The 55,939-nt window shown below is 72.5% G+C and carries 52 protein-coding genes and 1 riboswitch (1 of these 53 cut by a window edge); of the genes, 28 read left to right on the top strand and 24 right to left on the bottom strand.

Features of this window, described 5'->3' with window-relative positions; all coding sequences use genetic code 11:
• The 5 genes from ACTHM3_RS00870 to ACTHM3_RS00850 form a co-directional block, all read left to right on the top strand.
• Positions 1 to 993, top strand: the 3' portion of a protein-coding gene (locus tag ACTHM3_RS00870; RefSeq protein ID WP_440404193.1) for a tyrosine-type recombinase/integrase. The gene continues 105 nt to the left of window position 1, outside the view; only the last 993 of its 1,098 coding nucleotides appear in the window; its start codon lies off the left edge, out of view; the stop codon is at positions 991 to 993.
• Between the two features lie 340 nt (positions 994 to 1,333).
• Positions 1,334 to 2,191 (top strand): hypothetical protein, encoded by an 858-nt coding sequence (locus ACTHM3_RS00865; RefSeq protein ID WP_440404192.1) that lies wholly within the window; start codon positions 1,334 to 1,336, stop codon positions 2,189 to 2,191.
• A gap of 112 nt (positions 2,192 to 2,303) precedes the next feature.
• Complete coding sequence (locus ACTHM3_RS00860) at positions 2,304 to 3,287, top strand: Gfo/Idh/MocA family protein (RefSeq protein ID WP_440404191.1); 984 nt, start codon at positions 2,304 to 2,306, stop codon at positions 3,285 to 3,287.
• Positions 3,288 to 3,330: 43 nt separating this feature from the next.
• The gene (dacB, locus tag ACTHM3_RS00855) at positions 3,331 to 4,776 is read left to right on the top strand and encodes a D-alanyl-D-alanine carboxypeptidase/D-alanyl-D-alanine endopeptidase (RefSeq protein WP_440404190.1); all 1,446 of its coding nucleotides are present in this window, start codon (positions 3,331 to 3,333) and stop codon (positions 4,774 to 4,776) included.
• 28 nt (positions 4,777 to 4,804) lie between these two features.
• Complete coding sequence (locus ACTHM3_RS00850; RefSeq protein WP_440404189.1) at positions 4,805 to 5,410, top strand: isochorismatase family protein; 606 nt, start codon at positions 4,805 to 4,807, stop codon at positions 5,408 to 5,410.
• Between the two features lie 337 nt (positions 5,411 to 5,747).
• Here the strand turns inward: ACTHM3_RS00850 and ACTHM3_RS00845 are convergent, their stop codons facing one another.
• The 6 genes from ACTHM3_RS00845 to ribD all read right to left on the bottom strand — a co-directional run bounded on the left by ACTHM3_RS00845 (position 5,748) and on the right by ribD (position 11,525).
• The gene (locus tag ACTHM3_RS00845; protein ID WP_440404188.1) at positions 5,748 to 7,550 is read right to left on the bottom strand and encodes an ABC transporter ATP-binding protein; all 1,803 of its coding nucleotides are present in this window, start codon (positions 7,548 to 7,550) and stop codon (positions 5,748 to 5,750) included.
• Positions 7,551 to 7,625: 75 nt separating this feature from the next.
• Positions 7,626 to 8,051 (bottom strand): RbsD/FucU family protein, encoded by a 426-nt coding sequence (locus tag ACTHM3_RS00840; protein ID WP_440404187.1) that lies wholly within the window; start codon positions 8,049 to 8,051, stop codon positions 7,626 to 7,628.
• Between the two features lie 9 nt (positions 8,052 to 8,060).
• Entirely contained in the window at positions 8,061 to 8,552 is a 492-nt protein-coding gene (gene ribH / locus ACTHM3_RS00835; protein WP_440404186.1) for a 6,7-dimethyl-8-ribityllumazine synthase, read from the bottom strand.
• The gene (gene ribA, locus ACTHM3_RS00830) at positions 8,549 to 9,862 is read right to left on the bottom strand and encodes a GTP cyclohydrolase II (RefSeq protein WP_440404185.1); all 1,314 of its coding nucleotides are present in this window, start codon (positions 9,860 to 9,862) and stop codon (positions 8,549 to 8,551) included. The genes ribH and ribA overlap by 4 nt, the downstream gene beginning before the upstream one ends.
• Positions 9,859 to 10,476, bottom strand: coding sequence for a riboflavin synthase (locus ACTHM3_RS00825; protein WP_440404184.1), 618 nt, complete (start codon positions 10,474 to 10,476; stop codon positions 9,859 to 9,861). The genes ribA and ACTHM3_RS00825 overlap by 4 nt, the downstream gene beginning before the upstream one ends.
• Positions 10,476 to 11,525: a bifunctional diaminohydroxyphosphoribosylaminopyrimidine deaminase/5-amino-6-(5-phosphoribosylamino)uracil reductase RibD gene (gene ribD / locus ACTHM3_RS00820; protein ID WP_440404183.1), complete on the bottom strand. Its 1,050-nt coding sequence runs from the start codon at positions 11,523 to 11,525 to the stop codon at positions 10,476 to 10,478. The genes ACTHM3_RS00825 and ribD overlap by 1 nt, the downstream gene beginning before the upstream one ends.
• A 62-nt stretch (positions 11,526 to 11,587) precedes the next feature.
• Positions 11,588 to 11,716: riboswitch (FMN riboswitch) on the bottom strand.
• A 55-nt stretch (positions 11,717 to 11,771) separates the two neighbouring features.
• Between ribD and ACTHM3_RS00815 the strand changes: the two genes are divergently transcribed.
• From ACTHM3_RS00815 to ACTHM3_RS00805, 3 genes are all read left to right on the top strand, one after another.
• On the top strand, positions 11,772 to 12,773 hold the full coding sequence (locus ACTHM3_RS00815; RefSeq protein WP_440404182.1) for an asparaginase: 1,002 nt from the start codon (positions 11,772 to 11,774) through the stop codon (positions 12,771 to 12,773).
• Between the two features lie 9 nt (positions 12,774 to 12,782).
• On the top strand, positions 12,783 to 13,661 hold the full coding sequence (locus ACTHM3_RS00810; protein WP_440404181.1) for an EamA family transporter: 879 nt from the start codon (positions 12,783 to 12,785) through the stop codon (positions 13,659 to 13,661).
• A 591-nt stretch (positions 13,662 to 14,252) separates the two neighbouring features.
• Entirely contained in the window at positions 14,253 to 14,789 is a 537-nt protein-coding gene (locus tag ACTHM3_RS00805) for an endonuclease domain-containing protein (RefSeq protein WP_440404180.1), read from the top strand.
• A 96-nt stretch (positions 14,790 to 14,885) separates the two neighbouring features.
• On the opposite strand, the gene ACTHM3_RS00800 is transcribed toward ACTHM3_RS00805, so the two are convergent.
• From ACTHM3_RS00800 to ACTHM3_RS00780, 5 genes are read right to left on the bottom strand one after another with little or no spacing between them, the layout of a single operon-like run.
• Positions 14,886 to 15,437, bottom strand: a complete 552-nt coding sequence (locus ACTHM3_RS00800; protein ID WP_440404179.1) for a GNAT family N-acetyltransferase — start codon at positions 15,435 to 15,437, stop codon at positions 14,886 to 14,888.
• Positions 15,434 to 16,438 (bottom strand): tryptophan--tRNA ligase, encoded by a 1,005-nt coding sequence (gene trpS, locus ACTHM3_RS00795; protein ID WP_440404178.1) that lies wholly within the window; start codon positions 16,436 to 16,438, stop codon positions 15,434 to 15,436. Before trpS ends, ACTHM3_RS00800 begins: the two co-directional genes overlap by 4 nt.
• A 17-nt stretch (positions 16,439 to 16,455) precedes the next feature.
• Complete coding sequence (locus ACTHM3_RS00790; RefSeq protein ID WP_440404177.1) at positions 16,456 to 17,292, bottom strand: exodeoxyribonuclease III; 837 nt, start codon at positions 17,290 to 17,292, stop codon at positions 16,456 to 16,458.
• Between the two features lie 9 nt (positions 17,293 to 17,301).
• Positions 17,302 to 18,015, bottom strand: coding sequence for an HAD family hydrolase (locus tag ACTHM3_RS00785; protein WP_440404176.1), 714 nt, complete (start codon positions 18,013 to 18,015; stop codon positions 17,302 to 17,304).
• The gene (locus ACTHM3_RS00780; protein ID WP_440404175.1) at positions 18,012 to 19,220 is read right to left on the bottom strand and encodes a YihY/virulence factor BrkB family protein; all 1,209 of its coding nucleotides are present in this window, start codon (positions 19,218 to 19,220) and stop codon (positions 18,012 to 18,014) included. Before ACTHM3_RS00780 ends, ACTHM3_RS00785 begins: the two co-directional genes overlap by 4 nt.
• Positions 19,221 to 19,277: 57 nt before the next feature.
• Between ACTHM3_RS00780 and ACTHM3_RS00775 the strand changes: the two genes are divergently transcribed.
• Positions 19,278 to 20,774 carry a putative PEP-binding protein gene (locus tag ACTHM3_RS00775; RefSeq protein ID WP_440404174.1) on the top strand — a complete coding sequence of 499 codons (1,497 nt, stop codon included), beginning with the start codon at positions 19,278 to 19,280 and terminating at the stop codon, positions 20,772 to 20,774.
• 200 nt (positions 20,775 to 20,974) lie between these two features.
• On the top strand, positions 20,975 to 22,630 hold the full coding sequence (locus ACTHM3_RS00770; protein WP_440404173.1) for a sigma-70 family RNA polymerase sigma factor: 1,656 nt from the start codon (positions 20,975 to 20,977) through the stop codon (positions 22,628 to 22,630).
• Positions 22,631 to 22,924: 294 nt separating this feature from the next.
• Here ACTHM3_RS00770 and ACTHM3_RS00765 read toward each other — a convergent pair whose 3' ends face one another.
• From ACTHM3_RS00765 to ACTHM3_RS00745, 5 genes are all read right to left on the bottom strand, one after another.
• Positions 22,925 to 23,764 (bottom strand): succinate dehydrogenase iron-sulfur subunit, encoded by an 840-nt coding sequence (locus tag ACTHM3_RS00765; protein WP_440404172.1) that lies wholly within the window; start codon positions 23,762 to 23,764, stop codon positions 22,925 to 22,927.
• A 1-nt stretch (position 23,765) separates the two neighbouring features.
• The gene (gene sdhA, locus ACTHM3_RS00760; RefSeq protein WP_440404171.1) at positions 23,766 to 25,562 is read right to left on the bottom strand and encodes a succinate dehydrogenase flavoprotein subunit; all 1,797 of its coding nucleotides are present in this window, start codon (positions 25,560 to 25,562) and stop codon (positions 23,766 to 23,768) included.
• Between the two features lie 5 nt (positions 25,563 to 25,567).
• A complete protein-coding gene (locus ACTHM3_RS00755; protein WP_440404170.1) occupies positions 25,568 to 26,005 on the bottom strand; it encodes a succinate dehydrogenase in 438 nt (145 codons plus the stop codon).
• On the bottom strand, positions 26,002 to 26,406 hold the full coding sequence (gene sdhC, locus ACTHM3_RS00750) for a succinate dehydrogenase, cytochrome b556 subunit (protein ID WP_440404228.1): 405 nt from the start codon (positions 26,404 to 26,406) through the stop codon (positions 26,002 to 26,004). The genes ACTHM3_RS00755 and sdhC overlap by 4 nt, the downstream gene beginning before the upstream one ends.
• Before the next feature lie 180 nt (positions 26,407 to 26,586).
• The gene (locus tag ACTHM3_RS00745; RefSeq protein ID WP_440404227.1) at positions 26,587 to 27,717 is read right to left on the bottom strand and encodes a glycosyltransferase family 4 protein; all 1,131 of its coding nucleotides are present in this window, start codon (positions 27,715 to 27,717) and stop codon (positions 26,587 to 26,589) included.
• Between the two features lie 107 nt (positions 27,718 to 27,824).
• Between ACTHM3_RS00745 and ACTHM3_RS00740 the strand changes: the two genes are divergently transcribed.
• The 7 genes from ACTHM3_RS00740 (at position 27,825) to ACTHM3_RS00710 (ending at position 36,152) form a co-directional block, all read left to right on the top strand.
• Positions 27,825 to 28,940 carry a mannose-1-phosphate guanylyltransferase gene (locus ACTHM3_RS00740; protein ID WP_440404169.1) on the top strand — a complete coding sequence of 372 codons (1,116 nt, stop codon included), beginning with the start codon at positions 27,825 to 27,827 and terminating at the stop codon, positions 28,938 to 28,940.
• 141 nt (positions 28,941 to 29,081) lie between these two features.
• Positions 29,082 to 30,218 carry a BMP family lipoprotein gene (locus ACTHM3_RS00735; RefSeq protein WP_440404168.1) on the top strand — a complete coding sequence of 379 codons (1,137 nt, stop codon included), beginning with the start codon at positions 29,082 to 29,084 and terminating at the stop codon, positions 30,216 to 30,218.
• Positions 30,219 to 30,302: 84 nt separating this feature from the next.
• Positions 30,303 to 31,817, top strand: a complete 1,515-nt coding sequence (locus tag ACTHM3_RS00730) for an ABC transporter ATP-binding protein (protein ID WP_440404167.1) — start codon at positions 30,303 to 30,305, stop codon at positions 31,815 to 31,817.
• A complete protein-coding gene (locus tag ACTHM3_RS00725; RefSeq protein WP_440404166.1) occupies positions 31,814 to 33,154 on the top strand; it encodes an ABC transporter permease in 1,341 nt (446 codons plus the stop codon). The genes ACTHM3_RS00730 and ACTHM3_RS00725 overlap by 4 nt, the downstream gene beginning before the upstream one ends.
• Positions 33,151 to 34,440 (top strand): ABC transporter permease, encoded by a 1,290-nt coding sequence (locus ACTHM3_RS00720; protein WP_440404165.1) that lies wholly within the window; start codon positions 33,151 to 33,153, stop codon positions 34,438 to 34,440. The genes ACTHM3_RS00725 and ACTHM3_RS00720 overlap by 4 nt, the downstream gene beginning before the upstream one ends.
• Positions 34,437 to 34,862 carry a cytidine deaminase gene (locus ACTHM3_RS00715; RefSeq protein WP_440404164.1) on the top strand — a complete coding sequence of 142 codons (426 nt, stop codon included), beginning with the start codon at positions 34,437 to 34,439 and terminating at the stop codon, positions 34,860 to 34,862. The genes ACTHM3_RS00720 and ACTHM3_RS00715 overlap by 4 nt, the downstream gene beginning before the upstream one ends.
• A complete protein-coding gene (locus ACTHM3_RS00710) occupies positions 34,863 to 36,152 on the top strand; it encodes a thymidine phosphorylase (RefSeq protein WP_440404163.1) in 1,290 nt (429 codons plus the stop codon).
• A 24-nt stretch (positions 36,153 to 36,176) separates the two neighbouring features.
• Here ACTHM3_RS00710 and uriH read toward each other — a convergent pair whose 3' ends face one another.
• On the bottom strand, positions 36,177 to 37,136 hold the full coding sequence (uriH, locus tag ACTHM3_RS00705; protein ID WP_440404162.1) for a uridine-preferring nucleoside hydrolase UriH: 960 nt from the start codon (positions 37,134 to 37,136) through the stop codon (positions 36,177 to 36,179).
• A 62-nt stretch (positions 37,137 to 37,198) separates the two neighbouring features.
• Between uriH and ACTHM3_RS00700 the strand changes: the two genes are divergently transcribed.
• Genes ACTHM3_RS00700 through ACTHM3_RS00685 form a run of 4 tightly spaced genes read left to right on the top strand, consistent with a single transcriptional unit; the run spans position 37,199 to position 40,662 of the window.
• On the top strand, positions 37,199 to 38,398 hold the full coding sequence (locus ACTHM3_RS00700) for an adenosylhomocysteinase (RefSeq protein ID WP_440404161.1): 1,200 nt from the start codon (positions 37,199 to 37,201) through the stop codon (positions 38,396 to 38,398).
• Complete coding sequence (locus tag ACTHM3_RS00695; RefSeq protein ID WP_440404160.1) at positions 38,398 to 39,126, top strand: IclR family transcriptional regulator; 729 nt, start codon at positions 38,398 to 38,400, stop codon at positions 39,124 to 39,126. The genes ACTHM3_RS00700 and ACTHM3_RS00695 overlap by 1 nt, the downstream gene beginning before the upstream one ends.
• Positions 39,127 to 39,130: 4 nt before the next feature.
• Positions 39,131 to 40,210, top strand: a complete 1,080-nt coding sequence (locus ACTHM3_RS00690) for an adenosine deaminase (protein WP_440404159.1) — start codon at positions 39,131 to 39,133, stop codon at positions 40,208 to 40,210.
• The gene (locus ACTHM3_RS00685) at positions 40,210 to 40,662 is read left to right on the top strand and encodes a PTS sugar transporter subunit IIA (protein ID WP_440404158.1); all 453 of its coding nucleotides are present in this window, start codon (positions 40,210 to 40,212) and stop codon (positions 40,660 to 40,662) included. Before ACTHM3_RS00690 ends, ACTHM3_RS00685 begins: the two co-directional genes overlap by 1 nt.
• 10 nt (positions 40,663 to 40,672) lie before the next feature.
• Here the strand turns inward: ACTHM3_RS00685 and ACTHM3_RS00680 are convergent, their stop codons facing one another.
• Positions 40,673 to 42,358, bottom strand: a complete 1,686-nt coding sequence (locus ACTHM3_RS00680) for a phospho-sugar mutase (protein ID WP_440404157.1) — start codon at positions 42,356 to 42,358, stop codon at positions 40,673 to 40,675.
• The gene (locus tag ACTHM3_RS00675) at positions 42,355 to 43,185 is read right to left on the bottom strand and encodes a purine-nucleoside phosphorylase (protein ID WP_440404156.1); all 831 of its coding nucleotides are present in this window, start codon (positions 43,183 to 43,185) and stop codon (positions 42,355 to 42,357) included. The genes ACTHM3_RS00680 and ACTHM3_RS00675 overlap by 4 nt, the downstream gene beginning before the upstream one ends.
• Positions 43,186 to 43,335: 150 nt before the next feature.
• On the opposite strand from ACTHM3_RS00675, the gene ACTHM3_RS00670 reads away from it, so the two are divergent.
• The 3 genes from ACTHM3_RS00670 to ACTHM3_RS00660 all read left to right on the top strand — a co-directional run bounded on the left by ACTHM3_RS00670 (position 43,336) and on the right by ACTHM3_RS00660 (position 46,287).
• Positions 43,336 to 44,772 (top strand): NAD(P)H-quinone dehydrogenase, encoded by a 1,437-nt coding sequence (locus ACTHM3_RS00670; protein ID WP_440404155.1) that lies wholly within the window; start codon positions 43,336 to 43,338, stop codon positions 44,770 to 44,772.
• Between the two features lie 260 nt (positions 44,773 to 45,032).
• Positions 45,033 to 45,890, top strand: coding sequence for a type IV toxin-antitoxin system AbiEi family antitoxin domain-containing protein (locus ACTHM3_RS00665; RefSeq protein ID WP_440404154.1), 858 nt, complete (start codon positions 45,033 to 45,035; stop codon positions 45,888 to 45,890).
• A gap of 181 nt (positions 45,891 to 46,071) precedes the next feature.
• The gene (locus tag ACTHM3_RS00660; RefSeq protein WP_440404153.1) at positions 46,072 to 46,287 is read left to right on the top strand and encodes a hypothetical protein; all 216 of its coding nucleotides are present in this window, start codon (positions 46,072 to 46,074) and stop codon (positions 46,285 to 46,287) included.
• Positions 46,288 to 46,332: 45 nt separating this feature from the next.
• Here ACTHM3_RS00660 and ACTHM3_RS00655 read toward each other — a convergent pair whose 3' ends face one another.
• Positions 46,333 to 48,114, bottom strand: coding sequence for an acetyl/propionyl/methylcrotonyl-CoA carboxylase subunit alpha (locus tag ACTHM3_RS00655; RefSeq protein WP_440404152.1), 1,782 nt, complete (start codon positions 48,112 to 48,114; stop codon positions 46,333 to 46,335).
• 86 nt (positions 48,115 to 48,200) lie between these two features.
• Positions 48,201 to 48,815 carry a Maf family protein gene (locus tag ACTHM3_RS00650; RefSeq protein WP_440404151.1) on the bottom strand — a complete coding sequence of 205 codons (615 nt, stop codon included), beginning with the start codon at positions 48,813 to 48,815 and terminating at the stop codon, positions 48,201 to 48,203.
• Positions 48,816 to 48,833: 18 nt separating this feature from the next.
• Between ACTHM3_RS00650 and ACTHM3_RS00645 the strand changes: the two genes are divergently transcribed.
• The 4 genes from ACTHM3_RS00645 (at position 48,834) to ACTHM3_RS00630 (ending at position 53,142) form a co-directional block, all read left to right on the top strand.
• Positions 48,834 to 50,054, top strand: coding sequence for a class I SAM-dependent RNA methyltransferase (locus ACTHM3_RS00645; RefSeq protein ID WP_440404150.1), 1,221 nt, complete (start codon positions 48,834 to 48,836; stop codon positions 50,052 to 50,054).
• 109 nt (positions 50,055 to 50,163) lie between these two features.
• Positions 50,164 to 50,856 carry a response regulator transcription factor gene (locus ACTHM3_RS00640; protein ID WP_440404149.1) on the top strand — a complete coding sequence of 231 codons (693 nt, stop codon included), beginning with the start codon at positions 50,164 to 50,166 and terminating at the stop codon, positions 50,854 to 50,856.
• On the top strand, positions 50,846 to 52,063 hold the full coding sequence (locus tag ACTHM3_RS00635) for a sensor histidine kinase (protein WP_440404148.1): 1,218 nt from the start codon (positions 50,846 to 50,848) through the stop codon (positions 52,061 to 52,063). The genes ACTHM3_RS00640 and ACTHM3_RS00635 overlap by 11 nt, the downstream gene beginning before the upstream one ends.
• Positions 52,060 to 53,142, top strand: coding sequence for a hypothetical protein (locus ACTHM3_RS00630; protein ID WP_440404147.1), 1,083 nt, complete (start codon positions 52,060 to 52,062; stop codon positions 53,140 to 53,142). Before ACTHM3_RS00635 ends, ACTHM3_RS00630 begins: the two co-directional genes overlap by 4 nt.
• Here the strand turns inward: ACTHM3_RS00630 and ACTHM3_RS00625 are convergent.
• The 3 genes from ACTHM3_RS00625 to ACTHM3_RS00615 form a co-directional block, all read right to left on the bottom strand.
• The gene (locus ACTHM3_RS00625) at positions 53,106 to 53,903 is read right to left on the bottom strand and encodes an FkbM family methyltransferase (protein ID WP_440404146.1); all 798 of its coding nucleotides are present in this window, start codon (positions 53,901 to 53,903) and stop codon (positions 53,106 to 53,108) included. The genes ACTHM3_RS00630 and ACTHM3_RS00625 overlap by 37 nt on opposite strands.
• A gap of 420 nt (positions 53,904 to 54,323) precedes the next feature.
• Positions 54,324 to 54,563: an acyl-CoA carboxylase epsilon subunit gene (locus ACTHM3_RS00620; protein ID WP_440404145.1), complete on the bottom strand. Its 240-nt coding sequence runs from the start codon at positions 54,561 to 54,563 to the stop codon at positions 54,324 to 54,326.
• Positions 54,560 to 55,939: acyl-CoA carboxylase subunit beta (locus ACTHM3_RS00615; RefSeq protein WP_440404144.1), on the bottom strand; the 1,380-nt coding region annotated here is incomplete at its 5' end. The genes ACTHM3_RS00620 and ACTHM3_RS00615, both read right to left, overlap by 4 nt.

Raw genomic sequence — 55,939 nt, 5'->3', positions numbered from 1 at the left:
GCCGCCCTCGCGGCCGCGACGCGCGCCGAGGAGGATGCCCGGCTGCCCGGGTGGCGCGACCCCCGCTCCGCGGCGCGCACATGGGGCGAGTGGGAGACGGAGTGGATGGCGATGCACGAGGTTGCCGCCGCCACGACGAAGAACGAGCTGTCGTTCCTCAAGAACCACATCCGCCCGCGGTGGGAGAAGGAGCGCCTGGCCGACATCACGAAGGGCGACGTGCTCGCGTGGGCGAAGCAGCTCGGGACGCCGAAGGAGCAGGGCGGCGCCGGGCTCAAGGCCTCGAGCGTCGCGCGCGTCGTCGCGACGTTCCGCACGTCGCTGCAGGCCGCCATCGACAAGGAGGTGCTGCAGTACAACCCCGCGACGCGGCTCAAGCTCCCGAAGCCGGCGCAGGCGGACCCGAAGTTCCTGACGCGCGAGGAGGCGGATCGGCTGCTCGAGGCGCTCGACGCGCGCCACCGCTTCATCGTCGACTTCCTGCTCGGTACCGGCCTCCGGTTCGGCGAGGCCGCGGGGCTCCGGCCCTCGCGCGTGAGTCTCGACGGCGCGCGCATCACGGTGCGCGAGGCCTGGTCGTCGACGACCGGCCTGCTCAGTCCGGTGCCGAAGGGCAAGACGGAGCGCACGGTCCCGGTGCCGCCACACCTCCGCGAGGAGCTGCTGTGGCTCGTGAAGATGGCGGAGGCGGACATGGTCTTCTTCCCCCGGCTGCACTCCTCCAACTTCCGACAGCGCGTGTGGAACCCTGCCGTGAAGGCGGCCGGGATCCCGGAGGCGACGCCGCACTCGACGCGCCACACCTACGGCTCGTGGCTGCTGCAAGGAGGCGTGCCGATCGCGGAGATTGCCCGCCTCATGGGGCACACCGACGAGGAAATCACCCGCATGTACGCGCGCTTGGCGGACTTCGCTGAGGACGACATCTTCGCGGCGCTCGGCGGCGGAGGGGGCCGGATGGGGCAGAACGTGGGGCAAGTAGATGCTCGTTAGCGCGCCAACCGACTCCAACCGGCGAGTTCGCAAGTCGGGAGAATCCCTGGTCAGACGCGATTACAGTCCAAGCGACTCCAACCGACGCCATGCCGCGATTTGCCCGCTAAATCTCTCGTAATGAGAAGGTCGTGGGTTCGATTCCCACAGGCGGCTCCGCACGAAGCCCCGGCCCCTGGCCGGGGCTTTTCGCGTCCCGGGGTCCCTTCCCCAATCCGGGGGTGAACGCTCTCGTCGGCCTTGTCACCCTCGGATGACGGGGCGTACGGTCGGCACCAGGCGCGGGAACAACTCTCCGGGGGGAGAGCCGGCGCTCAGCTGAGCTTGGTCTGGGGGGACCATGAAGAAGACCGTCATCCTCGGCACCGTTTTCACCCTGGTGCTGATCCTGGTCATGCCGTTCGTCGGCGGATCGGGCCCGTCGCTCATCGCGCCGGCCAACGCAGCGGCGTCGGATGTCGCCGCGCTTCCGGTCGCCGCCACCGGGCCCGTCGCGGGATCCGACGCGGCCCCGGCGGACGCCGTCGCGGTTCGCGCCGCGAGCATGGTGCAGACGTCGGGTGCGCCGGCGATCCCCGACACCGAGCACCTCGCCCAGAAGCCCGTTCCGAAGCCGGTCGTGGTGACGCCGCAGGTCGCCGCGACGCGCGAGGGCGGCACCGCCGTCCGCCGCGCCGCCCGCGCCGCCGCAGGGACCGCCTGCCCGTCCTCGCCCGGCGGGGGCGGCGGCGCGCCGGGCATCGCCGACCCGCTCGGTCAGGGGATGATCACCGGCACGACGACGGGCGATATCCAGTCGTTCTCGGCGACCTACAACGCGATCCGCGTCCAGAACTGCCTCGACCCGATCCCGGCCGGCAACTTCCGCTACGACTCGTGCATGGAGGACCGCCTGTTCTGGATCGCCGAGGACCCGAGCCTCGACCCGAACAGCGCCTGGGGCCACAGCGGCACCCCGCGCAGCGACGGGGTCCCGGCGCGCGGCTGCGACGGCAACCTCGCGGGCGGCTCCGGCAACTCCGGGGCGACAGTCGCGCAGAAGTGGTGGGACTCGATCCCGCACCGCCTCTCGCTCTACCGCCCCAGCTACACCGGCGGCACCGGGGGCGTGTGCATCTACTTCGCCATGGTCCACGGCGGCATCCCGAACGAGCCGTCGAGCTTCACGCGGGCCGCGGCGCGCTGGGGCGGCTGCTAGCCGTCCCCTCTCCGACTCCGGGGAGGATGCGGGGTTCTCAGCCCCCGTGTCCTCCCCGGTCCTCTTCCCGGGCCCGGTCCTCTTCCGCGGCCCGGTCCTCTAGCCTCGACGGATGACCGAGCATCTGCGATGGGGCATCCTCGCGACCGGCGGCATCGCGTCCGCGTTCACCCGCGACCTCCGGGTGGTGGGCGCGCCCGTCACCGCGGTGGGCTCCCGCGACCTCGACAGGTCCCGCGCGTTCGCCGACGAGCACGGCATCGCCCGCGCGCACGGCAGCTACGAGGAGCTCGTGGCCGATCCCGAGGTCGACGTCGTCTACGTGGCCACGCCGCATCCGGCGCACGCCGGCAACGCGCTCCTCGCGCTCGACGCCGGGAAGCACGTGCTCGTCGAGAAGCCGTTCACGATCTCGGAGGCCGAGGCGCGCGCCGTCATGGACCGCGCGGCGGAGAAGGGCCTGATCGCCCTCGAGGCGATGTGGACCCGGTGGCTGCCGCACATGATCCGGATGCGGGAGATCATCGCGGCGGGCACCCTCGGCGAGCTCCGCGCGGTCACCGCCGACCACGACCAGAAGGCGAATCCCGACCCCGCCGGCCGGATGCTGAACCCGGAGCTCGGCGGCGGCGCCCTGCTCGACCTCGGCATCTACCCGGTGTCGTTCGCGTGGGACGTGCTCGGCGCGCCCGACCGCGTCGTCGCCCTCTCCGACACGACCCCGACGGGAGTCGACGGCCAGACCGCGATCATCCTGTCGTTCCCGGGCGGGCGGAAGGCGCTGCTCCACACGGAGCTCGACGCCCGCGGCTCGAACCGGGCCGTGGTGCTCGGCACGGAGGGCCGCATCGAGATCGATCCGGTCTGGTACACCCCGACGTCGTTCACCGTCTACGACAGCGCGGGCGACGTCGTCGAGCGCTATGCGTCCGAGGTCGAGGGGCGGGGGATGCAGTTCCAGGCCCTCGAACTGGAGCGGCTCGTCGCCGAGGGCCGGGACGCCGACGACCTGCTGCCGCCGGACGAGACCGTCGCCATCATGGGCACCCTCGACGAGGTCCGCCGACAGATCGGGCTGCGCTACCCGGGGGAGTGACGCCGCCCGGAGGCCACGCAGGCGCACCCCGTAGGGTGTCCGGGTGACGGAGGCGAGAGGGCGTCTCGGCGGCATCGCCGCCGTGCTGCGCCGGCATCCCACCGCCTGGGTCGGCGGAACCGCCGCGCTCGTCTTCGTGCTGCTCGGCACGGGCGCCGTGGTCGGCGGGATGGCCTACGGCGCCACCCGCGGCGACGCACCCGATCCGGCACCGCGGGCCGTGCACACGCAGGATCCGCGCCCGAGCCCGTCGGGCTCCGTCGCGGCCAGCCGACTCCGCACCTGCTCCGTCGCCGGCCCCGCGTCGAACCCGCGGCTCATGACCCTCGAGGCGCAGGTCGCCCGCGCCGACACCGGCGAAGTGCTCTTCGACCGGAACGCCGCGGCACCCGCGCCGACGGCGAGCCTCCTCAAGGTCATGGTCGCGGCCGCGGCGATCGACGTGCTCGGGCCCGACTTCCAGATCGCGACCCAGGTCGTCGACGCCGGCGACGGCACGATCGTGCTGGTCGGCCACGGCGACGCGACGCTCAGCGCGACCGCCCCCGGCCAGGAGAGCGTCTACGCGGGGGCCCCGAAGCTCGCCGACCTGGCGGCGCAGACCCTCGGCGCGTACTCCTCCGCGCATCCCGACCAGCCGATCACCCGCGTCGTGCTCGACGCCAGCTACTGGACCGACACGGCCTGGGATCCCGACGTGCAGATGAGCGAGCGCACGCAGGGCTACCAGTCGTACACGACCGCGCTGCAGGTCGACGGCGACCGCCAGGACCCGACCAAGCAGACCAGCCCGCGCGGAACCGACCCGGTCGCCGATGCCGGGGCGGCCTTCCTCGCCGCCCTCCGCGCCGCGGACACCCACCACCTCGTGTCGCCGGGCGTGACCGCGGGGCCCGGAACGGCTCCCGCGAACGCGCCCCAGCTCGGCCAGGTGACGTCGCAGCCGGTGCGCACGCTGCTGCCGCAGATGCTCCTGCCGAGCGACAACACGCTGGGGGAGATGCTGGCCCGGATCATCTCGAAGAAGTCGGGGCTCGACGGTTCGGCATCCTCGCTGCAGCAGGCGATCCCGCGCGCGCTCGCCCCGTTCGGGGTGACGACGACAGGCGTCGTGGTGCGCGACGGATCCGGCGAGAGCCCCCGGAACGCGGTGCCCGCGGAGACCCTCACCCAGCTCATGCGCGCCGTGCAGTCGGGCGGCCAGAATCTCGGCGTCGTGCGCGACGCGCTGCCGGTCGCCGGTCAGTCGGGGAGCCTCACCAACCGATTCAGCGGATCCAACGCCGTCGCCCGCGGCCACGTCACCGCCAAGACGGGCTGGATCGACACCGAGTACAGCATGTCCGGGTTCATGGACGCCGCCGACGGCACCCGGCTCGTCTTCACCTTCTACGCGATGGGCACCGGCATCACCTCCGGCGCCCAGAGCGCGCTCGACACCCTCGCGACCGCCGTGTACTCCTGCGGCGACAACCTCTCCAACAACTGACACGTCGGGGATGCGGGAGGATGGTGGCGTGACCAGGGCGCTGCTCATCATCGACGTGCAGAACGACTTCACCGAGGGCGGGGCGCTCGGCGTCGAGGGCGGCGATGCCGTCGCGGAGGGGATCACGGCCTACCTGCGCGCGCATCCCGACCGCTACGACGTGGTCATCGCGTCGCGCGACTGGCACGACGGCGACAACCACAACGGCGGCCACTTCGCGACCGACGCGGAACCCGACTACGTCGAGACCTGGCCCGTGCACTGCGTGTCCGGCACCCCGGGCGCCGAGTACGACCCGGGGCTCGACGAGCGGCTCGTCGACGTCCACATCCGCAAGGGTCAGGGCCGACCCGCGTACTCGATCTTCGAGGGGACCGCGGAGGACGACGCGGCGTTCGACCGCGTGCTCGACCGCCTCGGGGTGACCGACGTCGACGTGGCGGGCATCGCCACCGACTACTGCGTCCGCGCCTCGGCGCTCGACGCGCTGCACGCGGGGCACCGTGTCCGTGTGCTCACCGACCTCGTGGCCGGCGTCGCGCCCGCGAGCAGCGCCGCCGCTCTCGACGAGCTGCGGGAGGCCGGCGCCGTGCTGGCCCGATCCGCCGACACCCCCGGGAAGGACGCCGCCTGATGGCCGCACGCATCATCCTCATCGCCGCCGTCGTGGTGGCCGTCGCCCTGTTCGTGGGCTTCGTCATCACGGTCGTGCTCGAACGCTAAGCGCTTCGCCCCGCGCCGAGATGCCCCGTCGGGCCGCATCCGCCGCGAGAGGGCGGCCGAAAGCGGCGTCTCGTCAGCGCTTGCTCGTCTGCGCCTGCTCGTCAGCGAGAGGGACAGGTGACGGAGATCGTCCTGCGCGCGTGACGCCATGACCCGGATCCCGGCCTCGCCGGCGCGCGAGGACGCTTGATCTCCGTCATTCGTCACGGTTCACCGGACGGCGGAGAGCCGTGGCTGCCTCTCCGCAGCTAGACCAGCAGCTGGTGCTTCGCGAGGTCGCGGTAGAGCGGCGTCGAGGCCACGAGCTCCGAGTGCGTGCCGACGCCCGCGACACGGCCGTGGTCGAGCACGACGATGCGGTCGGAGTCGACGACCGTCGAGAGCCGGTGCGCGATCACGAGCAGGGTGCGGTCCTGCGCGACGGCGTCGATGGCCTCTCGCAGCAGCTGCTCGTTGAGCCCGTCGAGCGACGCGGTCGCCTCGTCGAGCAGCAGGATCGGCGGGGCCTGCAGGAGCGCGCGCGCGATCGCGAGGCGCTGGCGCTCGCCACCCGAGAGCATGACGCCGTCCTCGCCGACGGGCGCGTCGAGGCCGAGCGGGTCGCGCGCGAGCACCTCGTCGAGGTTGACGTCGTGCAGCACCCGACGGCAGTCCTCGTCGGTCGCGTCGGGAGAGCCGAGCAGCAGGTTCTGCCGGATCGTCCCCGCCAGCACCGGCGCGTCCTGCTCGACGTAGCCGATGCGGGAGCGGAGCTCGACGCGGTCGAGGCCGCGGACGTCGGCACCGCCCACGCGGACCACGCCCGAGGTCGGGTCGTAGAAGCGCTCGACGAGCGCGAGGATCGTCGACTTGCCGGCGCCGGACGGCCCGACCAGCGCGACCCGCTGTCCGCGGGGCACCTCGAACGAGACCCCGTGGAGGACGTCGGCGGGACGGTCGTCGCCCTCCGCCGCCGCGGCGTAGCCGAAGCGCACGTTCTCGAACGCGATCGCCGCGCTCGCGTCGCCCCGGGCGGCGGGCTCGATCGCGGCGTCGGCCTCGTCCTCCGACGGCGTCGCGATGATCTCCTGGATCCGGCCGAGCGCGCCGAGCGCCTGATTGACCGAGTTGAGGGCCCCGAAGGCCTGCCCGAGCGGCATGATCATCATGAAGAGGAACAGGATGAACGCGACCAGGTTCGCGATCGTCAGCGCCCCGCTCGCGACCCGGTAACCGCCCACGCCGAGCACGACGAGGAACGAGACCTGCAGCGCGATGCCGGCGACCGGCACGACGAGGGCGGAGATCTTCGCGACGCGCACCCCGGCCCGGTAGGCGCCGCGGGCGTCCTCCTCGACCGCGGCCGTCTCGCGTTCCGTCGCGTTCGCCGCGCGCACCGTGCGGATGGCGCTGATCGCGCGCTCGACCGCCGCGGCGAGGTCGCCGACCTTCTCCTGCTGCTGCCGGCTCGCGACCCGCACGCGCGACGACAGGACGACGACGGCGACCACCGAGAGCGCGATGACGAGCACGGTCAGCCCGAGCAGCACGGGGTCGATGACGAGCATCGCGATGAGCGCGCCGACGAACACGACGGCGCCGCCGATCGCGTCGACGAGCCCCTGCGTGATGACGGCGTAGAGGAGCGTCGTGTCGGAGCCGACGCGCGAGACGAGATCGCCCGTGCGGCGGCGGTCGAACTCCGAGATCGGGAGGCGCATCATCCGCCGCACGAGCTGTCGCCGTGCGGAGAACACGACGCTCGTGCCGGTGCGCTGCAGCAGATAGTGCTGGATGCCGCTGATGAGGCCCGACACGACGACGAGCGCGACGAGCACCCACACCAGCCAGCCGAGGGTTCCGCCCTTCTGGACGATGCCGATGACCTGGCTGACCATGAGCGGCTGGACGAGCGACGCGGCGGCGCCGAGCAGGCTCAGCAGGATGACGACGCCGAGGATCGCGCGGTGCTCCGTCAGATAGGGGAGCAGCTGACGGAAGCTGGCACGCGGTCCGTCGTCGGCCGCGCGGCGACCGAACAGCGAGCGGCGGGCGGTGGAGGTGTCGCTCATGGCGAGGGACAGGGTAGTCCGGTGCGACTGAGCGCGCGCTCGGGGCTCCGGGCGCCTCGAGCCGAGGGAGGGGCGCTACACGACGCCCTTGATGAGCACGAAGTCGCAGTACGGCGCGGTCTCCCGCGTCAGCACGACGAGCCGGGCCTGCGCCGCGCGGTCGTAGAACGACATGCGGGCGATGTCGCGGTACTCGAGCTCGCGGCCCTCGAGCTCCGACGCGGCGGCGAGCACGGCGTCCTGCACCGGGTTCGGCTCCGGGCCCTCCTCGCTGGGGATCATCCGCTCGATCGGCGTCGGCACGAACGTGTCGAGCGGGAAGACGCTGAGGATCGCGCGCACCGCGGTCTCCGCGTCCGCATCCACCCGGGTCACGGGAGCACCCGGCGCGTAAGCCGGGAAGTTGCGGTCGGCGACCACCAGCAGCTGCCCGTGGCCGAGCTCGTCGAGCCCCTTCAACAGCTCGCCGCTCAGCAGCGGATCGATGCCCTTCAGCGTCATGCGGCCAGCCTAGGAGGGCGTGGCGGCGCGCACGACGAGCTTGCGCAGCGTGCGCGCGACCGCTATCGCCGCCTCGGCGGCGCGGCCGCCCACGTCCTCCGTCGAGCCCGGGAGCCCCGCGCGGTCGAGCCCCTGCTGCTCGGTGTCGACGGTCAGCACACCGAATCCGACGGGCTTGCCGGTGTCGAGGGCGACGCGGGTGAGCCCGTCGGTCGCCGCGGAGGCCACGAAGTCGAAGTGCGGGGTCTCGCCGCGCACGATCACGCCGAGCGCGACGACCGCGTCCGCCCCGGCGTCGAGCGCTGCCTTCGCGACGAGCGGCAGCTCGAAGCTCCCGGGCACCGCGATCTCGGTGACCTCGGCGCCCGCCGCGTCGAGCACCCGACGGGCGCCGGCCAACAGCCCGTCGGCGATCGTCTCGTGCCAGAGCCCCGCCACGATCGTCACGCGCAGCCCGGTGCCGTCGACTGGCTCCAACTGCGGTCGTCCCTCGCCGCTCATGAATTGCCCTCCTGCGCCGACTGCAGCTCGGCCTCGTGCAGCGCCTCGTCGAGCGCCTCGTGGGTGGGGAGCGCGTGCCCCATGCGATCGCGCTTGGTGTCGAGGTAGGCCGCGTTGATCTCGCCGACCCCGACCACGAGGGGCACGCGCTCGGTGACCGCGATGCCGCGCTCCTCGAGCTGGTGCGCCTTCTCGGGGTTGTTGCTGAGCAGCCGGATGGAGCCGACGCCGAGATCGCGCAGGATGCCCACCGCCGCCCCGTAGTCGCGCGCATCGGCCGGCAGCCCGAGCGCGAGGTTCGCGTCGAGCGTGTCGTACCCCTCCTCCTGCAGCCGGTAGGCGCGGAGCTTGTTGATGAGCCCGATGCCGCGGCCCTCGTGCCCGCGCAGGTAGACGACGACGCCGCCCTCCGCCCGGATCGTGTCGAGCGCCGAGCGCAGCTGCGGTCCGCATTCGCACTTGAGGGAGCCGAACGCCTCGCCGGTCAGGCACTCGGAGTGCACCCGGACGAGCGCTCCGTCGCGCGGCGGCTCCCCGTCGGGACCGGGCGCGATCCACGCGACGTGGTCGGCGCCGGTCGAGCGGTCGCGGTACGCGCGGACCCGGAACGGGCCGTGGGTCGTCGGGATCGTGGTCTCGACCTCGAAGGTCACCCGCGTCGACTCGGGCACCTCGACCGGCGCCCCCCGCTCGACCGCGCCGTCGAGCTCGGCCAGGTGCCGCTGGAGCGACTCGATCGTGATGACCGGCACGTCCTCGCGCTCGCCGAGCTTGATGAGGTTCGGCAGCCGCATCATCTCGCCGTCGTCGTCGACGATCTCGCCGATCACGCCCACGGGCTCGAGCCCGGCGAGCTTCAGCAGGTCGACAGTCGCCTCCGTGTGGCCGTCACGCTCGCGCACGCCGCCGTCCACCGCGCGGAGCGGGAGGATGTGCCCGGGCCGGATGAGGCTCCGCGGCGTGGATGCCGGGTCGGCCAGCACGCGCAGGGTGTGCGCGCGGTCGGAGGCGCTGATCCCGGTCGAGAGCCGGTCGGCCGCGTCGACGCTCACGGTGTACGCGGTGCCGCGCCAGTCCTGACTCTCGGCGACCATGAGCGGCAGCTCCAGCCGGTCGGCGATCTCGTTCGTCATCGGCGCGCAGAGGTAACCGGAGGAGTGGCGCACGGCCCACGCGATCCACTCCTGGCTCGCGTACTGCGCGGCGAGGACGACGTCGCCCTCGTTCTCGCGGCCCTCGTCGTCCGCGACGATGACGGGGCGACCGGCCTGCAGCGATCGCAGCGCGGTGGGGATGTCGGCGATGCTCATGCGTCCACCTCCTGGAACCGCATCAATCGCGCGACGTGCCGCGCCAGGATGTCGGTCTCGATGTTGACCCGGTCGCCGGGGGCGAGCGCGCCGAGCGTGGTCGCGGCGAGGGTCTCCGGGATCAGCGAGACCTCGAACCAGCCGTCGACACCCGCCTGCTCACCGATGTCGCTCACCGTGAGGCTCACCCCGTCCACCGCGATGGATCCCTTGCGCGCGACGAGCGGCGCGTGCTCGGCGTCGAGGGTGAACCGCACGACCCGCCAGGCGTCGCCGGGGGTCACGGAGAGCACGGTGGCGGTGCCGTCGATGTGGCCCTGGACGATGTGGCCGCCGAGCCGGTCGGTGACGAGGGCCGCGCGCTCCAGGTCGACGCGGTCTCCGGGGCGGCGCTCGCCGAGCGTCGACATCCGGATCGATTCGGCCATGACGTCGGCCGTGAACCGGTCCGCGCCGCGGTCGACGACCGTGAGGCAGACGCCCGCGACCGAGATCGACGCCCCGCGCGCGGCGTCCGCGGCGGTGATCGGGGCGCGCACGGTGATCCGCGCCGAGTCGCCGACCGGCTCCCACGCGAGCACCTCGCCGACCTCTTCGATGAGTCCCGTGAACATCAGGTGGTCCTTCCGCTGTGCAGGTCGGGGTTCGGCACCGGCCGCCCCGTCAGATGGATGTCGTCGCCCAGCCGCTCGACGTGGTCCAGGCGCAGCCGGTGGATGCCGGCCATGCTGGGGATGCCGAGGTCGCCGATCGCGAGGTGCCCGCCCCCGAGGAGCGCCGGCGCGAGGTACACGGAGAACGCGTCGGCGAGCCCGGCGCCGACGAACGCGCTCGCGAGGGTCGGGCCGCCCTCGACGTACACGCGGCGGAGGCCCCGCGCGTTCAGGTCGGCGAGCACCGCGGCCAGGTCGCGGTGTCCGGCGGCGATGAGGCCGGCCGGGTGGCGGCGCACCGCGGCGTCCGCGGGGATCGGGCGCTCGCCGACGACGACCGGAACCGGCTGGTGCGCGAGCAGCTCGCCCGCGTCGCCCCGGGCGGTGAGGCTCGGATCGTCGGCGAGGATCGTGCCGGTGCCGACGAGGATGGCGTCGTTCGCCGCGCGCTCCTCGTGCACCCGCTGCCGCGCCGCCGCGCCCGTGATCCAGCGGGAGCTCCCGTCGGCCGCGGCTGTGCGGCCGTCGAGGGTCGACGCCCACTTGACGGTGACCCAGGGGCGACCGCGACGCACGGAGGCGAGCCAGCCGCCGAGGAACTCCTCGATCTGGTCGGCGAGCACGCCGCCGACCACCTCGACGCCGGCCGCGCGTAGCCGCTCCGCGCCGCCCGCCGAGTGCGCGCCGGGGTCGGGGACGCCGTAGACGACGCGGGCGACGCCGGCGGCGATGAGCGCCTCGCTGCACGGACCGGTGCGGCCCCAGTGATTGCAGGGCTCGAGCGTGACCACCGCGGTGAGGCCGTCGGCCCGGCCGTCGAGCCTGCCGAGAGCGTCGACCTCGGCGTGCGGGGTGCCCGCGCCGCGGTGCCAGCCGTCGGCGGCGATCCGGCCGTCGGGCGTCATGAGCACGCAGCCCACGCGGGGGTTGCCGCCGGTGATCGGGCCCTGGGCGGCCAGCTCGAGGGCGCGCCGCATCGCCGCGATCTCGGCGTCGCTCGGGCTGGGCATCTCGGTCTCCGTCTCGCAGAGGACGGTCCGGGATGCCGCGACGACCGGGTACGGCCGTCGCCGCCATGCTCCTCGCATCCGGACTCTGACCGTCGGTCCCGGAATTCCACCGGATCGGCCCGGCATCCGAGGATGCCGGGTTCGCGGACTCTCACCGCCGGTGCGGAATTCCACCGCCCCCGGAGCACGTGCTCTTCGGGGAGTGTAACGCGCGTGCCCGCGCGGCATTCCCGGCACGATGGGGGGATGACGCGCATCGTGCTCCTCGCGACCGGCGGAACCATCGCCTCCCGCACCTCGGCCCCCGGGTCCGGGGCGGTCGCGCGCGACGGCGCCGGCGTGCTGCGGGCCGGCCTCGGCCACCGCGCGGCCGGTGTCGACCTGGAGACCGTCGACGTGCTGCGCGGCAACTCGTTCGCGTTCGGGCCCGCCGAGCAGCGCGCCGTCGCGGACGCCGTGCGGGCGCAGCTGGCCCGCCCCGAGGTGGACGGCGTGGTCGTCGCGCACGGCACCGACACGCTCGAGGAGTCCGCCTTCCTCGTCGACCTCGCGCACGGCGACCCCCGGCCCGTGGTGTTCACCGGTGCCCAGCGCGCCGCCGACCTCCCCGACGCCGACGGGCCGGCGAATCTCGCCGACGCGGTCGCGGTCGCGGCCTCGCCGGCGGCCCGCGGTCGCGGGGTCCTGGTCGCCTTCGGCGGGTCGGTGTTCGCGGCGCGCGGGGTGCGGAAGGCGCACACGCTCGCGCTGCAGCCGTTCGCCGACCCCGACGCCGGGGCGATCGGCGCGGTGCGCGGGGATGCCGTCGCATTCTGGGCCCGTCCCGATCGCGTGCTGCTCGATCCGGTCGACGCCCGCTTCGACGACGTGCGGGTGGAGGTCGTGGCCGCGTGGCCGGGCGCCGATGCGGCCCCGCTCCGCGCCGTCCTCGACCGCGCGGCTCACGGCGTCGTGCTCGTCGCGTTCGGCGCCGGCAACCCGACACCGGGCCTCACCTCCGCGATCGGCGAGCTCACGGCGGCCGGCGTGCTCGTCGCGCTCGGCACGCGCGTGGCCGCCGGCCCCGTCGCGGCGATCTACGGCGGCGGGGGAGCGGTCGACGCGGGCGCGGCCGGAGCGGTGCCGCTCGGGCGGCTGGGGGTCGCGCAGGGGCGGCTCGCGGCTGCGGTCCTCCTCGCGCAGCACCCGGTGGAGGAGGCCGCCCGCCGGCTGGCCGCCCTGGCGTCGGGGGAGCCGGCCGCTCCCTAGGCTGAGCGGGTGCCGCCCGCCGTCCCGCTCCGCGTGCGCGCCGGGGCCGGGGCCCTGGTCCTCGCGGAGCTCATCGGGCAGGACTGCGGCGCGGCCGTTGCGGTGCTCCTCTTCCCCCAGGTCGGCGTGTTCGGCACGATCGCCCTCCGCGTCGCCTTCTCGACGGTCGTTCTCCTGCTCGTCGCCCGCCCCCGCCTGCCGCGCCGGCTCGGCGACTGGGGCGTCGTCGTCGGATTCGGGGCGGCGCTCGCCGTCATGAACTCCGCCTTCTACCTGGCGACGGAGCGCATCCCGCTCGGCACGACGGTCACGATCGAGGTGCTCGGGCCGCTCGTGCTCTCGGTGGTGGTGGCGGGGCGCCGGATCGCCTGGCTGTGGGCGGGGCTCGGTGTCGCCGGCGTGCTCCTGCTCTGGGGCGGTGACCTGTCGGGGCTCGACCCGGTGGGCGTCGGTCTCGCGGCGCTCGCCGCGCTCTGCTGGGCGGCCTACATCCTCGCGTCCGCGGAGGCCGGCCGGCGATTCCGCCGTCTCGACGGCCTCGCCTGGGCGATGGCGGTCGCCGCGGTCCTGACGTTGCCGGTCGGGATCATCACCGCGGGGCCGAGGATGATCGAGCCGGCCCACCTCGCTCTCGGTCTCGCGATCGCGGTGCTGTCGTCGGCGATCCCGTACGGCGTCGAGCTGTTCGCACTCCGCCGTCTGGGCGCGTCGCCGTTCGGCGTGCTCATGAGCATGTCGCCGGCCATCGCCGCGATCGTCGGCCTCGTGATCCTCGGCCAGACCCTGCCGCTCGTCGCCGTCGTCGCGATCGTGCTCGTCGCCGCCGCGTCGGCGGGCGCGGTGCTGACCGCGCCGCGCAGGCCGCCGATCGCCGAACCCGTGGCCTGACGCACGCCCGCGCCGCCGCACCCGCACCCGCACCCGCACCTGCACCCGCACCCGCGCCCGCACCCCGCACCCGTGCCCGCTGCGGTCGATAGTTCAGGCCGTGCTCGCGCGTCCTGCGCCGCTCGACGGAGGCGCTCCCTCGAGAGCCTGAACTTTCGACGCTCCTCCCCCGGACGGTGCGGGCGACACCCCTGCACCAGGGCCGTTCGCGGGCTCAGAGCGTGACGATCGATCGGCCAGCATCGCCGCGTGCAGATCGAGATCCGGCGGCTCCTCCGACGCGATGGAGTCGTCACACGGGCGCGGCTGATCCATGCCGGGATGAGCGACCGCAGGATCCGCGCGGCTGTAGCGGAACGCGATCTGGTCCGACTTCGACAGGGGGTCTTCGCCGCCCCCGATAACGATCCGCTCATCACCGCGGCCATCACCGCAGGCGGGCGGGCCGCCTGCGTCACCGAGCTCCAGCGGTTGGGTGTCTGGGTGAGGAGCGGCGGTGCGCCCCATGTCCACCTCCCGGCGCACGGCTCGAGACCGCGGTCGCGGGGCCCGGCTGTCCTCCACTGGAGCGAGCTCCTCCGGGCGCCGTCCGTGACCTGCGTCTCGCCGCTCGACGCCCTCGTCCAGGCATCGCGCTGCCTCGCGCATCCGGAGCTCGTCGCCGCCATCGACAGCGCCCTGCGCCGCGGCGTCGTGCGCCGCGATGAGGTCGCGTGCATCCGTCCGGCTCTCGACCGCGCGCTCATCGATGCCGACCCCTCGGCGGAGTCCGGTCTCGAGTCGCTCACGCGGCTCGCCATCCGCGACCTGGGCCTTCACGTCGAGCCGCAGGCGAGCATCGTGGGCGTCGGCAGCGTGGATCTTCTCGTCGAGGGGTGCGTGATCGTCGAGCTGGACGGGGCGACGCACCGCACTTCGCAGCAGCAGCGCCGCGATCACGACCGCGACGCGGTCGCGATGGCCTCGGGTTACACGCCGCTGCGCTTCGACTACGTCCAGGTGATCGGTCGCCGCGAGCTGGTCGCGCGTGCCGTCGTGAACGCGGTTCGGACTCACCGAAGCGTCAAAAGTCCAGGGCGCGTCGTCCGTGTCGCGCAGATGCGGCTGGACGCGACGACTCGGACCTGAACTTTCGACGCGAGACGCGAGACGCGAGACGCGAGGCGCGAAGCGCGAGACGCGAGGCGCGAGACCCGAGACGCAGGATCCCGGGGCGGGGAGGTCCTATATCGGCCAGCCGGGTCGCGGCGTGCGCGGGCTGATCGGGGTCAGCTCGCCGTGCCATCCGGGCGGCCGCGAGCCGTCCCGCGCCGGGACGTCGAGTGGCGCCTCGCCCGTGTAGCGGAAGCCGACCGCGCGCGCGGTCGACGCCGACGCGATGTTGCCCACCGCGCATTCCCACCGGATGACGGGGACGTCCTGCGCGAAGACCCAGTCGGCGACCACGCCGAGCGCCTCGGCCATGAGGCCGGCACCGCGGTGCTCGGCGCCCAGCCAGAAGCCGACGTCGCCGAGGCGGGACCGCCACGCGATCACACCGATCAGCGGGCCGCCCTCGGTGCGTCGCAGCGCCCAGGTGTACTCGCGGTCCTCGGCCCAGCCGGGTTCGACGACGTTGTGGAGGAACCCGACCGCGTGCAGCCGCTCGTACGGCCACGGCGTCGTCAGGTAGCGCTCGAACACCGGGTCCTGGCAGTACCGCGTGATGTCATCGACGTCGGCGGCGCCCGGCTGGTCGAGGACGAGCCGGTCCGAGCGCAGCGCGACCGGCTTCACGGGCGGCGCAGGAATCCGACGCGGTCGTACACGCGCTGGAGCGTCGCCTCGGCGACGTCGTTCGCGCGATCCGCGTTGACGGCGAGCACGCGGTCGAGCTCCGCGGGATCGGCGAGCAGCTCGAGGGCGCGCTCGCGGACGGGGGCGAACTCCGCGACCACCGCATCCGCCGTCGCCGCCTTGAGATCGCCGTAGCCCTTGCCCGCGAACTCGTCGACGAGCGTCGCGATCGGCGTCCCGCCGAAGACCGAGAGGATCGTCAGCAGGTTCGACACCCCGGGCTTGGCCTCCGGGTCGTAGCGGATCTCGCGGTCATTGTCGGTGACGGCCGAGCGCACCTTCTTGGCCGACACCGATGGCTCGTCGAGCACCCAGAGGATGCCCTGCTCGGTCGGCCCCGACTTCGACATCTTCGCGGCGGGGTTCTGCAGGTCGTAGATCTTCGCGGTCTCGCGCGGGATCGACAGCTCGGGCACCACGAACGTCTCCCCGAAGCGCTGGTTGAACCGCTGCGCGAGGTTGCGCGTCAGCTCGATGTGCTGGCGCTGATCCTCGCCGACCGGCACGATCTCGGCGTCGTAGAGCAGCACGTCGGCCGCCTGCAGGATCGGGTAGACCAGCAGGCCGATGGAGGCGGCATCCGCGCCCTGCTTCTGCGTCTTGTCCTTGTACTGCGTCATCCGGCGCGCCTCGCCGTCCCCGGTGATGGTGTCGAGCACCCAGGCGAGCTGCGCGTGCGCCGGAACGTGCGACTGCACGAACAGCGTCGAGCGCGACGGGTCGATGCCCGCGGCGATGTACTGCGCCGCGGTGCGGCGGGTGGCTTCGCGGAGCTTCGCGGGATCCTGCGGCACGGTGATCGCGTGCAGGTCGACGACGCAGAAGTACGCGTCGTGGTCGTCCTGCATCGCCTTCCACTGCAGGAGCGCGCCGATGTAGTTGCCGGCGTGCAGCGAGTCGGCGCTCGGCTGCATGCCCGAGAAGAGGACGGGCTTGGTCATGACGTGTTCCTTCGAGATCAGAGCTGGTAGTCGACGACGACGGGCGCGTGGTCGGACCATCGCTCGTCGTAGGCCGTCGCCCGGTCGATCTCGTAGCGGACCGCCTTCGCGGCGAGGTCGGGTGTGGCCAGCTGATAGTCGATCCGCCAGCCGGTGTCGTTGTCGAACGCCTGGCCGCGCTGCGACCACCACGTGTACGGGCCCTCCACGTCGGGGTGGAAGCGACGGTGGACGTCGACCCACCCGAGCCCGGCGCCGTCGTTGTAGCGGGGGTCGTCCTCCGCGCCCACGAAGCGGTCGAAGTAGGCACGCTCGCGCGGCAGGAAGCCGGCGCGCTTGACGTTGCCCCTCCAGTTGCGGATGTCGAGCGTGCGGTGCCCGACGTTGAGGTCGCCGACGACGACGGCGAGCGGATTGTGCTCGCGAAGCCGCGGCAGCCGCGCCTCGAACGCGTCGAGGAACCGCCACTTCTCGTCCTGCTTCGGGGTGTCGGCCTCGCCGGAGTTCACGTAGCACGACACGACCGTCACGACGTGTCCGTCGACGTCGTAGTCGGCCTCGAGCCAGCGACCCGCGGTGTCGTGGTCCTCCTCGATCGCGAGGTCGACGCGATGGATCGTCGCCGTCCGTCGGGAGGCGAGCGCGACGCCCGCGCGCCCCTTCGCCGTCGCGGGATCGTGGAGCACCGCCCACTCGTCGCCGAGCAGCGCGGCGAGGTCGTCGGTCTCCGCCCGCACCTCCTGCAGCGCGAGGATGTCGACGTCGCGCCCGGCCAGCCACTCGCCCATGCCCTTGCGGAACGCGGCGCGCACGCCGTTCACGTTGACGGACGCGATGCGGAGGGGGCGGGCCACCCGTCCAGGCTAACGGGCGAGCAGCGCCGGCAGCGCGGCGAGCGAGCGCACGACGGCGACCCCTTCGCGCTCCGCCTCGACGAGCTCGACGGGCGTCGCACCGCCGGGACGGTCGAGCCAGACCCCGCGGAGACCCGCCCGGGCCGCGCCGATCGCGTCGGTGCGGAGGCGGTCGCCCACGTAGCAGGCGCGGTGGGCGGGGATCCCGGCCTCCTCGCAGGCGATCGCGAAGATCCGCGGGTCCGGCTTCGCGACGCCGACCGCGCCGCTGCAGACGACCGGATCGACCCGGTGGTCGAGCCCCAGGGCGGCGAGCTTGGCGCGCTGGGGCGCCGCCTCGCCGTTCGTGATGACGCCGATGCGCCGGTCACCGAGGGCAGCGAGGCAGGGGAGCACGTCATCGAACAGGGCCCACGCCGCATGTGCCGCGTGCTGGTAGGCGCCGAACCACGCGTCGGTCTCGGCGTCGGAGTCGTGCACGACGCCGAGCGGCGCCAGGTAGGCGCGCACCCGCGCGCGGCGCTGCTCCTGATGCCCGAGTTCTCCGGCGAGGTAGCGCGCGTAGTGCTCCTCCTCGAGTGCGTGCCAGCGATCGAACGCCGCATCCGGATCCGGCTCGTACGCGAGCACGTCAGGGTGCTGCAGCAGGCCCGCGCGGGCCGCCGACCCGTGGTCGAGAAGCGTCTCGTCGAGGTCGAGCAGGACGAGCTCGACGCCGCTCACCGCCGCGCGGCGGGCGGCGTCGGTGCGGTGGGGATCGCGCCGGTCTCGTCGTCGGCGCCGTCCTCGATGCGCTTGTGCCGCCGGCGCACGAACCACCGGACACCGGGCGGCAGCGCCTCCTCGACCTCGCGACGGATCTGGCGTTCCAGCTCCGCGCGGAGCCGGACCTCGGCATCGCGCGTGCGCCGTTCGCCGACCGGGTCGAGCGGAACGCCGCGGTCGGTGGCGGTCACGATGATCCACGCCGCCGCGAGGAGGACGACCTGGCACATCAGGTTGAACCAGATCAGCAGCCCGATGATCACGGCGAACGAGGCGAGGAGCGGGTTCTTCGTCGCGCCGCCGAGGAGCGAGGTGCCGAGCACCTTCAGGGCGCCGAGCGCGAGCGCGCCGAGCAGGGCGCCCTGCCAGAGCGGCGCCCGCGGGATCGGCACCCCGGCGAGTACGCGGTACAGGGCGGCGAGGACGCACGCGTCGAGCCCGAACATGAGCGCCAGCCCGATGATGCGGGCGACGAGGATCGCGGCGAGCGAACGCGAGTCGACGTGCAGCAGGTCGAGGGTGGCGTTCATGGCGGCGGTGCTGAACACGGACAGGGCCGCCGACACGATGAGCGCGACGCCGAACGCGAGGGCGAGGCCGAGGTCCTTCAGCTTGAGGAGCGCGAAATTGGTGGCGGGCGCCGCGAGCCCGGCGAGGTCGCGCACGGCGTCGCGGGCCGACCCGAGCCATCCGACCGCCGTGAAGAGCGTGCCGACCAGGGCGATGGCGCCCGTCCAGCTGAGCGCGGGGGTCGAGAGGAGTGCCTTCTCGGAGATCGCGCCGCCCGACCCGCCGCGGTCGATCAGCCCCGGCACCGCGTTGCCGATCAGGTCGAACAGCGCGTCGCGGACCTGCGTGTTCGCGCCGATCGCGAGCCCGGCGACCGAGAACGCGACCCAGATCGCCGCGAACACGGCGAAGACCGCCTGGAACGACAGTCCGGCGGCGAGGAGTGCGCCGCGCCGATCGCCGTACCGGCGGAACACCCGCACCGGCTTCAGCTTCTGCACCCGGTCCGCGACGTCGCGGACGCGCGCCACGAGAGGCGATGCGGCGGTCGGTACCGCCGTGGCGGACCGGGGGAGCCGGTCGCCGCGCGGCGAACGGGCGGGCGCCGTCCCGTCATGCCCCGCGCGGATCCTCGGAGCCGTGCTGCGCGCCATGGAGCCAGCCTAGGGCGGGCCTCCGCGCGGCTAGGCTGGCGCTCGGCAGGCATCCAGATGACGTGGAACGGGATCGGCATCGGCGACGGGGTTGCCGTCGGACCGGTTCGCCGCATGCCGACGGTCGAGTCCCTCGCCGACACGCCCCTCGACGACCCGGAGGAGCGCCTCGCCCACGCGATCGACGCGGTGGCGGCCGAGCTGGAGCGCCGCGCGGCGTCCGCGGGCGACGCGGGCCGGCGCATCGTCGAGGCGACGGCGGCGATGGCGCGCGATCCCATGCTCCAGGCCCGGATCGAGGCGCGCATGGCCGCCGGTGAGGAGCCCGACGCGGCCGTTGCGGGAGCCGTGCATGCGATCGCGGAGCTGCTCGCCGCCGCCGGGGGAGCCTCCGCCGAGCGCGTGGTCGACCTGCTCGACGTGGGCCGCCGACTCGTCGCCCGGGTCCGCGGGCGGCGGCTGCCCACGCTTCCGGAATCCGACGAGCCGTTCGTGCTGGTCGCCGACGATCTGGCCCCGGCCGACGCCGTCCTGCTCGACCCGGGACGCGTCCTCGGCCTCGTCTGCGCCGACGGCGGTTACACGGGCCACACCGCGATCATCGCCCGCGCGCGCGGTGTCCCGGCGGTGCTCGGCGTGGGGCCGATCGACGTGCGCGACGGCGAGCTGATCCGGGTCGATGCGGGGGCGGGCACGGTCGCGCGGGACACCGGCCCGGCCACCGCGCCGCACCCGATCGTCGTGACCGGTCCGGCGGAACTCGCCGACGGATCCCCCCTGCCCGTCCTCGCCAACGTCGGTGCGATCGACGAGGTGGCCGAGGCGCTCGCGCTCGGGGCCGAGGGAATCGGCCTGTTCCGCAGCGAGCTGCTCTGGCTCGAGGCGCGCACCGCACCGGGACGTGCCGAGCAGTCGGCGGCCTACGCGGCCGTGCTGCGGGCGGCGCGGGGTCTGCCGGTGGTGATCCGCACCTGGGATCCGAGCGAGGACAAGCCCCTACCGTTCCTGCCGCCGGGGCTGCGCGGTCCGCGCGCCGACGAGACGCTGCTCCGCGACCAGCTGGCGGCGCTCGCCGACGCGCAGGGCGCCCGAGCGCTCCACGTCATGGCCCCCATGGTGCGGGATGCAGAGGAGGCCGCCTGGTTCGCCGCCCTCGCACGCGGCGCGGGCCTGCGATCCGTCGGCGTCGTCGTCGAGCTGCCGTCGCTCGCCGCGGAGACCGCGAACCTCGCCGGCGTCGTCGACTTCGTCTCGATCGGCACCAACGACCTCACCGCGCAGGTGCTCGGCGTGCTGCGCACCCGGTCGCGCGCGGGGGACGCGAGCGACCCGCGCGTGCTGCGCATGGTCGAGCGCGCCATCGTCGGCGCCCGGTCTGCCGGCCTCTCCGTCTCCGTCTGCGGGGAGGCGGCGGCCGACCCCCGTCTCGCCGTCCTCTTCGCCGGGATGGGTGCCACCAGCATCTCGGTCGCCCCGCCGTCGCGCGCCGCCGTCCACCGCGCTCTCGCACGCGTCACCCCGGCACAGGCCCGAGCCGCCGTCGCCGACCTCTGAGGCGTGCGCGGTGGCCCTCCGGCGTGTGACGATGGGGACCGTGCGGCCCCCGAACGGGGGGTGAGCGGCGGGTGATTCCCGCGTCATAGTGAAGGGATTCGGGAGTCTCTCATGATGAGGACGTCACCGGGGGGCCGGATCAGAACCCTCCCGACAGTCCTCATCCCACGGGGAGAGAGGCCCGGGAATGGATCAGGGGGATGAGCAGCCAGATCTCGAAGCTCACCACTTCGGACGCGGAATTGATCGAGAGCGCGCGATCGGGGGATACGCGCGCCTACGGAGAACTGTGGCAGCGCCACTTCCGCTCGGCTGCTCGCGTCGCCCGCCAGTGCACGTCGTCGATCGATGCGGACGACCTCGTCTCTGAGGCGTACGCGCGCATCTTCCAACGTGTGCTGGCGGGCGGCGGACCCGCCGGCGCCTTCCGCCCGTATCTGTACACGACCATCCGCAACCTCGCGGCGACGTGGGGCGTGCAGCAGTCGCACTCCGTGCAGGTGGACCTCATGGAGGACTTCGAGGACGAAAGGATCCCGGACGACCCGGCGACCTATGCTCTCGACCGCACCCTGACCGCGCGGGCGTTCCGTTCGCTGCCCGAGCGCTGGCAGACGGTGCTCTGGTACACCGAGGTCGAGGGGATGGACCCGCACGAGGTCGCGCCGCTCATGGGCATGACCGCCAACGGCGTCGCGGCGCTCTCATACCGCGCCCGCGAAGGGCTGCGGAAGGCGTGGCTGCAGGCGCACATCAACGACGCGCAGGCGTCCGGCGAGTGCCAGTTCGTGATGAGCAAGCTCGGAGACCACGCCCGCGACGGCCTCGGCGAGCGCGACCGCAAGCGCGTCGAGGAGCATCTCGCGACCTGCACCAAGTGCGCGATCGTGTCGGAGGAGGTCGAGGAGGTCGGCTCGCACCTCTCGTTCGTCCTCATCCCGCTCATCCTCGGCGGCGTGGTCGGCGGTGGCGTGCTCGCCGCCATGGCCGCGCCCTCGTCGGCCATGGCCGCGTCGTCGGCGGCCGTCCCCGCCCTCCCCGCCGCGGTGCAGGCGGTCGGCACGGCGGCCACGGCCGGCTCGACGGTGGCGGCGTCGGCCGCGGCCGGGGGACTCGGCTTCAGCGCCGCGACGGGCACCCTCGTCGGGTCGCTCGCCGTTGCGGCGGTGCTCGGGGGCGGCCTGGCGGTCGGGACGACGGTCTCCCTTCCGCCGACCCCGACGATCGCCCCGCCGACGGCCGCGCAGCTCATCGATCCCGCACAGGCGGAGCACATCCTCGACGCCGTCCCCGTCGTGAGCGCCGCGCCGGTCACCGGCGCTCCGGGGGATGGCAGCCTGCTCGCCGCGCCCGCCGCATCCGGCCCCGCGGTCGGCGGCGTCGGCGGCACGGTGTCGCAGGTCGTCGGCGACGTCGGCACCGCCGTGGGCGGAGTCGTCGGCGGCGTCGGGCAGACGGTCGGGGGTGTCGTCGGCGGTGTGGTCGGCGGCGCGGGCCAGACCGTCGGAGGCGTCGTGAGCGGCGTCGGGCAGACCGTCGGGGGCGTCGTGGACAGCGTGACCCCGCCCGGAGGCGCCCCGGTCCAGGCGACGGTGAACCTCGACCTGTCCGGCACGGGGACGCCGGGAGCGACCGTCACGGCCCAGGTCGCGGGTTCGGTCTACACGACGGTCGTCGCGCAGGACGGGCACTGGGCCCTGCACGTCAGCGGCCTGCCGCAGGGGACGAACTCCGCCACGGTCAGCCAGGCCGTCGGCGGGCTGGTCGGCGGCCTGCTCGGAGTCCTCGGGATCCAGCCGTTCACCCTCGACGTGGCGCCGCTCGGCATCTCGGTCTCCCTGCTCGGGAACGGGTAGAAAAAAGTTCTGCGACCCGCGTCATAGAACGCCGGGGGCGCCGTCTCTTCCAGTGAGGTCGCAAGGCCTCCGCCCCGCGTGACGTCCAACTCATGGGGTGTCAGGCCGGTGCCCGCGGTGATTCCCAGCCGCCGCGAGCACCGGCCACAGTCGTCTCTGCCAGCTGGTGCGCCGCCGTTGCTGCGGCGCACGCCGCTCCGCGGCACGAGCGCGGTCGCGCCGCTCCGCTGGACCCCGGAGACGACGGAGGCGCCGCACCCGGGAACGGATGCGGCGCCTCTCTTCGCGTTCGGGCTATGCCATCTGCGGCGTCGGCGCGAGATCGGAGGTCGGGATGTCCGGGCGTCCGCGGAGCACGGCCTGCTTGACCTCGGCGATCGCCTTCGTCACCTGGATGCCGCGCGGGCAGGCCTCGGAGCAGTTGAAGGTCGTGCGGCAGCGCCACACGCCCTCCTTGTCGTTGAGGATGTCGAGGCGCACCTGGGAGCCCTCGTCGCGGCTGTCGAAGATGAAGCGGTGCGCGTTCACGATCGCGGCCGGTCCGAAGTACTGGCCGTCGGTCCAGAAGACCGGGCAGGACGAGGTGCACGCCGCGCACAGGATGCACTTGGTGGTGTCGTCGAAGCGCTCGCGCTGCGCGGCGCTCTGGATGCGCTCCTTCTCGGGCTTGTCGCTCGCGATGAGGAACGGCTGGATCTCGCGGTACGAGGCGAAGAACGGCTCCATGTCGACGATGAGGTCCTTCTCGAGAGGCAGGCCCTTGATCGCCTCGACGTAGATCGGCTTCGAGATGTCGAGGTCCTTGATCAGCGTCTTGCAGGCGAGGCGGTTGCGCCCGTTGATGCGCATCGCATCGGAGCCGCACACCCCGTGCGCGCACGAGCGGCGGAACGACAGCGACCCGTCCTGCTCCCACTTGATCTTGTGGAGGGCGTCGAGCACGCGGTCGGTCGCGTACATCTCGACGTCGAAGTCCTGCCAGTACGGCTCCTCGTCCTTCTCCGGGTCGAAGCGGCGCACGATGAGGGTGACGTTGAAGGCCTGGATGGGCGCGGGCGCCTGAGCGGCGGACGCCTGCGACTCGGCGGCGCCCGACTCGGGGGCGGACTTCTCGGCGACGGCGGTCTCGGCCATGTCAGTACTTCCGTTCCATCGGCTGGTAGTTCGTGATGACCACGGGCTTCCAGTCCAGCGTGATGTGGTCGGCGGCGTCGGCGGAGTGCGGGTCGCCCGTCAGGTACGCCATCGTGTGCTTCATGTAGTTCTCGTCGTCGCGCTTCGGGAAGTCGTCGCGCATGTGGCCGCCGCGGCTCTCCTTGCGGTTGCGGGCCGAGTACACGACCACCTCGGCGAGGTCGAGCAGGAAGCCGAGCTCGATCGCCTCGAGCAGATCGGTGTTGTACCGATGGCCCTTGTCCTGGATCGAGATGTTCTGGAACCGCTGGCGCAGCTCGTGGATCGTCTCGGTCACCTTCGCGAGCGACTCGTCGGTTCGGAACACCTGGGCGTTCCGGTCCATCTCGTCCTGCAGCTCCTTGCGGAGCGCGGCGATCCGCTCGGTGCCGTTCGCGCCGCGCACCTGCTCGACGAGGCCCTTCACGAAGTCGGCCGCGTCATCCGGCAGCGGAACGAAGTCCGCCGTCTTCGCGTACTCGACCGCGTTGTTGCCCGAGCGCTTGCCGAAGACGTTGATGTCGAGGAGCGAGTTGGTGCCGAGGCGGTTCGACCCGTGCACCGAGACGCACGCGCACTCGCCGGCCGCGTAGAGCCCGGGGACCACGGTGTCGTTGTCGCTCAGGACCTCGCCCTTGACGTTGGTCGGGATCCCGCCCATCGCGTAGTGCGCGGTCGGCATGACCGGCACGGGCTCGTACACCGGGTCGACGCCCAGGTAGGTGCGCGCGAACTCGGTGATGTCGGGGAGCTTGGTCTCGAGCACCTCGGCGCCGAGGTGCGTGCAGTCGAGCAGCACGTAGTCCTTGTTCGGCCCGGCGCCGCGGCCCTCGGCGACCTCCTGCACCATGCAGCGCGAGACGATGTCGCGCGGCGCGAGGTCCTTGATGGTGGGGGCGTAGCGCTCCATGAACCGCTCGCCCGAGGCGTTGCGCAGGATCGCGCCCTCGCCGCGGGCGCCCTCGGTGAGGAGGATGCCGAGCCCGGCCAGGCCGGTCGGGTGGAACTGGAAGAACTCCATGTCCTCGAGCGGCAGACCCTTGCGCCAGATGATCCCGACGCCGTCGCCCGTGAGGGTGTGCGCGTTCGAGGTCGTCTTGTAGATCTTGCCGAAGCCGCCCGTCGCGAAGACGATCGACTTGGCCTGGAAGACGTGGATCTCGCCCGTCGCGAGCTCGTACGCCACGACGCCCGCGGGTCGCTTCTGGCCGTTCACCTCGGTCATCACGAGGTCGAGCGCGTAGTACTCGTTGAAGAAGTTGACGCCGAGCTTGACGCAGTTCTGGAACAGCGTCTGCAGGATCATGTGGCCGGTGCGGTCGGCCGCGTAGCAGGCCCGGCGCACGGGTGCCTTGCCGTGGTCGCGGGTGTGGCCGCCGAAGCGCCGCTGGTCGATCTTGCCCTCGGGCGTGCGGTTGAACGGCAGGCCCATGTTCTCGAGGTCGAGGACCGCGTCGATGGCCTCCTTGGCGAGGATCTCGGCCGCGTCCTGGTCGACGAGATAGTCGCCGCCCTTGACGGTGTCGAAGGTGTGCCACTCCCAGCTGTCCTCCTCCACGTTCGCGAGCGCCGCGGCCATGCCGCCCTGCGCCGCACCCGTGTGCGACCGCGTGGGGTAGAGCTTCGTGATGACGGCCGTCTTGGCCTTCGGGCCCGCCTCGATCGCGGCGCGCATGCCGGCGCCGCCCGCGCCCACGATCACGACGTCGAACTGGTGGTAGTGGACGCCGTCGATCACGTCCCCGTCGGTGAACTCCATCCCGCTCAGGCCTTGCACTGCGGGATCTGGGACGCCACGGTGTGGTCGAGGCAGGGGTCGAACGTCGTGAGCACGAGGGTTCCTATGAGCAGCAGGCCGACGGTGACGATCACGAGCAGCGTGAGCAGCACGAGACGGAACCGGCGGCGGGTGTAGTCGTTGATGAGGGTGCGCATGCCGTTCGCGCCGTGGATGAGGGCCAGCCACAGCAGCAGCAGGTCCCACACGATCCAGAACGGGTTGGCCCATTTGCCCGCCACGAAGGCGAAGTCGATCGCGCGGACGCCCTGGCCGAGGAAGAGGTTGGTGAAGAGGTGGCCGAAGATCAGCACGACCAGCAGCACGCCGGAGACGCGCTGGTAGAGCCAGCCCCACTTCTCCCAGTTGGTGCGGCGGCGCTTCTGCGGGGCGATGGGGGAGCGGGGGGCCTCGATCGTGGTCATACGCTGCCCATCCCCTGCGCCTCGAGCACGATGTTGGTGATCTGACGCGGCAGGAAGCCGGCGAGCAGCACCACCCAGAGGGCGATCGCGACCCAGAACATGATCCGCTGCATCCGCGGGCCGAGCTTCCAGAAGTCGATGAGGATGATCCGGATGCCGTTCAGGGCATGCAGGCCGATCGCCGCGACGAGCGCGATCTCGCCGAGGCCCATGATCGGCTGCTTGTACGTGTCGATCACGCGGTTGTAGGCCTCGGGGCTCACCCGCACGAGTGCCGTGTCGAGGATGTGCACCAAGAGGAAGAAGAAGATGGCGACGCCGGTGATGCGGTGCAGCACCCACGACCACATGCCCTCGCGGCCCCGGTAGAGCGTCCCGCCCCGGCGATGCGGGCGCTCGATGCGCCCCGCGGCGGCTGCTCCGGGCCGTGCGACCTGGCTCGACACGGACTCCTCCTTGTGTCTCGGCGACGAGGCGGGTGGCACGCCGCGGACGCTCACGATCGGATGCTCCGAGCCTACGCCCGCCCCGGGGGTGACGCAGGCCAGGCGGTCCTCACCATCTCGACGTCGAGACACATCTCAGCGGGCGAGCTCCAGCGCGCGGTGCGCGATGACCGAGCGGTAGTGGTCGAGCAGCTGCTCGCAGAGCGCGTCCCACGAGCGGCCGAGGACGCGGCGTCGGCCGGCCTCGCCCATGCGCTCGCGCAGCTCGCGCCGCGCGACGAGGGCCAGCACCGCCTCGCGCAGCGCGCCGTCCTCGCCGGGGTCGTAGAGCAGGCCGTCGACGCCCGGATCGACGAGGTCGATCGGTCCGCCGGCGCGCGGCGAGACGATCGGGAGGCCGCTCGCGTGCGCCTCCTGCAGCGTCTGTCCGAAGGTCTCCTCCGTGCCCGTGTGCACGAAGACGTCGAAGCTCGCGTAGGCGTTCGCCAGCCGCTCGCCGCCGAGTGCGCCGAGGAACTCGATCGGGAGGTGTGCCAGCGACCGCTCGAGCCCCGGCCGGGCCGGCCCGTCGCCGACGACCGCGATCCGGATGCCGGGGACGCCGCGGAGCTCCGCGAGCCGGTCGAGCCTCTTCTCCGGCGCGACGCGGCCCACGTAGCCGAGGAGCACCTCGCCGTTCGGCGCGAGGCGCGCGCGCAGCTCACGCGCCTCGGGCGCTATGCGCCGCCGCGGGTGGTAGGTGTCGATGTCGACCCCGCGGCCCCAGAGCTCGAGGCGCGGGACCCCGGCGGCCCGGAGCGCGGCGATCGCCGTCGACGAGGGCGCGAGGGTCAGGTCGGCGCCTTCGTGGATCCAGCGGACGACCCGCCAGGCGAAGTCGCTCACGACCGCGAGCCGGTTGCGCCGGGCGTAGCCGGAGATGTCGGTCTGGTAGATCGCGACGCTCGGGATCCCGAGCCGGTTAGCGGCTGCGATCGACTGCGCCCCGAGGAGGAAGGGGGAGGCGACGTGGCAGACGTCCGGCGAGAAGTCGGCGAGCAGCGCGCTCACCTGGGTGTTCGGCAGGCCGACCGGGAACTGCCGGTACGCGACGGCCGCGACCTCGTGCACCGGGAACCCCGCATACCGACGCGGCGAGCCGGCTGCCGGCACGATCACGATCGCCTCGTGGCCGTTCGCCGCCAGGTGCTCCAGCAGCTGGACGACGCTCGTCGTCACCCCGTTGAGCGTCGGCAGGAAGGACTCGCTGATGACGGCGACGCGCATCCCCATGCGGCGAAGCTAGAGAGCGGGCGTGACCGGGCGACGCCGTGGCACGCAAACGACGGACGAACCCGCGCCGAACAGAAAACCCCGCCGCATAAGGTGTCGACATGGATGCAGCGCTCGACGGGTTCTACTCCATCATCCCGGCGGGCGGGATCGGCTCGCGGCTCTGGCCGCTGTCGCGGGCGGACGCGCCGAAGTTCCTGCACGACCTCACGGGCTCCGGGTCGACGCTCCTCCGCGGCACGTGGGACCGGCTCGCCCCGCTGAGCGGCGAGCAGCGGATCATGGTCGTCACGGGTCGCGCACACCGGGCAGCGGTCGAGGCGCAGCTGCCCGAGCTGCGCGATGTGAACGTCGTGCTCGAGAGCGAGCCGAAGGATTCGTCGGCGGCGATCGGCCTCGCGGCCGCGATTCTCCGCAAGCGCGAGCCGGACGTGATCATCGGATCGTTCGCCGCCGACCACGTCATCGCCGACGTCCGCGGCTTCCGGCGCTCCGTCACCCACGCCGTCGCGGCCGCCCGTGCCGGTCGCATCGCCCTCATCGGCATCACTCCGACCGAACCGGCGATCGGCTTCGGCTACATCCGCGCCGGCGACGCCGCCGAGATCGACGGCGCCCACGACGCCCGGACCGTGACCGGCTTCGTCGAGAAGCCCGATCTCGCCACGGCGCGCCGGTATCTCGCCGAGGGCGACTACCTCTGGAACGCGAGCATGTTCATCGCGCGCGCCGATGTGCTGCTCGAGCAGATGAGAGGGGCCAAGCCCGATCTCGTTGCCGGCCTCGAGGAGCTCGCCGAGGCATGGGACGATCCCGCGGCCCGCGGCCCGGCCGTCGATCGGATCTGGCCCCACCTCGAGAAGATCGCGATCGACTACAGCGTCGCGGAGCCGGCGGCGAGGGTCGGCAAGCTCGTCGTCATCCCTGGCGACTTCGACTGGGACGACGTGGGCGACTTCGCGTCGATCGCGAAGCTGCGCTCCGGCGGTCGCGCCGGTGAGCTGGCGATCCTGGCCGACGGCGCCACCGTGCTCTCCGACCACGCGAGCGGCATCGTCGTGAGCCAGTCGAAGCGCGTCATCTCGCTCATCGGGGTGCAGGACATCGTCGTCGTCGACACCCCGGACGCGCTCCTCGTCACCACCAGCGAGCACGCCCAACGGGTCAAGAGCGTGGTCGACGCGCTCAAGCTCAGCGGGCGGAGCGAGGTGCTCTGACGCGCTCGGATGAGCGCCGGATTTCCGGTTTGTAACTCTTGCGATGCGGTCCGGTTCCGCGGGTCGGCGCGGCACGTCACATTGGGTAATGTGCAATCACTTCGCCGTGCCCCTTGCCCGGCGTGAATCTTGGAGGACACAGTGACACTCACCTCGCGGAAGGCCTCGCTGGTCGGCCTCGCGGCGATCGCCGCGGGCGCGTTGACCCTCGTCGGCTGCGCGGCGGCTCCCACGGGCACCACCTCGGGCGGCGACAGCAATTCCAAGTTCCTGCCGTGCATGGTCTCGGACGACGGCGGCTTCGACGACCACTCGTTCAACCAGCTCGGCCTGCAGGGCCTCCAGTCGGCGGCCAAGGACCTCGGGGTCAAGGAGAAGCACGTCCAGTCGGGCAGCGCCGACGACTACGCGCCGAACATCAACACCCTCGTGAGCGCCAACTGCAACCTGATCGTCACGGTCGGCTTCAACCTGTCGCAGGCGACCGACACCGCGGCCAAGGCCAACCCGGACATCAAGTTCGCCATCGTCGACGACGCGCTCGACAACGAGGGCGCGACCGACAAGGACGGCAAGCCCACCGGCGACGGCAAGGTCGACGTCAAGAACGGCAAGCCGATCCTGTTCGACACCGCGCAGGCGGCGTTCCTCGGCGGCTATGCGGCAGCGAGCTACTCGAAGACCGGCGTCGTCGGCACCTTCGGCGGCCTGCAGATCCCGCCCGTGACGATCTTCATGGACGGCTTCGCCGAGGGCGTCAAGTACTTCAACCAGCAGAAGGGCAAGGACGTCAAGGTCGTCGGCTGGGACGTCGACAGCCAGACCGGCGTCTTCACCGGCGGCTTCGCGGCCGGCGTCGAGGCGAAGACCGCCGCGCAGGGCCTGCTCGACCAGAACGCGGACGTGCTGATGCCCGTCGGCGGTCCGATCTACCAGAGCGCGGCCGAGGCGATCAAGGACCAGAACAAGGGTTCGGTCCTGGTCGGCGTCGACGCGGATGTGTACCAGACCGATCCGACGGTCGACGACATCATCCTCACCTCGGTCCAGAAGGGCGTCGACGCGGGTGTCGCGGCGGTCGTCAAGGACACGAAGAACGGCAAGTTCGACAACACGCCGTACGTCGGAACCCTGAAGAACGGCGGCGTGAAGCTCGCCCCGTTCCACAACTTCGAGTCCAAGGTGGACCCGAAGCTGGCGGGCGAGATCAAGGACATCCAGTCCAAGATCGAGTCCGGCGACATCAAGGTCACCTCGAAGGCGTCGCCCAAGCAGTAGCAGCATCACGACGGGGAGGCCGGAGCGCTCCGGCCTCCCCGTCGCCATTCCGGCACCGTCGCCGGCGCACATAGATTGGCTCCCATGAAGCTCGAACTCCGCGGCATCACCAAGCGGTTCGGCTCTCTCGTCGCGAATGACCACATCGACCTGACGGTCGAGCCCGGCGAGATCCACTGCCTCCTCGGCGAGAACGGGGCGGGCAAGTCCACGCTCATGAACGTCCTGTACGGCCTGTACCAGGCCGACGAGGGCGAGATCCTGCTGGACGACGTCGTCCAGCACTTCGCCGGCCCGGGTGACGCGATGGCCGCCGGCATCGGCATGGTGCACCAGCACTTCATGCTCATCCCGGTGTTCACCGTCGCCGAGAACGTCATGCTCGGTCACGAGCCGACGCGCCTCGGAGGCCGTCTCGACCTCAATGCGGCCCGCCAGCGGGTGCGCGAGATCTCCGCGCGATTCGGGTTCGACGTCGATCCCGACGCGCTGGTGGAGGAGCTGCCGGTCGGCGTGCAGCAGCGGGTGGAGATCATCAAGGCGCTCTCTCGCGACGCCAGGGTGCTCGTCTTCGATGAGCCGACCGCCGTGCTGACGCCCCAGGAGACCGATGAGCTCATGGCGATCATGCGCCAGCTCAAGGAGTCCGGCACGGCCATCGTCTTCATCACCCACAAGCTGCGCGAGGTCCGGGAGGTGGCCGATCGCATCACGGTGATCCGCCTCGGCAAGGTCGTGGGCGAGGCGTCGCCGACCGAGAGCAACACCGAGCTCGCGTCCATGATGGTCGGACGCTCGGTCGAGCTGTCCATCCACAAGGATCCGCCGAAGGTCGGCGCCGAGTCGTTCGTGGTCGAGGACCTCACCGTGATCGACGCCGCGGATCAGGTCGTCGTCTCGAAGGTCGGCTTCACGGTGCACGCGGGCGAGGTGCTCGCGATCGCCGGCGTCCAGGGCAACGGGCAGACGGAGCTCGTCGAGGCCATCCTCGGCGTGCAGAACCGGGTCGAGGGCTCGATCCGGCTGAACGGCGAGGAGCTGCTCGGCCGCAGCGTCGGCGGCGTTCTCGACGCCGGTGTCGGCTTCGTCCCGGAGGACCGGACGGAGGACGGCCTGGTGGCGGAGTTCACCATCGCCGAGAACCTCATGCTCGACCGCTCGACCGGCGCTCCCTTCGTGCGCGGCGGCGCGCTTCAACTGGCCGAGCTCGACCGGTTCGCGCAGGAGAAGATCCGCGAGTTCGACATCCGGGCGCAGGGCGTGGGCACGCACGTCGGCCGGCTCTCCGGCGGCAACCAGCAGAAGGTCGTGCTCGCCCGCGAGCTCAGTCGCGACCTGCGGATGCTCGTGGTCTCGCAGCCGACCCGCGGTCTCGACGTGGGGTCGATCGAGTTCGTCCACACCCGGATCGTGCAGACCCGCGATTCCGGGGTCCCGGTCATCGTGGTGTCGACCGAGCTCGACGAGGTCGTCACGCTCGCCGACCGCATCGCGGTGATGTATCGCGGCGAGATCGTCGGCATCGTGCCGGGCGACACCTCGCGCGACGTGCTCGGCCTCATGATGGCCGGCGAGAAGCCCGAGGAGGTCGCGGCGTGAGCTCCACCGGCGGTGCCGAACCGATCCACTCCGAGTCGCCTCACGTCGACACCGTCGAGCCCGGTCAGCAGCCGAACGCGAAGAAGGAGCCCGACGCCCCGCTCGGCTCGACCGTGATCCGCGAGATCATGTCCGGCAGTGCGGTGCTGACCGTGCTGGCGATCGTTCTCGCCCTCGTCGTCGCGGCGGTCCTCATCGCGGCGACGGACAGCAATGTGCAGGCCGCGTCCGCGTACTTCTTCGCCCGCCCCGGCGACACGTTCCTCGCGATCTGGAACTCGGTGAGCGGCGCCTACGTCTCGCTCTTCCAGGGCTCGATCTTCAACTTCGCGCGCCCCACCTTCGTGGCGCAGATCAAGCCGCTGATGGACACGCTGTCGTTCGCGACGCCGCTCATCGCCGCGGGCCTCGGCGTCGCGCTCGCGTTCCGGGTGGGGATGTTCAACATCGGCGGCCGCGGCCAGATCCTGATCGGCGCGGCGGCGGCCGGGTGGGTCGCGTGGTCCTTCCCCATGCCGCCGGTCATCGCCTTCCTGGTGGCGACCGTCGCGGCCATCGCCGGGGGTGCGCTGTGGGGCGGCCTCGTCGGCCTCCTCAAGGCGCGGACCGGAGCGCACGAGGTGATCGTCACGATCATGCTCAACTACGTCGCGTTCTACCTCGTCTCGTACGGGCTGCGCACCCAGGGGCTCCTCCAAGCGCACGGATCGAACAACCCCACCTCGCCGGCCGACCTGCCGAACGCGACCTTCCCGACGCTGACGCAGCTGATCACCGCGCTCGGCGGTCCTCCGACCGCGTTCACGGTGAACTTCGGATTCATCCTGTCGATCGCCGCCACCGTGGCGGTGTGGTATCTCTTCAGCCGATCGAGCACCGGATTCCGCTTCCGCGCCGTCGGCGAGAACCCCAACGCCGCCCGCACGGCCGGCATCGACGTCAAGTGGGTCTACATCCTGGCGATGCTCATGGCGGGGGGTCTCGTCGGGCTCGCGGGCGCCGATCAGGTGCTCGGCTCGACGACCACGGGGTTCAACTCCGGGGTCGACGCCGGCATCGGGTTCAGTGCCATCACGGTCGCGCTGCTCGGCCGCTCGCGGCCGTGGGGAGTGTTCTTCAGCGGCCTGCTCTTCGGCGCGCTCCAGGCCGGCGGATACACGATGCAGGCTCTGCAGCAGATCCCGATCGACATCGTCGACGTCATCCAGTCGGTGATCGTCCTGTTCATCGCGGCCCCGCCGCTCGTGCGGGCGGTGTTCCGGCTCCCGAGGCCGGGATCGGCGCCCAGGAAGGCGCGGAAGCCGCGCGCCACCATTGCCGAAGGAGCCGCCAAGTGAGCGCGACGACCCTCGCCCCGTCGGCGGGGCCGATCGCGCACGAGAAGGTGATCGTCCGCAGCCTCAAGGTGCCGGTGATCCTCGACATCTTCGCGATCGCGGCCCTCGTCTTCGCGTTCGCGATCCCGCGCCGCGGCACGAGCTCCTTCCGCCTCTCGACCAGTACGGACTTCGTGCAGATCCCGACGGTGGAGCTGCCGACGGTGACCACGGTCGGGGTGGTCGCGATCGTGCTCGTCCTCATCGCGATCCTCACCCATCTGCTCGTCGCGCTGTCGAAGCGCGGGCGCTCGCCCCTGTGGCTCAGTGCGATCTTCGCGGTCCTCTTCCTCTTCCTGTTCCTCGCGTGGGCCGGCGCCGACCTCCGGGCGATCCCCATTCCCGGTCTCCTGGTGGGCGGGCTCGCGCTCGCCACCCCCCTCGTCTTCGGCTCCCTCGGCGGGGTGCTCGGGGAGCGCGCCGGTGTCGTGAACGTCGCGATCGACGGGCAGCTCCTCTTCGGGGCCTTCTCGGCGGCGCTCGTCGGCTCGGCGACCCACTCGCCGTGGGCCGGGCTCGTCGCGGCGATCGTCGCGGGGGTGCTGGTCTCCTGGGTGCTCGCCGTGTTCGCGCTGCGCTACTGGGTCGATCAGGTCATCGTCGGCGTCGTCCTCAACGTGCTGGTGACCGGCCTCACCAACTTCTTCTACACGAAGATCTTCGCGGCGGTGCCCGACCTGAACCACACCACGAAGTTCCCCGAGTTCGCGATCCCGGGCCTGTCCCAGATCCCGATCGTCGGACCGGTGCTGTTCAAGCACACGCTCATCGTCTACATCATGTACATCGCGGTGTTCGTGGTCTGGTACGCGCTGTTCAAGACCCGCTGGGGCCTGCGGGTGCGCTCCGTCGGCGAGCACCCCCAGGCCGCCGACACGGTCGGCATCAACGTGAACCGCACCCGGTTCTGGACCGTGTCGGTCGCGGGAGCGGTGGCGGGCATCGGCGGGGCGTTCTACACGCTCGACTCGGTGTCGTCCTTCGGCAAGGAGATGACGAACGGCGCCGGGTTCATCGCGCTCGCCGCCGTCATCTTCGGGCAGTGGCATCCGATCAAGGCGGCCCTCGCGGGTCTGCTGTTCGGGTTCGCGACGAACCTGCAGTCGACCCTGGGGATCATCGGATCCCCGGTGCCGAGCGAGTTCCTGCTGATGCTGCCCTACCTCATCACGATCGTGGCGGTCGCCGGTCTCGTGGGGCAGTCGCGGGCTCCCGCGGCCGACGGCACGCCGTACATCAAGGCATGAGCACCGTGGATGCCGACGCCGTCGACTGGGACGGCCTCCGCGCCGCCGCCAATGAGGCGGCGACGCACGCCTACGTGCCCTACTCGCGCTTCCCCGTCGGGGTCGCGGCGCTCGTCGACGACGGACGCGTGATCTCCGGCTGCAACGTCGAGAACGCGTCGTACGGGCTGACGCTGTGCGCCGAGTGCGCGCTCGTGTCGACCCTGCACATGACGGGCGGCGGCAGGCTCGTCGCGTTCACGTGCGTGGACGGCGACGGCGCGGCGCTCATGCCCTGCGGTCGCTGCCGGCAGCTCCTCTTCGAGCACTCCGCCGAGGGGATGCTGCTCGAGACCGTCTCGGGCATCCGCACGATCGACGAGGTCATCCCCGACGCCTTCGGCCCGCGCACCCTGGCCGCCTACCGCGAGGAGCACCCGTAGATGGTCGAGCCGTTCGACGTGGTCGATCTGATCAAGGTCAAACGCGATCGCGGGAGCCTGTCGACCCCGCAGATCGACTGGCTGATCGACGCGTACACGCGCGGCTACGTCGCCGACGAGCAGATGTCGGCGATGACGATGGCGATCTTCCTCAACGGGATGGGCCGCAACGAGATCCGCGACCTCACGATGGCGATGATCGCGAGCGGCGAGCGGCTCGACTTCTCGGGCCTGTCGAAGCGCACGACCGACAAGCACTCGACCGGCGGCGTCGGCGACAAGATCACGCTGCCGCTGGCTCCCCTCGTCGCGTCGTTCGGTGTCGCGGTGCCGCAGCTCTCGGGCCGCGGCCTCGGCCACACCGGCGGCACGCTCGACAAGCTGGAGTCGATCCCCGGCTGGCGGGCGGACCTGACCAACGACGAGTTCATGGCGCAGCTCGAATCGGTGGGCGCGGTCATCTCGGCCGCGGGATCCGGACTCGCCCCCGCCGACGGCAAGCTCTACGCACTCCGCGACATCACCGGCACGGTCGAGGCGATCCCGCTCATCGCGTCATCGATCATGTCGAAGAAGATCGCCGAGGGCACCGGGGCGCTCGTCCTCGACGTCAAGTTCGGCTCCGGCGCCTTCATGCAGGACCCGGCGCGGGCGCGCGAGCTCGCGGAGACCATGGTGGCGCTCGGCCAGGACGCGGGCGTCGCGATCCGTGCCCTCCTCACCAACATGAACGTGCCCCTCGGGCTCGCGATCGGCAACGCCAACGAGGTGCGAGAGTCGGTCGAGGTGCTGGCGGGCGGAGGGCCCGCGGACGTCGTCGAGCTGACCGTCGCGCTCGCCCGCGAGATGCTGGAACTCGCCGGCGTGGACGAGGACCCGGCCCCGGCCCTGCGGGACGGGCGCGCGATGGACACCTGGCGGGCGATGATCCGCGCGCAGGGCGGCGACCCGGATGCGACCCTGCCGACGCCGCGGGAGACCGAGGTGGTCCGGGCCGACCGCGACGGTGTGGTCGTCGAGCTGCAGGCGCTCCCGTTCGGGATCGCGGCGTGGCGACTGGGGGCGGGGCGCGCTCGCAAGCAGGACCCGGTGCTCCACGGCGCGGGCATCGACCTGCACGTGAAGCCGGGTGCCGTCGTGAGGGCGGGCGACCCGCTGTTCACGCTCGGCGCCGACGACCCCGCGCGTTTCGCCCGCGCGCACGAGGCACTCGAGGGCGCCTACCGGATCGGCGACGCGGGTGAGACGGTGCAGGACGGTGGCCCGCTCATCGCCGCCCGCATCGGCTGACGCGGTCTCGATACGCGCTGCGCGCTAGTCGACCCGCTCGACGAGCGGGTCGCCGAGAGCGCGGATCGCGTCCAGGACGAGGCCCCAGAACCGCTCCGCGTCGAGCTCTAGTGCCACCTGCGTGCGGGTGCCCTCGGGCGCCGGACCGCGCAGGTCGACCACCGTCATCCCGAGGGTGTGCTCCCCGCGGGTCTCGACCGCGATCGGCGCCGGGATCGCGCGCACGATCGTCGGATCGATGACGTAGGCGACCGCGCACGGATCGTGCACGGGCGGGTGGTCGAATCCCGCGACCTCCCGATAGGCGGCGGTGAAGAAGTCCATGAGCTCGCCGGCGAAGCGGGCGGGGCCGGTGCCGATCTCCCGGATCGCCGCCACGACCTCGTCGGTCGCGAGGGCCTGGTGCGTCAGGTCGAGCCCGACCATGGTCACCGTCCACCCGGCGGCGAAGACGGCCGCGGCGGCCTCCGGGTCGACGACGATGTTGAACTCCGCGACCGGGCTCCAGTTGCCGACGCGCGCCCCGCCGCCCATGAGCACGACCTCGCGCACCCGCCCGACGATCGCGGGCTCCAGGCGCATCGCGAGGGCGATGTTGGTGAGCGGCCCGGTCGGCACGAGCGTGATGGTCCCGGGCTCGGCGGCCATGACCGTGTCGACGATGAACTGGGCCGCGTGCCGTGGATCGAGCTCGATGTCGGGCTCCGGGAGCACGGGGCCGTCGAGTCCGGAGGCGCCGTGGATCTCCTCCGCGACCTCGACCGGTCGCAGCAGCGGGTGCGCCGCGCCCTTCGCGAACGGGACGCCGTGGATGCCGGCGACCCGCGCCACCGCGAGCGCGTTCCGCGTCACCTTGTCGATCGTCTGGTTGCCGCCCACGGTCGTGACGCCGACGAGCTCGATCTCGGGGGAGCCCCACGCCAGCAGCAGCGCCATCGCGTCGTCGTGCCCGGGGTCGCAGTCGAGGATGATCTTCGTCGGCATCCGCGCAGTCTACGAGTCGTTCACTCATGAAAGCCACGTTCATATGTGAAACACTGGCGCGCATGACCGATGTCGCTGTCGATCCCGCCGAGCGCGGCGCCGCCCGCGTGCGCTGGATCCGCTCCCGCATGCCCCTCCTCGCCGCCGCCCGCGCACAGTTCGCGGAGAGCCGCCCGTTCTCCGGCCACCGCATCGGCATGTCGCTGCACCTCGAGCCGAAGACCGCGGTGCTCCTCGAGACGCTCGCCGCGGGAGGCGCCGAGATCGTCGCGACCGGCAATCACGGCTCGACCCAGGACGACGTCGTCGCCTTCCTCCGCGGCCAGGGGATGACCGTGTTCGGGGCGCGCGACGACACGCTCGAGCAGCACCACGCCCACGTCGCGGCCGTCGTCGACGCGGAGCCGGACATCCTGCTGGACAACGGCGCCGACCTGGCCGCCCTGGTCGCCGAGCGGGGCCTCGCCGCGCGCATCGTCGGCGGCACGGAGGAGACCACCTCGGGCGGCGACCGACTGCGCGGCGAGCTCGCCGGCCGCATCCCGTTCCCGGTGGTCGTCATCAACGACTCGCTGCTCAAGGCGATCGGCGAGAACAAGCACGCGGTGGGCCAGTCGGTCGTCGAGAGCTTCATGCGCCTGACGAACCTCATGGTGCCGGGCCGGCGCTTCGTCGTCGCCGGATACGGCTGGTGCGGGCGCGGCGTCGCGCACTACCTCCGGCAGTTCGGCGGCAAGGTCGCCGTCGTCGAGGTGGACGAGTTGAAGGCGTTCGAGGCGGCGCTCGACGGGTTCCGGGTCGGCGGCCCCGAGCAGCTGAACGGCGACCTCGCGCGCTGGGGCGAGGTGTTCATCACCGCGACCGGGCATCCCGACATCCTCACGCCGACGTTCTTCGACGCGGTCGCCGACGGCGCCGTGCTCGCGAACTGCGGGCACTTCCCGTGGGAGATCGACGTCGCGGCGCTGAAGGCCGGCGCCGCCTCCGTCGAGCGGCTCGACGACGCGATCGAACGGATCGGGCTGCCGGACGGCCGCCACGTGATCCTGCTCGCCGAGGGCCGCATGATGAACCTCGCCGGCCGAGAGCCGAAGGGCAACTCGCTCGAGTCGATGGACCTCGGATTCCTCCTGCAGTCGCTCTCTCTGGAGCGCGTCGCGCGCGACGCGGCGTCGCTCCGCGTGGGGGCCCAGCCGGTGCCCGACGACATCGACCGCGAGATCGCGCGCCGGATGCTCGCCGCCATGGGCGCCGATCGCTGATGGCCGCCGAGTACGCGGTCCCGGCGCTCGACAAGGCGTTCGACGTGCTGGAGCTCGTCGCCGCGAGCCCGCGGCCGCTCGCGCAGAACGAGATCGCCGAGCGGACCGGCCGCACGGTCGGGCAGCTGTTCCGCGTGCTGGTCGCGCTGGAGGCCCGCGGGTGGCTCGTGCGCGACGAGGAGTCGGGGCGGTACACGCTCTCGATGGCCGCGTTCGACCTCGCCCACCGGCAGCCGGCGCTCCGCGGGCTGCTCGTCGCCGCGACGCCGGCGATGCGCGCGCTCGCCGACGAGCTGCGGCAGTCGTGCAACCTCGGCGTGCTCGACATGGCCGCCGTCCGTGTCGTGGGGCAGGCGGAGAGCCCGGCCGACTTCGGCTACCGGGTCCGGGTCGGGGCGCTCTTCCCGCTCGAGAGCGCGGCGGGCGCGGTCCTCGTCGCGCTCGGCGACCCGGACGTGCGCGCCGAGCACCTCGCGCGCCTCGATCGGCGGGAGGTCGCGGCGATCGAGCGCGACGGCCTGCTGCGCCGCGCCGACCCCGTGCAACCGGGCATCACCGACGTCGCCGTCGCGGTGCGCGACCGGCTCGGAGCGGCGCGCGCGGTGCTCACCGTGCCCTACGTCGCGACCAGCCACAGCGAGCGCGACCTCGACGCGGTGGTCGCCGCCGCACTCGTCGCGGCCGACCGGATCTCGAAGCGGATCATCGGAGTCGGCGCGATAGGTTGAGCGCATGAGCGACGCCGTCCGGAGCCTGCCCAAGGTCTCCCTCCACGACCACCTCGACGGGGGACTCCGGCCGCAGACGATCATCGAGCTCGGCGACGCGATCGGGTTCGTCCCTCCCGCGCCCGAGGCGGGGGAGCTGGGGCGCTGGTTCGCCGCTCAGAGCGACTCCGGATCGCTCGTCGAGTACCTGAAGACCTTCGACGTCACGCTCGCCGTCATGCAGACGGCGGAGGGGCTCACCCGCGTCGCGCGCGAGTTCGTCGAGGACCTGCACGCCGACGGCGTCATCTACGGCGAGATCCGCTGGGCGCCCGAGCAGCACCTGAGTCGCGGACTCACGCTCGACCAGGCCGTCGAGGCCGTCCAGCTCGGTATCGACCAGGCGGTCGACGCGGTGGAGTCGGCGGGCGGCTTCATCCGCGCGGGACAGCTCGTGAGCTCCATGCGGATGACGGACCGCGGCCGCGAGATCGCGGAGCTCGCGCTGCGACACCGCGACCGCGGCGTGGTCGGCTTCGACATCGCCGGGCCCGAGGCCGGGTTCCCGCCGAGCCGCATGCGCGACGCGTTCGACCTGCTCGCGGCCAACTGGTTCCCGACGACCGTTCACGCCGGCGAGGCCGACGGCCTCGAGAGCATCGCCTCGGCGCTGCTCGACGGGCGCGCGCTCCGCCTCGGGCACGGCGTCCGGATCGCCGAGGACCTCCGGGTCACGGAGTCCGACGAGGCCTACGAGGTCGAGCTCGGCCCGCTCGCGCAGTGGGTGCGCGACCGCGGCATCGCGCTCGAGACGAGCCCGAGCTCCAACCTGCAGACCGGTGCGGTCGCGGCCTGGGGCACGGAGATGTCCGACCACCCGTTCGACATGCTCTACCAGCTGGGATTCCGGGTCACCGTCAACACCGACAACCGCCTCATGAGCGCGACGACGCTCACGCGCGAGCTCGAGCTGCTCAGCGAGGCGTTCGGCTACGACGACGCCGACCTGGAGACCTTCCAGCTCAACGCCGCCGAGGTCGCCTTCCTCCCGCTCGAGGACCGCGAGGAGATCGTCGAGCGGATCGGGGACGGGTTCGACCGCTGATGGAACTGCCCGCCCTGCCCGACGACGCCGTCGAGCTCGGAGCCCCGGTCGCCGACTGGCGTGGCGCGATCGAGCTCGCGGGCTCCGTGCTGTCGCGGATCGGCGCGGCCCGACCGGGCTACGCCGACGCGATGATCCGGATGGTCGAGGACCGCGGTCCGTACATCGTGATCGCGCCCGGCCTCGCGCTCGCCCATGCGCGCAGCGGGCAGGACGTGAAGGCGGACGGCCTCGCGGTCGTCACGCTCGCCGAGCCGGTCGCGTTCGGGCATCCGCACAACGACCCGGTGCGGGTGGTGCTCGCCCTGGCGGCGGCGTCGCCCGAGCGGCACCTGCCGATGCTCGCGGCCGTGGCGAACGCGTTCAACGCGCGCGGCGCGGTGGAGCGGATCGCGGAGGCGACCACCCCCGACGAGGTGCGTGCGGCACTCGCGATCTCGCGGGCCGAGTAGCGCGCCGGGCTCACCCGGCGGCGAGCAGCTCCCGCATCCCCGCGTCGAGCCGCGCGAGCGTCGCCTGCGCGCGCTCCAGCCGCTCGGTCGCGTCGCCCTCGTCCGACCACGTGTCGAGGTACGCCTTGAGCTTCGGCTCGGTGCCGCTCGGCCGCACGATCACGCGCGCCCCGCCCTCGAGGTGGATCCGCAGGATGTCGCCCGGCGGAAACGGCGCGAACCCGTCGCGGAAGTCCTCGATCCGCTCCACCCGGATGCCGCCCACCTCGGCCGGCGGCGCCTGCCGGAGGCGGGCCATCATCCGCCCGATCTCGTGAAGCTCACGGACGCGGATCGAGATCTGCCCGGAGGCGTAGCCGCCGAACTGCGCGGCGAACGCGAGCAGCTCGTCGGCGATCGTGCGTCCCTCGGCGGCGAGCGACGCGGCGAGGTCGAGGATCGCGACCGCGGCCGAGATGCCGTCCTTGTCGCGCACCTTGTCGGGGTCGACGAGGTAGCCGAGGGCCTCCTCGTAGCCGAAGACGAGCCCGCCGACGCGCGAGATCCACTTGAAGCCGGTCAGCGTCTCCTGGTAGTCCAGGCCGAGCTGGCGCGCGACGTCGCCGAGGGCGGGGGAGCTGACGAGGGACGCGGCGAGACGCCCGTTGCCCCCGTCGGGCGTGAGGCGGTCGACGCGGCGCGCGGCGCGCCAGCCGAGCAGCCACCCCACCTCGTTGCCGGAGAGTCGACGCCAGCCCCCCTCGGCGGCCGGGTCGGGGATGCCCACCGCGAGGCGGTCGGCGTCGGGGTCGTTCGCGATGATGAGCTCGGCCCGCGCCTCGCGGGCGGTCGCGATCGCGAGGTCGAGCGCGCCCGGCTCCTCGGGGTTCGGGAATCCGACCGTGGGGAACGCCGGGTCCGGCTCCTGCTGCGCCTCGACGGAGGTGGGGGCGGGCAGGCCGGCCGCCGCGAACACCGCCGAGGCCGTCTCCCACCCGACGCCGTGCATCGCGGTGTAGACGAACGAGGGCGCGTCGCCGTGGCGGGCGAGCGCGGCCGTGCGGCGCACGTACTCGGCCACGACGTCCTCGTCGCCGATCGCGTAGCCCTCGTCGCGGGGGAGGCCGGCGATCGAGCCCTCGGCGACGCGCAGGATCTCGGCCTGGATGTCGGCGTCCGCCGGCGGCACGATCTGCGATCCGTGGTCGAGCCCGCCGAGGTAGACCTTGTAGCCGTTGTCGCGCGCCGGGTTGTGGCTCGCGGTCACCATGACGCCGGCACTCGCGCCGAGGTGGCGGACGGCGAAGGCGAGCACGGGCGTCGGGAGCGCGCGGGGGAGCAGCGTCGCCGCGACGCCGGCGCCCTGGAGGAGCTCCGCGGAGTCGCGGGCGAAGACGTCGGAGTTGGTGCGGCCGTCGTAGCCGATGACGACGGTCGGGTGCTCCTCGCGCCCGCGCAGGTACGCGGCGAGGCCGGCGGCGGCCTGGGCGACGAGGACCCGGTTCATGCGGGTGGGGCCGGCGCCGAGCTCGCCGCGGAGGCCCGCGGTGCCGAAGTCGAGCCGGCCCGCGAAGCGCTCGACGAGAGCCGCGGTGTCGTCGCCGTCGATCAGCGCCCGGAGCTCGGCGCGCGTCTCCGGGTCGGGGTCCTGAGCGAGCCACGCCTCGGCGCGGGCCCGGGCCCCGGCGCGATTCAGGGCCACGGCGTCGTCGGTCACAGCGCCGCCACCACCTTCGCGAGGAGCGCCGAGATCACCGGCTCGGCGGCCTGCCCCGCCTCGAGGACCTCGCGGTGGCTGAGCGGCTCCGGCGAGATCCCGGCGGCGAGGTTGGTGATCAGCGAGAAGCCGAGGATATCCATGCCCGCCTGACGCGCCGCGATCGCCTCGAGGGCGGTCGACATGCCCACGATGTGGCCGCCGATCGCCTTCGCCATCTGCACCTCGGCGGGCGTCTCGTAGTGCGGTCCGCGGAACTGCGTGTACACGCCCTCGTCGAGCGACGGGTCGATCGACCGCGCGACCGCGCGCAGCCGCGCCGAGTAGAGGTCGGTCAGATCGACGAACGTCGCGCCCTCGAGCGGGGACGCGGCCGTCAGGTTGATGTGGTCGCTGATGAGGACCGGCGTGCCCGGCGTCCAGTGCTCCTTGATGCCGCCGGCGCCGTTGGTCAGCACCATGGTCGTCGCACCCGCGGCGGCGGCGGTGCGCACGGAGTGCACCACCCGTCGGACGCCGTGGCCCTCGTAGAAGTGGGTGCGCGCCCCGATCACGAGGGCGCGCCTGCCGTTCGGCAGCAGGACGCTGCGGAGCGTGCCGACGTGACCGGTGAGGGCCGGCGTCGAGAACCCGAGGATCTCGGTCGCGGGGACGGTCGCGGTCGTCTCGCCGATGAGGTCCGCGGCCTTCGCCCACCCGCTGCCGAGGGTGAGCGCGATGTCGTGCTTCTCGACGCCCGTGGCCTCCGCGAGCTGCTCCGCCGCGCGGCGGGCGATGTCGAACGGGTCGGCCGAGGGATCGTCGAGCGGGTTGGCGTCGCTGTCCATCCGGCCAGCCTAGAGCGGCAGCGGGCGTTCGAAGAGGCGGCTGACGGACTCCACGGGCCCCTGCGCATGGGCCTCGAACAGGGCGCGACCCGATACGCGACCGCGGGATGTTCACCAGCCCGGTCCGCGCCCACCCGACAGAATGGACTCATGCCCTATGAGTTCGAGCGGACCCACCGGATCGCCATCCTGGGAGGCGGTCCCGGCGGATACGAGGCCGCCCTCACGGGTGCGCAGCTCGGCGCGGAGGTGACGCTCGTCGAGCGCGCCGGTGTCGGCGGCTCCGCGGTGCTCACCGACGTGGTCCCCTCGAAGACCCTCATCGCGACCGCGGAGGCCGCCGGCGCGGTCGGGGAGGCCGCGGACCTCGGGGTGCAGTTCTACGTGCACAACGACGCGGGTCGCGCCGTCCGCCCCGACACGACGGTGAACCTCGCCGCCGTCAACCAGCGGCTGCTCATGCTGGCCCGCCAGCAGTCCGAGGACATGAAGGCGCAGCTCGTGAAGGCGGGGGTGCGCATCGTCGCGGGCGACGGGCGCCTCGACGGGCCGAACCGGCTCCTCGTCTCGACCGGCACCGGCAAGAAGCGCGTCGACTTCGATGAGATCGACGCCGACACCCTCGTCGTGGCCGTGGGCGCGAGCCCCCGCGAGCTCTCGAGCGCGAAGCCCGACGGCGAGCGGATCCTCACGTGGAAGCAGGTCTACGCGCTCGACGCCGTGCCGGAGCACCTGATCGTCGTCGGCTCCGGGGTGACGGGCGCGGAGTTCGCCTCGGCCTACCGGGCGCTCGGCGCCGAGGTCACCCTCATCTCCAGTCGCGAGCAGGTGCTGCCCGGCGAGGACAGCGACGCGGCGCGTGTCATCGAGGACGTCTTCACCCGCAACGGCATGGACGTGCTCTCGAAGAGCCGCGCCGAGAAGGTCGAGCGCGACGGCGACGGGGTCGTGGTCACGCTCACCGACGGACGGACCGTGGAGGGCTCGCACTGTCTGCTCGCGGTGGGCGCGATCCCGAACACCGCCGGGATCGGGCTCGAGGAGGCGGGGGTCCAGCTCCTGGATTCCGGCCACATCCGCGTCAACCGGGTCGCCCGCACGTCGATGCCGTCGATCTACGCGGCCGGCGACTGCAGCGACTTCCTCCCGCTCGCCTCCGTCGCATCCATGCAGGGGCGCACGGCCGTGTTCCACGCGATGGGCGACGCCGTCACGCCGACCGAGCTGCGCAACGTGACGAGCAACATCTTCACGCAGCCCGAGGTCGCCACGGTCGGCTGGTCGCAGAAGCAGATCGAGGAGGGGATCGCACAGGGCGAGGTCTACAAGCTCCCGCTCGCGTCGAACCCGCGCGCCAAGATGATGGGGCTCCGCGACGGATTCGTGAAGCTGTTCGCGCGCACCGGCTCCGGCACGGTCATCGGCGGCGTGGTCGTCGCGCCGAAGGCGTCGGACCTCATCCTGCCGATCGCGCTCGCAGTGGAGCACCGTCTCACCGTCGACCAGCTCGCGGAGGCGTTCAGCGTCTACCCGTCGCTGTCGGGGTCGATTACCGACGCGGCGCGGGCCATGCACATCGTCGGCTGACGCCGGCCCTCGCGTCGCCTGACCGCCGTCGTGCCGCACGGCGTCGCGTCGCACCCGCGCCGCCGTCGCGCCCGCCCCTCCGGACCCGCGCCGTTTTCAGAACGGAGCGCGGGACACGCCGCCCGTCTGATTGCGCACGGCGGCGTGTCGCGTCCCCGCTCCTGAGAAGCGCCGCCCTCCTCAGGCGCGACGGCCTACCGACTATCCCCGGATCCCGGTGCTCTGGCGCGGGAGCGCAGGCTCCGGCGCATCCTCGGGGCGTGCAGGTCGAGGCAGTGCTGGCTGCTCTGGGACATGTGGCGAGCCGCGCGCAGATCCTGGACGGCGGCATCGAGCCCCGCGCTCTCGCCTCCGCCGTCGGGACCGGACGCCTGAGGCGGATCGGACGCGGCTGGTACGCCGACCGGGAGGCGACGCGGGAGCAGGTCGTCGCGGTCCGGGTCGGCGGCGTCCTCGGCGGGCCGTCGGCAGCCGTCTCGTACGGGATGTGGGTGCCCCAAGGCCTGCCCGTCCATGTGAGTCTGGCGCGCAACGTGTCGCGGCTGCGGCCAGCTCCCGCCGGTGAGCGGATCCGACTCGACTGGAGCCGACCGGCGGGCGGAATCGCGGGAGCAGGGCCGCAGTGGCGGGTCGATCCCGTGCTCGCCGTCCGGCAGTCCGCGTCGGTCCTGAAGCGCGACCATCTCGTCGCGCTGATCGACTCGGCTCTGCACTCCGGCCTCGTCACGGGCCGCGCGATCGAGGCCATCGTGCCGGCGGACGTGATCCGGAGAGTCGACCCGGCGGCCGAGTCCGGGATCGAATCGCTCGTGCGGGTGCGGCTCGCCGATCTCGGGCTCCCGGTTCGACCGCAGGTTGTCGTTCCCGGCGTCGGGCGGCTCGACCTGGTCGTCGGCGACCGCCTCGTCATCGAGACCGACGGTCGTGCTCATCACGGGGTGGAGCGGTTCGAGGCCGATCGGGCTCGGGATCTCGAGCTGGCCGCGCGCGACCTCGTGGTGCTTCGACTCAGTTACCGCCAGGTGATGCACGACTGGGCGGCAGTCGAGGACGCAGTCCTGCGTGTGATCGAACGGCGCGGTCACCTTGCTCGGCATCCGTTTCTCAGGTCGGGATGAGGGGCAGCGCGGGTGAGGACGCCGATACGCCGGCGCGTCGTGGCGCGCGATCCTGAAAAACGCGTCGGGAGGCGCTAACCGGAGTGGCGCTCGACCCCGCGTCCGCGCCATGATGGGGGTCAGCAGGCAGTGGCTCTTGGGGGGCGACCGCCGCCTTTCGTCCTCGGAAGGAACCGCCCCCGTGTCCGCCCTCCTCACCGCCCTCGCCCCGATCGTCGTGCACGCGGCCGCCGACCTGAACGACGTGTGGGTCACGGCGCAGGGCGTTCGGAACGTCCCGGTGCTCGCGCTCGTGTGGAGCGGCATCGCCGTGCTCGCCGGCGGCCTGATCGCGGTGTGGGCACGCCGGGAGCGCGCGCTGCAGCGGTCGCTCGCGCGGCTGCGGGCGATCCTGTAACGCGGTCTCGGGAGGCCGCTTCGCGGCCGCTCGACCCGCGACGGGTCAGTCCTCGATCGCGAGGAGCCGGTGCCCGGCCGACACCGTGGCGCCGATCGTGGCGTCGACCCGGGCGATCGTGCCGTCCTTGTGGGCGGTGATCGGCTGCTCCATCTTCATGGCCTCGAGCACGAGCACGAGGTCGCCCTTGACGACCTTGTCGCCCTCGCCGACGGAGATCTTCACGACGGTCGCCTGCATGGGCGCCGTCACATCGTCGCCGCTCGCCGCGACCGCGACGGACCCGCCCGCGCCCCGGCGACGCGGCACCGCCCCGGACGAGCCCTTCGACGCGCCCGTCGACCGCCCGCCGCTCGGCAGCAGCCGCGCCGGGAGCGAGACCCCGATCCGCTTGCCGTCGACCTCGACGACGACCTCGTGCCGCTCCTCCGACGACGCCGCGTCCGGCAGCATGCCGCCCCACGGCTCGATGTCGTTGTCGAAGTCCGTCTCGATCCAGCGGGTGTAGACGCCGAACTTCCCGTCCGCGGCGACGAACGCCGGGTCGTGCACGATCTTGCGGTGGAACGGGAGGACGGTCGGCAGGCCGGAGACCTCGAACTCGTCGAGGGCGCGGCGGGCGCGCTCGAGCGCGTCCTGCCGGTCGGAGCCCGTCACGATGAGCTTCGCGAGGAGGGAGTCGAAGGCGCCGGAGATCACGTCGCCGGTCGTGACACCGGAGTCGACGCGCACCCCGGGGCCGCCGGGGAAGCGCAGCACGCTCACGGGGCCGGGCGTCGGCAGGAAGTTGCGGCCCGGGTCCTCGCCGTTGATGCGGAACTCGAAGGAGTGGCCCTTCGGCTCCGGGTCCTTGTAGTCGAGGAGGCCGCCCTCGGCGATGCGGAACTGCTCGCGCACGAGGTCGAGGCCGGTGACCTCCTCGGAGACGCAGTGCTCCACCTGCAGGCGGGTGTTCACCTCGAGGAACGAGACCGTGCCGTCCTTGCCGATGAGGAACTCGCAGGTGCCGGCGCCGAGGTAGCCGACCTCCTTGAGGATGGCCTTCGACGAGTCGTAGAGGAGCTTCTTCTGCTTGTCGGTGAGGAACGGTGCGGGCGCCTCCTCGACGAGCTTCTGGTGGCGGCGCTGCAGCGAGCAGTCGCGCGTCGAGACGATGACGACGTTGCCCTTGCTGTCGGCGAGGCACTGCGTCTCGACGTGGCGCGGCTCGTCGAGGTACTTCTCGACGAAGCACTCGCCGCGACCGAACGCCGCGACCGCCTCGCGGGTCGCCGAGTCGAAGAGCTCGGGGATCTCCTCCATCGTGCGGGCGACCTTGAGGCCGCGGCCGCCGCCGCCGAACGCGGCCTTGATGGCGACCGGGAGGCCGACCTTCTTCGCGAACTTCTGGATCTCCGCGGCGTCCTTGACCGGGTTGAGCGTGCCCGGCGCGAGCGGGGCGCCGACCTTCTCGGCGACGTGCCGGGCGGAGACCTTGTCGCCGAGGCGCTCGATCGACTCCGGGCTCGGGCCGATCCAGGTGATGCCGGCCGCGATGACGGCCCGCGCGAAGTCGGCGTTCTCGGCCAGGAACCCGTACCCGGGGTGCACGGCGTCGGCGCCCGAGCGCCGGGCCACCGAGAGGAGCTTGTCGATGACGAGGTAGGTCTCGGCGCTCGTCGTGCCCTCGAGGGCGTAGGCCTCGTCGGCCAGCTTGACGTGCCGCGCGTCGCGGTCCTGGTCGGCGTAGACGGCGACCGATGCGATGCCCGCATCCTTCGCCGCCCGGATGACTCGCACCGCGATCTCTCCGCGGTTGGCGATCAGGACCTTGGTGATGCGCGCCATAACTCCTCAGCCTATGGGGCGGATCGGGGGTCGCCTTTGTCGGGCCCGCACAGAAGCGCCGCGTCGGCGTTGTCCGAGCCGTCCAGCTACCGGTTCCAGAGCGACGGCCAGTCGTGGCCGAGCCGGCGCACGAGCGTCCGCAGCAGCTGGACGCTGAGGCCGACGACCGCGTGCGGGTCGCCGTCGATCTCGCGGATGAAGCCGGCGCCCTTGGCATCGATCGTGAACGCGCCCGCGACCTCGAGCGGCTCGCCCGTGGCCACGTACGCGTCGATCTCGGCGTCGGTGATGTCCTCGGCGAATCGGACCGTTGCGGACGCGACGCCCGATTCCGCGCGCCCGTCGGTCGCGTCGATGAGCGTGTGTCCGGAGTAGAGGACGCCGGACTGCCCGCGCTGGGCGAGCCAGCGCTCGCGCGCCCGCTCCGGCAGGTGCGGCTTGCCGTAGACGACCCCGCCGAGGTCGAAGGCGGAGTCGCCGCCGAGGACGAGGCCGTCGTCGACCTGCGCCGCCACCGCCTCGGCCTTCAGCCGGCCGAGCAGGCTCACCGTCTGCAATGCGTCGAGCCGGCCGTGCTCCGCCTCCGCCGCGGCGACCGCGGCCTCCTCGTCGACACCCGGCGCGACCGTCACCGGCTCGATGCCGACTGCCCGCAGCGTCGCGAGGCGGGCGGGGGACGTCGAAGCGAGGTACAGGTGCACGCTCCTATCGTTGTGCAGATGGGCGAGAACGTGGGCCGCGAGGTCGAGCTGGAGCCGCAGCGGATCGCGCACGGCGGCATCAGCGTCGCGCGGCTCGACGGGCGCGTGGTCTTCGTGTCCGATGCGATCCCCGGTGAGCGGGTCGTCGCGCGCATCACCGACGACCGCAAGAAAGCGTTCTGGCAGGCCGACACCGTCCGGGTGCTGCAGCCGAGCCCGCACCGCCGGCCGCACGTCTGGCCGGAGGCCGCGCTCGAGCGCGACCCGGACGAGCGGGCCGGTGGCGCCGAGTTCGGCCACATCGCCGTGCCGCACCAGCGGGAGCTGAAGGCGCAGGTGCTGACGGATGCGCTCCAGCGCTTCGGCGGCCTCGAGCGCCGGGTCGAGGTGGAGGGCCTGCCCGGCCCGGCCGACGGGACCCGCTGGCGCACCCGGGTCCGCCTTCACGTCGACGACGACGGCGTCGTGGGCCCGTACGCGGCGCGGTCGCACCGCGTGGTCCCCGTCGCCTCCCTGCCGCTGGCGGTGGAGGCGGTGGAAGCCCTCGCCCCGCGCGACGGGATGACGGGGGTCGACACGGTCGACGTGCTCGCGCCGACCGAGGGCGAGGCCCGCCTGATCGTGGGACGGCAGACGCCGTCGGCCATCCGCGAGCGGGTCGGGGAGCGCGAGTTCCGGCTCGACGACGACGGCTTCTGGCAGGTGCACCGGGCGGCCCCGGAGACGCTCTCGTCGGCGGTCCGCGACGCGGTCGATCCCGAGCTGCTCGACCCGCGCGCGGCCAACCTCGACCTCTACGGCGGCGTCGGCCTCCTCGCCGCAGCCCTCGGCGACCTCGCGGGCCCCGCGCTCCGCATCACGAGCGTCGAATCCGACGCGCGCGCCACCGAGCATGCCGCGGAGAACCTCGCGGAATGGATCGGCGCCCGGGCCGAGACGGGACGTGTCGAGCGGTGGGTGCGGGGCCTCGCCGACGCGAGCGCCACGGAGCGCGCCCGGCTGGGAGCCGCCACGGTGATCCTGGACCCGCCGCGGGCCGGCGCGGGGGCCGACGTGCTCACCGCGATCGCGGCGGTCCGCCCTGCTCAGATCGTCTACGTGGCCTGCGACCCGGTGGCGTTCGCCCGCGATGCCGGGGTGCTCGACGGGCTCGGCTACACGCTCGGGTCGCTGAGGGCGTTCGACCTGTTCCCGAACACGCATCACGTCGAAGCCGTGGGGCGGTTCACCCGCGAGTAACCCTCCGATCTGGGGGTCGGATTCGTGCGGGGTGTCCGGGGTCCCCGGGCACCCCTCGCGGTACCATGAGCCAGGGCGACACCACCGCGCCCCGATCGGGAGTATCAGCATGAGCGCTGTGACCATGGAGCGGCCGGCCGCTCACGACACCGTCCGCGTCGCGATCGTCGACGACCACGAGTCGGTCCAGCTCGGCCTCAAGGCGGCGTTCGCCGACGACGGCTACGACGTGATCACGACCGCGGCGACGGTCGACGCGTTCATCGACGGACTCCACGGCCGCGAGGTCGACGTCACGGTGCTCGACCTCTCGCTCGGCGACGGCTCGAGCGTCACCGAGAACGTCAAGCGCGTGCAGGCCGCGGGATCCGCCGTCCTGGTGCACTCGATCGCCGACCGCGTCGCCCTCGTGCGCGAGGCGCTCGCCGCCGGCGCCGCGGGCGTCATCCCGAAGTCGTCCGCCACCAAGACGGTGATCGCCGCCGCGGCGACCGTCGCGCGCGGCGAGGTGCTCAACAACCTCGAGTGGGCGACCGCGATCGACGCCGATCGCGACTTCGCCAAGGCTCAACTCGGCCGACGCGAGCGCGAGATCCTGCACCTGTACGCCTCGGGGCTGCCGCTCAAGCTCGCCGCCGAGCAGCTGGGCATCGGCTACTCGACCGCTCGCGAGTACCTCGACCGCATCCGGGTGAAGTACGTCGAGGTCGGCCGCCCCGCGCCCACCAAGGTCGACCTGCTCCGTCGGGCCGTCGAGGACGGCATCCTGCCGGGACTCGACGCCGACGGCGATGGACGCTAGCTCCCCCCGCCTTCTCCCGCCGCCGACCCGCCAGGTCCGCACCCCGCTCAGCCTGGCGCGCGTCGATGCGGCCGTCTCGCGTTCTGCGGGCGCGATCGGCATCGTCTTCTTCCTCCAGTCCGCGCCTGTGCTCTTCGGGCAGCTGCACGACACGACGCCGGTCTGGACCGGCGTCGTCATCGCGCTCATCGTCCTGTCGCTGCTCGCCGCGCTCGTCGCCTCGGTTGCCGGGCGCTTCGTGCAGTACGCCACCGTCGCGTTCGCGGCGGTCTTCCTGGTCGTGATGCTGAGCTGGCCGTTCGCCGTCGTGCATCCGAACGGCGACAGCCCCTGGTTCTACTACCTCATGACCGTCGCGACCGGGATGGCGGCCATCGGCCTGAGCGTGCAGTCGGCCACCGTGTACCTCTTCGCGGTGCCGACCCTGTACGCGGCGCTGCGGCTGACCTCGGCGGGCGGCGGGCTCTCGCCGCTCAAGGTGACCCTCGACTCCGTCTACTCGCTCATGCTCGGCGGCGCGATCCTCATCCTCGTCACGATGCTGCGGTCGGCGTCGTCGCACGTCGACGCCGCCCAGGCCACGGCGCTCGACCGCTACTCCATCGCCGTGCGGCAGCACGCGACCGAGGCCGAGCGCGTCCGTGTCGACGCGATCGTGCACGACAGTGTGCTGACGACGCTCCTGACCGCCGCACGCGCGTACGACCCCGAGGCCAAGGCGTTCGCCGCGAGCCAGGCCGCGGCCGCGATCGCGCATCTGCGCGAGGCCGCGCTCGTGACACCGGACGACGGATCCGTCGTCCGCATCGCGCTCGTCGCGGACGGCATCCGTGACGCCGTCAAGCAGCTCGCGGCGCCGTTCGCCGTCTCGATCGCGAGGCTCGGTCCGCGCGCCATCCCGAGCGTCGCGGGGGAGGCGATGCACGCGGCCGCCGTGCAGGCCGCGGTCAACAGCGTGAACCACGCCGGTCCGGATGCGCATCGCTCACTGCGGATCACCGATCACGACGGGGCGCTGCACGTCGAGATCATCGACGACGGCGTCGGTTTCGAGCCCGCGCGCGTCCCGCGCGAGCGCCTCGGCGTGCGCGTGTCGATCATCGAGCGCCTCGCCAACGCGGGCGGCCGGGCCGACATCCGCACGGCGCCGGGCGCGGGCACGACGATCGAGCTGGTCTGGCCGGCCGAGCCGGAGGCGGCGCCGTGAACGTCGGGGTGCCCCGCTGGGCGATCGTGAGCGTCGCCGCCCTCTTCTCGGCGTACGTCGTGATCCTCGGGCTCTACGCGATCGATCGGGTGTCGTCGCCCTATCCGGTGATCGTCGCGATGGTGCTCTTCGGCGCGGCGGTGGTCGTGACGCTCCTGCCGATCGGACCGAGCCGGATGCCGATCTGGCTCGCCGCCTTCGCCCTCTCCGTGCTCGTCGCCGTCACCCTTCTCGTCAGCAGCGAGATCGACCTGGGCGACCCGCAGGGCACGGGCTACGCGACCTGGTACGTCGCCGGTGACGGCGCCCTCATGACGATCGTCGCGACGCGGCTGCGGCCCGGCTGGGCGTGGGCGGGCATCATCTTCCTCGCCGCCCACACGGTGCTCTGGGCGGGACCCGTCGGGCTCGTGAATCTCGGCGTCATCGGCTCGGCGAGCTGGGTGACCGTCGCGCACGTCATCTCGCTCGCCCTCACGCGCGCCGGTCGCGAGACGCGGCGCTTCGCCATCGCCGAGCGCGAGACCGCGACCTGGCAGGCCGCCCAGGAGGCGCACGTGATGGAGCGCCAGTTCCGGCTGGGTCGGACGAGCGTCATGGCGCTGCGGATGCTGCAGACGATCGAGCGCTCGGGCGGCGAGCTGACGCCCGAGGAGCGCGAGGAGTGCCTGCATCTCGAGGGCGCGATCCGCGACGAGATCCGCGGCCGGCGGCTGCTCAACGACGCGGTCCGCGAGCAGGTCATGGACGCCCGGCGGCGCGGGGCCACGGTCACGCTTCTCGACGAGGGCGGCATCGACGACCTCGTCGACGACGACCTCGAGCGCGTGCTCGACCGCCTCGCGGAGGCGATCCGCGACACCGACGCCGATCGCGTCATCGCCCGTACGGTGCCCGAGGGGTCCGACGTCGCGGTCACCGTCGTCGGGCTGCGGAGCCCCGACGAGCACGCCCGCGCCCTCGGCCTCGACGACGAGGAGGGCGAGGCCGTCGCGCTGTGGCTGGAGATCCCGCGCAGCCTCCCGGAGGCGGACCCGGAGGATCAGCGCGCGAGTGCCGCCGGCGTCGCGAACAGGTAGTTGCGCACGGGCGGTTCGACCGTGTCGACCTCGACCCAAGCCGCACCGTCCCAGGTGTGCATGCGGTAGTCGGGCCAGCGCTCCCGCACGTCGGCGAGGAAGCCGGCGGCGTCGCGCCCGTAGCGGACCAGGTGGCGGTCCTCGATCTCCAGGAGCAGGCTGGGGAGGTCGCGCCCGATCACCCCGCGCGCACCCTCGATGACGGAGGGCTCGAAGCCCTCCACGTCGACCTTGATGAAGGCCACACGGTCGACCCCGTGCTCCGCGCACCACGCGTCGACGGTGTCGACGCGGGTGGAGCTGCGGTGGATGCGGTGGGTGCCGTCGTCGGCGCCCTCGGCGATGTGGCCGTGGCCGAAGATCGGGAAGCCGCGCAGGAACGGCACGGCGATGTGGCCGATGCCCGCTTCCGGCCCGAGCGCGACCCGACGCGTCAGGCCGCGCCGCGCGCCGGTCAGGGTGCGCAGCAGCCGGACGGTGAACACACCTCGGTGCTGCGGCTCGAACGAGAACACGCGCCCGTCGCGACCGACGAGGTCGGCGAGCGGGAGTGTGTACATGCCGAGAGCTGCGCCGATGTCGAGGACCGTGTCGCCGGGGCGCACGACGGCGTCCAGGCCGTTCAGCTCGGGCTCCGCCCAGTGGAAGCGGATCGCCAGACGGTACAGGCCGTGAGCGGCGCGGAGGCGCCACCCGGAGCGGCGGGGGGCGCGCGCGACGGCGGCCGAGGGGACGGACGTCGATGCGGCGTCGGCGGTCACTGCTGCCTCTTCCAAGGGGGAGTCCGCGGCGACGCGGGATGTGCGGGTGGCTCGACTCTACGGCAGCGGGCGGATCGCTGGAGAAACGACGGGGGCCGGCGGATGAACACCGGCCCCCGTGACGTTTCCGGGTCAGGGCGATAACCCGAATATCGCCCTGACCCGCCCCCACGTCATCGGCTCGCTTACCCTTGTCGGCCGATGAATGGCGACGTGCACAGTGAGGCACGTCTGACGACTACCACTATGCAACGCGCCGTAGAACGCGGGGAGTCGTCATTTCGGGGGACAAGACGCCCGGGTCTCCAAAATGACGGACGTCATCGGGGGACATGCCGCCCGCGTCCCGCCGAGAACCGCGCTCGACCACCGGAGGGGTCACTGATTCCGTCGCGAAATGATCCGGGCGACGCTGCGATCTCAGCGGCCGAACGAGCGCCAGTCGCCGCGGGCGAGCGGCCGGCGGATCGTGCGCCGGCCGCGCTCCCACGCGCTGGCGTTCGTCGGCGCCTGGACGCGTTCCTCGGCCGCCAGTTGCTCGAGCGCCGCGGCCACGACCGCGGTCACCGCGGCGACCTCGACCGGGGTCGGCTCGCCGGCCGTGATGCGGATCCGAGCGGCGTAGTCGACGGCGTCCGGATCCGACGTCGGGATCGTCACAGCGGGATGTTCCCGTGCTTCTTGGGCGGCTGCTCGGCCCGCTTCGTGCGGAGGGCCCGGAGCGCCTTGATCACGACGATGCGGGTCGCGGCCGGCTCGATGATCCCGTCGAGCTCCCCGCGCTCGGCGGCGAGGACCGGCGAGGCGACGTTATAGGTGTACTCGTTGGCGAGCCGCGTGCGCACGGCGGCGACGTCCTCGCCGGCCGCCTCCGCCGCCTTGATCTCGCCGCGGTAGAGGATGTTGACCGCTCCCTGACCGCCCATGACCGCGATCTCGGCGGTCGGCCAGGCGTAGTTGAGGTCGGCGCCGAGCTGCTTGGAGCCCATGACGATGTACGCGCCGCCGTACGCCTTGCGCGTGATCACGGTGACGAGCGGGACCGTCGCCTCTGCGTAGGCGTAGAGGAGCTTCGCGCCGCGGCGGATGACGCCCGTCCACTCCTGGTCGGTGCCGGGCAGGTAGCCGGGGACATCGACGAGGGTCAGGATCGGGATCGAGAACGCGTCGCAGAAGCGCACGAAGCGCGCCGCCTTCTCGCCCGCCTCGATGTTGAGCGTGCCGGCCATCGCCTGCGGCTGGTTGGCGATGATGCCGACCGAGCGCCCTTCGATCCGGGCGAAGCCGATCACGATGTTGGGCGCGTAGAGCGGCTGGACCTCGAGGAAGTCGGCGTCGTCGACGAGCGCATCGATCACCTCGTGCACGTCGTACGGCTGGTTCGGCGAGTCGGGGATGATCGCGTTCAGCCGCCGGTCGGCGTCGGTGACCTCGAGCTCCGCCTCCGTCTCGTAGACGGGCGGGTCGACCAGGTTGTTGTCCGGGAGGAACGAGACGAGGGTGCGGGCGTAATCGAGCGCGTCGTCCTCGTCGGAGGCGAGGTAGTGGGCCACGCCGGAGGTCTTGTTGTGGGTGAGGGCCCCGCCCAGCTCCTCGAACCCGACGTCCTCGCCGGTGACCGTCTTGATGACGTCGGGGCCGGTGACGAACATGTGGCTCGTCTTATCGACCATGATCACGAAGTCGGTGAGCGCCGGGGAGTACACCGCTCCGCCGGCCGCGGGGCCCATCACGATCGAGATCTGCGGGATCACCCCGGAGGCGGCGGTGTTGCGGCGGAAGATCTCGCCGTACGCGCCGAGCGCGACGACGCCCTCCTGGATCCGGGCGCCGCCGGAGTCGAGGATGCCGATGATCGGCACGCCCGTCTTCAGGGCGTGCTCCATCACCTTGATGATCTTCTCGCCGGCGACCTCGCCGAGCGAGCCGCCGAAGATCGTGAAGTCCTGCGCGTAGACGGCGACCTGCCGGCCGTGGATCGTCCCGGTCCCCGTAACGACCGCGTCGCCGTAGGGCCGGTTGCGCTCCATGCCGAA

It is taken from the genome of Pseudolysinimonas sp., assembly GCF_051954455.1.
Lineage (GTDB): Bacteria > Actinomycetota > Actinomycetes > Actinomycetales > Microbacteriaceae > Pseudolysinimonas.
This window is presented reverse-complemented; position numbering and strand designations above follow the sequence as displayed.

Bases quoted from the DNA above. Each gene is read 5' to 3' on its own strand.
- ACTHM3_RS00780 (WP_440404175.1), bottom strand. From the start codon at position 19,220: ATGGCGCGCAGCACGGCTCCGAGGATCCGCGCGGGGCATGACGGGACG.
- ACTHM3_RS00690 (WP_440404159.1), top strand. From the start codon at position 39,131: ATGAGCGACGCCGTCCGGAGCCTGCCCAAGGTCTCCCTCCACGACCAC.
- ACTHM3_RS00860 (WP_440404191.1), top strand. From the start codon at position 2,304: ATGACCGAGCATCTGCGATGGGGCATCCTCGCGACCGGCGGCATCGCG.
- ACTHM3_RS00755 (WP_440404170.1), bottom strand. From the start codon at position 26,005: ATGACCACGATCGAGGCCCCCCGCTCCCCCATCGCCCCGCAGAAGCGC.
- ACTHM3_RS00740 (WP_440404169.1), top strand. From the start codon at position 27,825: ATGGATGCAGCGCTCGACGGGTTCTACTCCATCATCCCGGCGGGCGGG.
- ribA (WP_440404185.1), bottom strand. From the start codon at position 9,862: ATGAGCATCGCCGACATCCCCACCGCGCTGCGATCGCTGCAGGCCGGT.
- ribD (WP_440404183.1), bottom strand. From the start codon at position 11,525: ATGCCCAGCCCGAGCGACGCCGAGATCGCGGCGATGCGGCGCGCCCTC.
- ACTHM3_RS00640 (WP_440404149.1), top strand. From the start codon at position 50,164: ATGAGCGCTGTGACCATGGAGCGGCCGGCCGCTCACGACACCGTCCGC.
- ACTHM3_RS00710 (WP_440404163.1), top strand. From the start codon at position 34,863: ATGGTCGAGCCGTTCGACGTGGTCGATCTGATCAAGGTCAAACGCGAT.
- ACTHM3_RS00765 (WP_440404172.1), bottom strand. From the start codon at position 23,764: ATGGCCGAGACCGCCGTCGCCGAGAAGTCCGCCCCCGAGTCGGGCGCC.
- ACTHM3_RS00825 (WP_440404184.1), bottom strand. From the start codon at position 10,476: ATGTTCACGGGACTCATCGAAGAGGTCGGCGAGGTGCTCGCGTGGGAG.
- sdhA (WP_440404171.1), bottom strand. From the start codon at position 25,562: ATGGAGTTCACCGACGGGGACGTGATCGACGGCGTCCACTACCACCAG.
- trpS (WP_440404178.1), bottom strand. From the start codon at position 16,438: ATGACCAAGCCCGTCCTCTTCTCGGGCATGCAGCCGAGCGCCGACTCG.
- ACTHM3_RS00670 (WP_440404155.1), top strand. From the start codon at position 43,336: ATGCCCTATGAGTTCGAGCGGACCCACCGGATCGCCATCCTGGGAGGC.
- ACTHM3_RS00845 (WP_440404188.1), bottom strand. From the start codon at position 7,550: ATGAGCGACACCTCCACCGCCCGCCGCTCGCTGTTCGGTCGCCGCGCG.
- ACTHM3_RS00715 (WP_440404164.1), top strand. From the start codon at position 34,437: ATGAGCACCGTGGATGCCGACGCCGTCGACTGGGACGGCCTCCGCGCC.
- ACTHM3_RS00685 (WP_440404158.1), top strand. From the start codon at position 40,210: ATGGAACTGCCCGCCCTGCCCGACGACGCCGTCGAGCTCGGAGCCCCG.
- ACTHM3_RS00815 (WP_440404182.1), top strand. From the start codon at position 11,772: ATGACGCGCATCGTGCTCCTCGCGACCGGCGGAACCATCGCCTCCCGC.
- ACTHM3_RS00645 (WP_440404150.1), top strand. From the start codon at position 48,834: ATGGGCGAGAACGTGGGCCGCGAGGTCGAGCTGGAGCCGCAGCGGATC.
- ACTHM3_RS00775 (WP_440404174.1), top strand. From the start codon at position 19,278: ATGACGTGGAACGGGATCGGCATCGGCGACGGGGTTGCCGTCGGACCG.
- ACTHM3_RS00770 (WP_440404173.1), top strand. From the start codon at position 20,975: ATGAGCAGCCAGATCTCGAAGCTCACCACTTCGGACGCGGAATTGATC.
- ACTHM3_RS00675 (WP_440404156.1), bottom strand. From the start codon at position 43,185: ATGGACAGCGACGCCAACCCGCTCGACGATCCCTCGGCCGACCCGTTC.
- ACTHM3_RS00695 (WP_440404160.1), top strand. From the start codon at position 38,398: ATGGCCGCCGAGTACGCGGTCCCGGCGCTCGACAAGGCGTTCGACGTG.
- uriH (WP_440404162.1), bottom strand. From the start codon at position 37,136: ATGCCGACGAAGATCATCCTCGACTGCGACCCCGGGCACGACGACGCG.
- ACTHM3_RS00840 (WP_440404187.1), bottom strand. From the start codon at position 8,051: ATGACGCTGAAGGGCATCGATCCGCTGCTGAGCGGCGAGCTGTTGAAG.
- ACTHM3_RS00730 (WP_440404167.1), top strand. From the start codon at position 30,303: ATGAAGCTCGAACTCCGCGGCATCACCAAGCGGTTCGGCTCTCTCGTC.
- ribH (WP_440404186.1), bottom strand. From the start codon at position 8,552: ATGAGCGGCGAGGGACGACCGCAGTTGGAGCCAGTCGACGGCACCGGG.
- ACTHM3_RS00865 (WP_440404192.1), top strand. From the start codon at position 1,334: ATGAAGAAGACCGTCATCCTCGGCACCGTTTTCACCCTGGTGCTGATC.
- ACTHM3_RS00655 (WP_440404152.1), bottom strand. From the start codon at position 48,114: ATGGCGCGCATCACCAAGGTCCTGATCGCCAACCGCGGAGAGATCGCG.
- ACTHM3_RS00635 (WP_440404148.1), top strand. From the start codon at position 50,846: ATGGACGCTAGCTCCCCCCGCCTTCTCCCGCCGCCGACCCGCCAGGTC.
- ACTHM3_RS00700 (WP_440404161.1), top strand. From the start codon at position 37,199: ATGACCGATGTCGCTGTCGATCCCGCCGAGCGCGGCGCCGCCCGCGTG.
- ACTHM3_RS00745 (WP_440404227.1), bottom strand. From the start codon at position 27,717: ATGCGCGTCGCCGTCATCAGCGAGTCCTTCCTGCCGACGCTCAACGGG.